The organism is Variovorax sp. Sphag1AA (genome assembly GCF_014192575.1).
Lineage (GTDB): Bacteria > Pseudomonadota > Gammaproteobacteria > Burkholderiales > Burkholderiaceae_C > Variovorax.
In genome coordinates, this window is sequence record NZ_JACHYC010000004.1 from 449,433 (window position 1) to 506,860 (window position 57,428).

At 66.2% G+C, this 57,428-nt stretch carries 51 protein-coding genes, 2 tRNA genes and 1 pseudogene (2 of these 54 cut by a window edge); 22 read left to right on the forward strand and 32 right to left on the reverse strand.

Annotation, left to right across the window (positions count from 1 at the left end; translation table 11 throughout):
• A protein-coding gene (locus tag FHW64_RS18175) for an alpha/beta hydrolase (RefSeq protein WP_184528698.1) crosses the window boundary here: on the reverse strand, positions 1-404 show its 5' portion. 463 nt of this gene lie to the left of the window's left edge; the window shows 404 of its 867 coding nt (coding positions 1-404); the start codon lies at positions 402-404; its stop codon lies off the left edge, out of view.
• 102 nt (positions 405-506) lie between these two features.
• Here FHW64_RS18175 and FHW64_RS18180 point away from each other — a divergent pair.
• Positions 507-582: transfer RNA gene (locus FHW64_RS18180), tRNA-Ala, on the forward strand.
• Between the two features lie 282 nt (positions 583-864).
• On the opposite strand, the gene FHW64_RS18185 is transcribed toward FHW64_RS18180, so the two are convergent.
• The 15 genes from FHW64_RS18185 to FHW64_RS18255 all read right to left on the reverse strand — a co-directional run bounded on the left by FHW64_RS18185 (position 865) and on the right by FHW64_RS18255 (position 19,706).
• Positions 865-1,101 carry a hypothetical protein gene (locus tag FHW64_RS18185; RefSeq protein WP_184528699.1) on the reverse strand — a complete coding sequence of 79 codons (237 nt, stop codon included), beginning with the start codon at positions 1,099-1,101 and terminating at the stop codon, positions 865-867.
• A 1,014-nt stretch (positions 1,102-2,115) separates the two neighbouring features.
• A complete protein-coding gene (locus tag FHW64_RS18190) occupies positions 2,116-3,429 on the reverse strand; it encodes a threonine/serine exporter ThrE family protein (protein ID WP_184528700.1) in 1,314 nt (437 codons plus the stop codon).
• Positions 3,426-4,829 carry a BatD family protein gene (locus FHW64_RS18195; RefSeq protein WP_184528701.1) on the reverse strand — a complete coding sequence of 468 codons (1,404 nt, stop codon included), beginning with the start codon at positions 4,827-4,829 and terminating at the stop codon, positions 3,426-3,428. Before FHW64_RS18195 ends, FHW64_RS18190 begins: the two co-directional genes overlap by 4 nt.
• Complete coding sequence (locus FHW64_RS18200; protein WP_184528702.1) at positions 4,829-6,460, reverse strand: VWA domain-containing protein; 1,632 nt, start codon at positions 6,458-6,460, stop codon at positions 4,829-4,831. The genes FHW64_RS18195 and FHW64_RS18200 overlap by 1 nt, the downstream gene beginning before the upstream one ends.
• Positions 6,460-7,503, reverse strand: coding sequence for a VWA domain-containing protein (locus tag FHW64_RS18205; protein WP_184528703.1), 1,044 nt, complete (start codon positions 7,501-7,503; stop codon positions 6,460-6,462). The genes FHW64_RS18200 and FHW64_RS18205 overlap by 1 nt, the downstream gene beginning before the upstream one ends.
• A complete protein-coding gene (locus FHW64_RS18210) occupies positions 7,490-8,002 on the reverse strand; it encodes a DUF4381 domain-containing protein (RefSeq protein ID WP_184528704.1) in 513 nt (170 codons plus the stop codon). Before FHW64_RS18210 ends, FHW64_RS18205 begins: the two co-directional genes overlap by 14 nt.
• Positions 8,002-9,030, reverse strand: coding sequence for a DUF58 domain-containing protein (locus FHW64_RS18215; protein WP_184528706.1), 1,029 nt, complete (start codon positions 9,028-9,030; stop codon positions 8,002-8,004). The genes FHW64_RS18210 and FHW64_RS18215 overlap by 1 nt, the downstream gene beginning before the upstream one ends.
• 14 nt (positions 9,031-9,044) lie before the next feature.
• Positions 9,045-10,025 carry a MoxR family ATPase gene (locus tag FHW64_RS18220; RefSeq protein WP_184528708.1) on the reverse strand — a complete coding sequence of 327 codons (981 nt, stop codon included), beginning with the start codon at positions 10,023-10,025 and terminating at the stop codon, positions 9,045-9,047.
• On the reverse strand, positions 10,022-12,589 hold the full coding sequence (locus FHW64_RS18225; RefSeq protein WP_184528709.1) for a fused MFS/spermidine synthase: 2,568 nt from the start codon (positions 12,587-12,589) through the stop codon (positions 10,022-10,024). Before FHW64_RS18225 ends, FHW64_RS18220 begins: the two co-directional genes overlap by 4 nt.
• 42 nt (positions 12,590-12,631) lie before the next feature.
• Positions 12,632-14,344: an arylsulfatase gene (locus FHW64_RS18230; RefSeq protein ID WP_184528710.1), complete on the reverse strand. Its 1,713-nt coding sequence runs from the start codon at positions 14,342-14,344 to the stop codon at positions 12,632-12,634.
• Positions 14,345-14,403: 59 nt separating this feature from the next.
• On the reverse strand, positions 14,404-15,441 hold the full coding sequence (locus FHW64_RS18235) for an HAD family phosphatase (RefSeq protein WP_184528711.1): 1,038 nt from the start codon (positions 15,439-15,441) through the stop codon (positions 14,404-14,406).
• A complete protein-coding gene (locus tag FHW64_RS18240) occupies positions 15,431-16,687 on the reverse strand; it encodes a formylglycine-generating enzyme family protein (RefSeq protein ID WP_409350630.1) in 1,257 nt (418 codons plus the stop codon). Before FHW64_RS18240 ends, FHW64_RS18235 begins: the two co-directional genes overlap by 11 nt.
• Before the next feature lie 73 nt (positions 16,688-16,760).
• Positions 16,761-17,390, reverse strand: a complete 630-nt coding sequence (locus FHW64_RS18245) for a hypothetical protein (protein ID WP_184528712.1) — start codon at positions 17,388-17,390, stop codon at positions 16,761-16,763.
• Entirely contained in the window at positions 17,387-18,793 is a 1,407-nt protein-coding gene (locus tag FHW64_RS18250) for a DUF1254 domain-containing protein (RefSeq protein ID WP_221210371.1), read from the reverse strand. Before FHW64_RS18250 ends, FHW64_RS18245 begins: the two co-directional genes overlap by 4 nt.
• 205 nt (positions 18,794-18,998) lie before the next feature.
• Positions 18,999-19,706 (reverse strand): SDR family NAD(P)-dependent oxidoreductase, encoded by a 708-nt coding sequence (locus FHW64_RS18255; protein ID WP_184528713.1) that lies wholly within the window; start codon positions 19,704-19,706, stop codon positions 18,999-19,001.
• A 108-nt stretch (positions 19,707-19,814) separates the two neighbouring features.
• Between FHW64_RS18255 and bktB the strand changes: the two genes are divergently transcribed.
• The 3 genes from bktB to FHW64_RS18270 all read left to right on the forward strand — a co-directional run bounded on the left by bktB (position 19,815) and on the right by FHW64_RS18270 (position 21,800).
• Positions 19,815-20,996 (forward strand): beta-ketothiolase BktB, encoded by a 1,182-nt coding sequence (gene bktB, locus FHW64_RS18260; RefSeq protein ID WP_184528714.1) that lies wholly within the window; start codon positions 19,815-19,817, stop codon positions 20,994-20,996.
• A 70-nt stretch (positions 20,997-21,066) separates the two neighbouring features.
• Positions 21,067-21,142: transfer RNA gene (locus FHW64_RS18265), tRNA-Lys, on the forward strand.
• Positions 21,143-21,209: 67 nt separating this feature from the next.
• Positions 21,210-21,800, forward strand: coding sequence for a GAF domain-containing protein (locus FHW64_RS18270; RefSeq protein WP_184528715.1), 591 nt, complete (start codon positions 21,210-21,212; stop codon positions 21,798-21,800).
• A gap of 12 nt (positions 21,801-21,812) precedes the next feature.
• Here the strand turns inward: FHW64_RS18270 and FHW64_RS18275 are convergent, their stop codons facing one another.
• Positions 21,813-23,243, reverse strand: a complete 1,431-nt coding sequence (locus FHW64_RS18275; RefSeq protein WP_311733327.1) for an alpha/beta hydrolase — start codon at positions 23,241-23,243, stop codon at positions 21,813-21,815.
• 22 nt (positions 23,244-23,265) lie between these two features.
• Positions 23,266-23,901, reverse strand: coding sequence for a TetR/AcrR family transcriptional regulator (locus FHW64_RS18280; RefSeq protein WP_184528719.1), 636 nt, complete (start codon positions 23,899-23,901; stop codon positions 23,266-23,268).
• 114 nt (positions 23,902-24,015) lie between these two features.
• Between FHW64_RS18280 and FHW64_RS18285 the strand changes: the two genes are divergently transcribed.
• The 5 genes from FHW64_RS18285 (at position 24,016) to FHW64_RS18305 (ending at position 29,556) form a co-directional block, all read left to right on the forward strand.
• On the forward strand, positions 24,016-24,822 hold the full coding sequence (locus FHW64_RS18285; RefSeq protein WP_184528721.1) for a thioesterase family protein: 807 nt from the start codon (positions 24,016-24,018) through the stop codon (positions 24,820-24,822).
• A gap of 41 nt (positions 24,823-24,863) precedes the next feature.
• Positions 24,864-26,498 carry an acyl-CoA dehydrogenase family protein gene (locus FHW64_RS18290; protein ID WP_184528723.1) on the forward strand — a complete coding sequence of 545 codons (1,635 nt, stop codon included), beginning with the start codon at positions 24,864-24,866 and terminating at the stop codon, positions 26,496-26,498.
• Positions 26,499-26,511: 13 nt separating this feature from the next.
• Complete coding sequence (locus FHW64_RS18295) at positions 26,512-28,017, forward strand: class I adenylate-forming enzyme family protein (RefSeq protein WP_184528725.1); 1,506 nt, start codon at positions 26,512-26,514, stop codon at positions 28,015-28,017.
• A 66-nt stretch (positions 28,018-28,083) separates the two neighbouring features.
• On the forward strand, positions 28,084-29,031 hold the full coding sequence (locus tag FHW64_RS18300) for a pseudouridine-5'-phosphate glycosidase (protein WP_184528727.1): 948 nt from the start codon (positions 28,084-28,086) through the stop codon (positions 29,029-29,031).
• 45 nt (positions 29,032-29,076) lie between these two features.
• Entirely contained in the window at positions 29,077-29,556 is a 480-nt protein-coding gene (locus FHW64_RS18305) for a polymer-forming cytoskeletal protein (protein WP_184528729.1), read from the forward strand.
• Between the two features lie 13 nt (positions 29,557-29,569).
• Here FHW64_RS18305 and FHW64_RS18310 read toward each other — a convergent pair whose 3' ends face one another.
• The 3 genes from FHW64_RS18310 to FHW64_RS18320 form a co-directional block, all read right to left on the reverse strand.
• Positions 29,570-30,232: a C40 family peptidase gene (locus tag FHW64_RS18310; RefSeq protein WP_184528731.1), complete on the reverse strand. Its 663-nt coding sequence runs from the start codon at positions 30,230-30,232 to the stop codon at positions 29,570-29,572.
• Positions 30,233-30,353: 121 nt separating this feature from the next.
• Complete coding sequence (locus FHW64_RS18315; RefSeq protein ID WP_260305314.1) at positions 30,354-30,611, reverse strand: hypothetical protein; 258 nt, start codon at positions 30,609-30,611, stop codon at positions 30,354-30,356.
• Positions 30,604-32,841, reverse strand: coding sequence for an NADP-dependent isocitrate dehydrogenase (locus FHW64_RS18320; protein WP_184528733.1), 2,238 nt, complete (start codon positions 32,839-32,841; stop codon positions 30,604-30,606). The genes FHW64_RS18315 and FHW64_RS18320 overlap by 8 nt, the downstream gene beginning before the upstream one ends.
• Positions 32,842-33,000: 159 nt before the next feature.
• On the opposite strand from FHW64_RS18320, the gene FHW64_RS18325 reads away from it, so the two are divergent.
• Together FHW64_RS18325 and FHW64_RS18330 are read left to right on the forward strand one after the other, a co-directional pair.
• Positions 33,001-33,906 (forward strand): SDR family NAD(P)-dependent oxidoreductase, encoded by a 906-nt coding sequence (locus FHW64_RS18325; RefSeq protein WP_184528735.1) that lies wholly within the window; start codon positions 33,001-33,003, stop codon positions 33,904-33,906.
• 21 nt (positions 33,907-33,927) lie between these two features.
• Complete coding sequence (locus FHW64_RS18330) at positions 33,928-34,818, forward strand: LysR family transcriptional regulator (protein WP_184528737.1); 891 nt, start codon at positions 33,928-33,930, stop codon at positions 34,816-34,818.
• A 9-nt stretch (positions 34,819-34,827) separates the two neighbouring features.
• On the opposite strand, the gene FHW64_RS18335 is transcribed toward FHW64_RS18330, so the two are convergent.
• The 6 genes from FHW64_RS18335 to FHW64_RS18360 are packed head-to-tail and all read right to left on the reverse strand — an operon-like array spanning position 34,828 to position 41,074.
• Complete coding sequence (locus FHW64_RS18335) at positions 34,828-35,652, reverse strand: CoA ester lyase (RefSeq protein WP_184528739.1); 825 nt, start codon at positions 35,650-35,652, stop codon at positions 34,828-34,830.
• 5 nt (positions 35,653-35,657) lie between these two features.
• Positions 35,658-37,019: an MmgE/PrpD family protein gene (locus FHW64_RS18340; protein ID WP_184528740.1), complete on the reverse strand. Its 1,362-nt coding sequence runs from the start codon at positions 37,017-37,019 to the stop codon at positions 35,658-35,660.
• 13 nt (positions 37,020-37,032) lie between these two features.
• Entirely contained in the window at positions 37,033-38,223 is a 1,191-nt protein-coding gene (locus FHW64_RS18345; protein WP_184528742.1) for a CaiB/BaiF CoA-transferase family protein, read from the reverse strand.
• Positions 38,223-39,383, reverse strand: coding sequence for an acyl-CoA dehydrogenase family protein (locus tag FHW64_RS18350; protein ID WP_184528744.1), 1,161 nt, complete (start codon positions 39,381-39,383; stop codon positions 38,223-38,225). The genes FHW64_RS18345 and FHW64_RS18350 overlap by 1 nt, the downstream gene beginning before the upstream one ends.
• Before the next feature lie 29 nt (positions 39,384-39,412).
• On the reverse strand, positions 39,413-40,270 hold the full coding sequence (locus tag FHW64_RS18355; RefSeq protein ID WP_184528746.1) for a MaoC family dehydratase N-terminal domain-containing protein: 858 nt from the start codon (positions 40,268-40,270) through the stop codon (positions 39,413-39,415).
• A 21-nt stretch (positions 40,271-40,291) separates the two neighbouring features.
• Positions 40,292-41,074, reverse strand: a complete 783-nt coding sequence (locus tag FHW64_RS18360; protein WP_184528748.1) for a citryl-CoA lyase — start codon at positions 41,072-41,074, stop codon at positions 40,292-40,294.
• A gap of 147 nt (positions 41,075-41,221) precedes the next feature.
• Between FHW64_RS18360 and FHW64_RS18365 the strand changes: the two genes are divergently transcribed.
• The 5 genes from FHW64_RS18365 (at position 41,222) to FHW64_RS18385 (ending at position 47,382) form a co-directional block, all read left to right on the forward strand.
• Positions 41,222-43,543, forward strand: a complete 2,322-nt coding sequence (locus tag FHW64_RS18365) for an acyl-CoA dehydrogenase (protein WP_184528750.1) — start codon at positions 41,222-41,224, stop codon at positions 43,541-43,543.
• Positions 43,544-43,745: 202 nt separating this feature from the next.
• Positions 43,746-45,257, forward strand: a complete 1,512-nt coding sequence (locus FHW64_RS18370; protein WP_184528752.1) for an arylsulfatase — start codon at positions 43,746-43,748, stop codon at positions 45,255-45,257.
• Between the two features lie 69 nt (positions 45,258-45,326).
• Positions 45,327-46,190, forward strand: coding sequence for a bile acid:sodium symporter family protein (locus FHW64_RS18375; protein ID WP_184528754.1), 864 nt, complete (start codon positions 45,327-45,329; stop codon positions 46,188-46,190).
• A 17-nt stretch (positions 46,191-46,207) separates the two neighbouring features.
• Entirely contained in the window at positions 46,208-46,627 is a 420-nt protein-coding gene (locus FHW64_RS18380) for a YidH family protein (RefSeq protein WP_184528756.1), read from the forward strand.
• Between the two features lie 11 nt (positions 46,628-46,638).
• Positions 46,639-47,382 (forward strand): hypothetical protein, encoded by a 744-nt coding sequence (locus FHW64_RS18385; RefSeq protein ID WP_184528758.1) that lies wholly within the window; start codon positions 46,639-46,641, stop codon positions 47,380-47,382.
• An 8-nt stretch (positions 47,383-47,390) separates the two neighbouring features.
• Here the strand turns inward: FHW64_RS18385 and FHW64_RS18390 are convergent, their stop codons facing one another.
• Positions 47,391-47,882 carry a cupin domain-containing protein gene (locus FHW64_RS18390; RefSeq protein WP_184528760.1) on the reverse strand — a complete coding sequence of 164 codons (492 nt, stop codon included), beginning with the start codon at positions 47,880-47,882 and terminating at the stop codon, positions 47,391-47,393.
• Between the two features lie 85 nt (positions 47,883-47,967).
• Here FHW64_RS18390 and FHW64_RS18395 point away from each other — a divergent pair, with 85 nt between their 5' ends.
• The 4 genes from FHW64_RS18395 (at position 47,968) to FHW64_RS18410 (ending at position 51,743) form a co-directional block, all read left to right on the forward strand.
• A complete protein-coding gene (locus FHW64_RS18395) occupies positions 47,968-48,537 on the forward strand; it encodes a cytochrome b (protein ID WP_184528762.1) in 570 nt (189 codons plus the stop codon).
• A gap of 183 nt (positions 48,538-48,720) precedes the next feature.
• Positions 48,721-50,184: a DUF1254 domain-containing protein gene (locus FHW64_RS18400; RefSeq protein ID WP_311733328.1), complete on the forward strand. Its 1,464-nt coding sequence runs from the start codon at positions 48,721-48,723 to the stop codon at positions 50,182-50,184.
• Between the two features lie 4 nt (positions 50,185-50,188).
• Positions 50,189-51,043, forward strand: a complete 855-nt coding sequence (locus FHW64_RS18405) for a transporter (RefSeq protein WP_311733329.1) — start codon at positions 50,189-50,191, stop codon at positions 51,041-51,043.
• A 19-nt stretch (positions 51,044-51,062) separates the two neighbouring features.
• The gene (locus tag FHW64_RS18410) at positions 51,063-51,743 is read left to right on the forward strand and encodes a hypothetical protein (protein WP_184528764.1); all 681 of its coding nucleotides are present in this window, start codon (positions 51,063-51,065) and stop codon (positions 51,741-51,743) included.
• A gap of 2 nt (positions 51,744-51,745) precedes the next feature.
• Here the strand turns inward: FHW64_RS18410 and FHW64_RS18415 are convergent, their stop codons facing one another.
• From FHW64_RS18415 to FHW64_RS18420, 3 genes and pseudogenes are all read right to left on the reverse strand, one after another.
• Entirely contained in the window at positions 51,746-52,654 is a 909-nt protein-coding gene (locus FHW64_RS18415) for a kelch repeat-containing protein (RefSeq protein ID WP_311733330.1), read from the reverse strand.
• 67 nt (positions 52,655-52,721) lie between these two features.
• Positions 52,722-52,988: pseudogene (locus FHW64_RS34870) on the reverse strand (putative Ig domain-containing protein); the annotation flags it as partial.
• Positions 52,985-53,980, reverse strand: coding sequence for an ABC transporter substrate-binding protein (locus FHW64_RS18420; protein WP_184528767.1), 996 nt, complete (start codon positions 53,978-53,980; stop codon positions 52,985-52,987). The pseudogene FHW64_RS34870 and the gene FHW64_RS18420, both read right to left, overlap by 4 nt.
• Positions 53,981-54,167: 187 nt before the next feature.
• Here FHW64_RS18420 and FHW64_RS18425 point away from each other — a divergent pair, with 187 nt between their 5' ends.
• Both FHW64_RS18425 and FHW64_RS18430 read left to right on the forward strand, forming a co-directional pair.
• Positions 54,168-54,632, forward strand: a complete 465-nt coding sequence (locus FHW64_RS18425) for a (2Fe-2S)-binding protein (protein WP_184528769.1) — start codon at positions 54,168-54,170, stop codon at positions 54,630-54,632.
• 10 nt (positions 54,633-54,642) lie between these two features.
• Positions 54,643-56,811 carry a xanthine dehydrogenase family protein molybdopterin-binding subunit gene (locus tag FHW64_RS18430; protein WP_184528771.1) on the forward strand — a complete coding sequence of 723 codons (2,169 nt, stop codon included), beginning with the start codon at positions 54,643-54,645 and terminating at the stop codon, positions 56,809-56,811.
• A gap of 70 nt (positions 56,812-56,881) precedes the next feature.
• Here the strand turns inward: FHW64_RS18430 and FHW64_RS18435 are convergent, their stop codons facing one another.
• A protein-coding gene (locus FHW64_RS18435) for an MIP/aquaporin family protein (protein ID WP_184528773.1) crosses the window boundary here: on the reverse strand, positions 56,882-57,428 show its 3' portion. The gene runs 92 nt beyond the window's last position; the window shows 547 of its 639 coding nt (coding positions 93-639); its start codon lies beyond the right edge, outside the window — the gene reads right to left on this strand; it ends in the stop codon at positions 56,882-56,884.

The following is a 57,428-nucleotide window of genomic DNA, read 5'->3' on the forward strand; positions in this document are numbered from 1 at the left end:
ATGTTGCGCCAGGTCCATTCGAGCGCATGGGCCATCTGCAGTGCGATGTCGGCGATGCCGATGGGCCGACCGGGCGTGCCGGGGCACAGCGCATAGTTGGGCACCACCACGCAGACACCGCGCTCGTGGAACGCCCGCGCGACGAAGGAATGCTCGCTCTTGTCCAGCGCCCGCCAATAGCCGCCATGAATGAAGACCAGCACCGGCGCATCCGGCTCTGCAGCCGGGAACACATCGAGCGTCTCGTTCGGACCCTCGCCGTAGCGCAGGTCGATGTGCGAGGGCAGCGCATCTCGAAGCACGGCCGACTGGGCCGCCCATCGCTCGAAATACGCCGGATGCTCGGGCACGAGCACGCGGTTGTTGTACATGCGGTCCAGCCAGGCGGGATCGTACGAGGGCATGGTTCTCGGTCTCCTGTTGTGGGTTGCGGCGAGGCGCGCATCTTGGCATGCCTGCCTCCAGCCGCAAGGGACATGTGATCTGGGTAGAATCCGCGATGCGTTGGGGGGGTAGCTCAGCTGGGAGAGCGCCGCGTTCGCAATGCGGAGGTCGGGAGTTCGATCCTCCTCCTCTCCACCAACGTTCCAGTTTTCGAATCGACGCCTCATGCCTCACGGCCTGGGGCGTTTTCTTTTGCGCCCCCTCGCTCCTGCACGTACATGCAGATCAGCTTCCGTCCGACAAAGCGACGCCGAACGCAGGCGCAGAACCCCGTAACAAAGTAATTCCTCTTTGTCGGATCGCAACGCTGCGGGGGCACGCGATGACCAAATACTGCAGTTCGTGCCATACGGCGAACCGGGATCGGGCGAAGTATTGCCGTGGCTGCGCGGGCAAGTTCTCGGGCATCCTGACGCCCGCCTATGCGTTCGACGACTCGCAGGACGCGCCGCTTTCCACGATGCCGGAAGCGCCAGCGATCGCGATGCAGCAACCGGTGATCAACCCGTTCGCCGCCACATGGCCATTGGCCACGACGAACCCGGCGCTCAGCCTCCCCGTTCTGGCGACGACAGAGGTCAGGCGGCCCCTGACGGTCCAGGCGGTGCGCTGGGCGGTGCTCCCGCTTGCAATCGCGGTGATGGCGATCGCGGGCACCAGTCTGCTCTCCGTCGATCCGGCGACCCAAACGGTCGAGCTGATGCGCAGCACTGCCCCACGGACGCCGTCGCCTCCAGCACCAGTGGCGCAGACAGCGACGCCGACCGTGGAGACACCCGCGCCGCAGCCCGCTGCTGAAGCACAGCCCCTTCGCGCGACAGAAGCGCCGAAGGCAATACCTTCACTGCCCGCGAGTCCGCAAGTCGCGCAGCTCCCCGAAACTCCAGCCGACGAGATCATGGATGCGTTGCGACTGCAGCCGCCCAAGCTGGATGCGCCGGTCGAACCAAGGGACGCAATCATTCCGGCGCCGTCGAGACCCGCGAATGCCACGAAGCCCGCCAGGATCGCGAAAGCCACGCCGCCTGTCGATCGCAAGGCAGCGCCAGTTCACACGATGCGGCAGCCCATGAGTCCGCCGATTCGAACGGCTGCGGCGCCTCCCGCGGCGGCCCCCGCAATCCCGCCAGCCATGACATCACGACCCCAAACGGTGGTCCGCATCGAATCGCCGCCAGCCCCAACTTCCATGGATTCACAACCCTCGAGGACAAACCCCACGAACCTTCCGCGCCGCACGATCACGGCACAAGGCCCGTCAGACCCTGCGATGGGTGCCGCGGGTGGCGGCGGTGGGAGTGGTGCCGGCACAGGCGCGGGCGGCGCTGCTGCGGGTGCAAGCGGGGCTGCTGGTGCGGGCGCAGGTGGTGGAGCTGGCGCAGGCGCAGGCGGTGGCGCTGGTGCAGGCGCGGGCGGCGGTGGGCCTGGCGGTGGTCCTGGAGGCGGTGGTCCTGGAGGCGGTGGTCCTGGAGGCGGCGGTCCTGGAGGCGGCGGTCCTGGAGGCGGCGGTCCTGGAGGCGGCGGTCCTGGAGGCGGCGGTCCTGGAGGTGGGGGCCCTGGCGGTGGGGGCCCTGGCGGTGGCGGTCCCGGTGGTGGGGGCCCCGGTGGAGGTCCAGGCGGAGGTCCCGGTGGCGGCGGAGGCCCCGGCGGCCGCTAAGCGTCGACCGCGACTCAGCGCCTCCAGCGCAGATACCGCAGCATCACGTCCGCCATCGTTCCCGCACGCTGGAACACCGGCTCGAACAGCGCGTTGTAGACCGCGGTCCCGATCACCGATCCGAGTCCGATCGCGACGATGGTAAACAGCGTCGCGATGAAGTTCTCCACCCCCGCAAGCCGGTCATTGCCGACGAGTTCGGCCATCCCGATGAGACCCAGCGACCCCGGCACCAGCAGCCACATCGCGGGCGTGAAGGTCACCATCGACGGTGGCCCGCCGAGCCGGTATTGCACGATGTATGAGGCCGGCGTGATGAGCATCGCCGCGAAGAAGCCGCTCATGTAGCCCCCAAAAACCGCATTGCCGATGAGCTGGCCCATCTGTGCGACGAACAGCAGGCCGAGCAGCCAAGGCAGCGTGCTGAGCCGCGCCGCGTAGTGCAGCACATGGCCCACACCGAAGAGCACCACGCCCAGCCAGGGTGCCCACACACGCAGGCCTCCGTCGGGCGACGGCACCAGCAGCTTGTCAGGCGGCAAGCCGACGATCGACGCCGCGGCCAGCATGCCGAGCACGAGGAACACCAGCTGCAGCAACCCGTAGACAAAACGCGTGCCGCCCGACACCACGTCGCCGTAAGCCAGTTCGACCGTCGCCGTGGCCAGGGTGCCGCCGGGCAGGAAAGTCACGAGCGAAGCGACCAGCACGTAGATCGGGCTTGCCGCGAAGCCGTGCTGCGCGCCCAGCAGCGACACCAGTGCGACGACGAACGCTGCCACCGTCGGCAGCAGCGTCGTGATGATTCCGCGATCGCGCGCAAGCACCTTGAGCAGGCCCACCACCAGCCCGAGAAAGGCAGCCGCGCCCACCACATCGGCCGACGGCCGCAGCACCAGCGCGATCCCGACCGTCGCAAACACATGCCCGATGACGCCGCCGACGAGGCCGAAGCGCGCTTTCATCGCGAGGATCGCGTTGATGCGCTTGAGCCCTTCGCCCGGATCGAGCGCCTCGTTCTCCGCATCGCGTGCGAGCTCGTACACCGCCTCGATCTGGTCGAAGCTCAGCACCAGGCCCTGTTCGGACGTGAACTCGATCTGCAGCGAGTCCTCTTCCGCCGAGTTGACGAACACCACCGTCGGCAGCGCGAGCGCGTTGAAGTGCTCGATGCGATAGATGCGAGCCAGCTTCCGCAACGTAGTCTCGACGAGTCCGACCGGCGCGCCGGTCGCGAGCAGGAGGTGCCCGAGGCGCAGCAGAAAGCGCAAGAGCTGTCGCCGCTCCTGCACGGTGCGTTCGGGGGTCGGTGCGGCATCGTCGCTCATGTGAGCGCACTCCCCTCGCCCGGATTGAGCGGCCGCAGCGCGCGGCCGGCCTGCGGATGCAAAGCACGCGCCGCAAGCCACTGCGATCGGGCGCGTTGCAGCGCATTCAGCAGCGCGCTCCCATTCCACGGCGACGCAGGCACGTTGCCGCCGTAGAGGCGCGTCTCGAGTTCACTCAGCGCCCGCACGAGTTCATCGTCCTTCAGCGACGCGCTCCACGCTGACGCGGTGCATCCCAGATGTGCCCTCGACCAATGCAGCAGGGCCGTGTACGTGCCCGCAGCATCGTTCGCGCGGCATGCCTGCGCCACGGCTTCGAACAGCACCGGCTCGCTCACGCTCATGCGCGCGTTCCGCTCCTGCCGACTTGCCTTCCAGCCGGGCCAGTACCGCGCCACCCACCGCAGCAAGAGGCCAGTGACCAGCAGCACCACCACGGCGCCACCGAGCCAGCGCTTCCACGCCACGCGCTGCCAGAAGCCCGGCGGCCCGCCTTCGTCCGCACCCAGCACCGGTGCAGCCTCGGGCGCGATGGCATCGGAACCCGGGCGCGCATCGACCGTGATCGTCACCGCCGGCGCCTCCGCCTTCTGCGACTTGCCGCTGCCCGCGTCGAACCACGCGATGTCGATGGCGGGCAGCTTGTAGGTCCCGGATTTCTCGAAGACGTAAGTCACCTGGTCGATCCGGCGACCGCCCAGGAAGCCTTCGCGGTCCTTCGTGACGTCGCTCAACTTCGGATCCGCGCTGAACACACGCACACCATCGGGCGCCTCGATGCGAGGCGGCGGAATCATCATTGCCTGCGTCATCTCCGCATAGGTATCGAGCGTGCGCACCAACGCGTCACCCGCACGGAGGTGCTCGCTCTTGCCATCGACCGGCCGGTCGAAGCTCTGCGTGATCGTGATGCGCGCCACTGGCTGCTGCGCCGCCGCGCCCTGCCCCTGGGCCTGCTCCGCACCTGCGGGCAGCACCGCGGTGATGCGGGTCTGCGGCATCGTCACTTCGCCTTGCCGCGGTTTGCCATCGTCCCCGCTGTAGGTGAAGGCCGAACGCACTGCAGGCAGCACGAAATCGCCCGCCTGCTGCGCCGCGAAGATGTAGGTCTTGCGGATGCCGGCAAAGGTCTGGCCATCGATCACATCGACGAAGTTCTGGCCGCTCTCGTCGGGCATCGTGATGATCGCGCCCGGGATCTGCATGGGCGGGAACGGTGGCGGGGAGGTGAAGAAATTCGGCGCGACGATCTCCACCTGGATGCGGATCTGCTGCCCCACCAGCACCGGCTGCTTTGCTTCGACGTGCACACGCGCCGTAGGCTCAGCCGCGTGGGCCACCATCGCCGCGCACATCACGATCGACGCAACGCCGAGGCGAAGCCAATCGCGCGCGCGCATCACGGGCCCTTCCCCGTTGATGGCGGCGACGGCGGGCGCTCGCGCTGCAACGCGAACTTGCGCGCAAGCAATTCCGTCGGGCTCGTCTGGATCGCGCGCATCCAAGTCTCGGTAGATTGCTCCGAGGCCATCATCACCTGCATCTCGCCGCCCTTGTCCTTCTTGTCTTCCTTGATCTGGTCGCCCTTGTTCGGCTTGAGCTCCTCGTCCTGCTGCTGTTCGTCCTCGTTCGGCGGGATCATCTTGCGCACCTTCTCCAGATTGGCTTTCGCCTCGGCCCAATCGGGGCGGCGCTTCAAGGCTTCCTGGTAGCGGGTCACGGCCGGCGCGAAGCGGCCCTGCAGCGCGAGCGCATTGCCCTGGTTGAAATCACTCTCCGCCGAATCGACGAGCGCGAAGCTCTGCACCGCCTCGCCATAGCGGCCCGCGCGATAGAGCGCGATGCCGCGCCACATTGGATCTTCGAAGCGCGCGGCCGCATCCGCATAGCGCCCTTGCTGAAACGCGAGCCGGCCCTGCTGGTCGCGCGTAAGCCACCAGTCGATGAAATGCTTGCTGGTGTCCGTTGGTGCGGGCTCTGCATCGGCCGCCAATGCATCGTGTGGTGGAGCGCTCATCACCAATGCAACCAGCACCGCAGCCGCCCAGCGGATGGTCCATCCCTTGCGGAACCATAGCGCGCCGAGCACCGCCAGCGGGATGCAGAGCCACCAGCCCTGGTCCTTCCACCGCGCATGCGTCTCGGCCTGCTTTTGCGCCAGATGCGCCTGTACGTGGCGTTGCACCCAGCGCACGTCGTCGTCGCCGTCGAGCGTCACGGTCGCCACTGGCACGTCGGCGTCGCTCTGCAGGCGCTTCAAGGCCGCGACATCGAGTCGTGCGAACACGCGCTGGCCGCCCTCTTCGACGAAGCCATCACCTTCTCGCAGCGGTCCGCCCTGCGCGGTGCCGATGCCGAGCACCACCGGCAACGCACGGCCCGAATCGACCTGCGCCTTGAATGCCGCGAATGCGGCAGGCTCCACGCCGTCGGTGAGGAACAGGATCGTCCCCGGCGTCTCTTCCTTCGCGAGGTCGGCATCGATGGTCTTCAGCGCAAGCACGGTGTTTTTCCCTTTCACCGGCATGATGCGCGTCTCCAGCGCATCGACGAAAGTCTGGAGCAGCTTCGCGTCCTCGGTCAGCGGCAGCACGAGATGGGTCGAGCCGGCGTAGGCGTAGATCGCGGTGCGCGCGCCATCACGCCGTGCGAGCAGTGCCTTGAGCTTGAGCTTCGCGCGCTCGAGCCGCGTCGGGCTCACGTCGATCGCATCCATCTCCCGGCCAAGATCGATCGCCACCGCAAGCGGCGCCTTGTCTTCGAGGAAAGGCGGCCGCTCCTGTTCCCAGGTGGGCCCGGCCATGGCCAGCGCGCCGATCGCGAGGATCGCCACGGTGAGATGCACCGGCCGGATGACCTGCCCAGCCTGCCGCCGCACCACCAGCGCGTCGAGCAGATGCGGCGCGATCGTGCCCTGCCAGCGCCGCCGAACATCCCCGCGCCAGCCCATCAGCCACCAGAGTGCCGCCGTGGGTACCAGCACCCAGAGCCACACCGGGCGCAGGAAGTGGAACTGGGCCAGCGCGTCCATCAGGCTTCTCCTGCCGCTGCGTCCGCGTCCGCACGCGCCGACTGCCGGCCCCGCATCGACCGCACCCCGCGCACCGTGCCTACGTACGCCGCCATGAGGAGCTGGTAGCCCAGCACGATCAGCAGCGCAACCCCGAGCGGCCACATGTAGAGCTCTCGGCGCGGACGCCACGAGAGCGTCTTCTGGTTCTGCGGTGTGATGCGGTCGAGCGTGGCGTAGATGTCTTCGAGCTCGCGCTGATCCGCGCCGAAGTGGAAGGTTCCACCCGTCGCGGCCGCAACCGCGCGAAGCGTGTCGAGGTCCACCTTGTCCTCGCCGCTCGCCGAAGCGTCGCCGATGCCCACCGTGTGCACCACCACGCCACGTTCCTTCGCGATGTCCGCCGCGCGCGAAGGCGGCATCTTGCTCGCAGTGTCGTTGCCGTCGGTGAGAACGATCAGCACCTTCTGCTGCGCCTTGCTGTCGTCGAACATCTTGATCGCGAGGCCGAGCGCGTCGCCCAGAGCAGTACGCGGGCCGGCCATGCCCGGCGGGCTTTCGTCGATGAGCGTACTTACAAGTTCGTGGTCCATCGTGAAGGGCGCGAGTGGATACGGTGCATCGCCGAAGACGATGAGCCCGATGCGATCGCCCTTGCGCCGCGCGACGAAGTCGCGCACCACCTGCTGCACCGCATGGACGCGGGTGTCCATGTTGCCGTCCGGGCGCTTGAAATCGCGCGTGTCCATCGACTGCGAGAGGTCGAGCGCCAGCAGCAGATCACGCGCGGGTTGCACTTTCTCGATCGGCGGCTCGACGAACTGCGGCCGTGCCAGCGCGAGCACCACCAGCGCCCAGGCCACCGGCGCCAGCACCCATTGCAGCCAGTTTCGGCGCGGCACCACCGCGCCCGCCGCGGGCTGCAGTCCCGCCGCATCGGCCACCGCGCCGAAGAATGGCAAGCGCACCGAATCACTCGATTCGCGATACGGCGGAAGCAGCCACCACACCAGGATCGGCAATGGCAGCAGCACCAGCATCCAGGGATAGTCAAGCTGGTACACGATGCCCCGCGATCCATTGCCGGCACGCACCGAGGAAGGCGCGCGCATCGCTGGCGGAGACTGCGGACAGCGTCCCCGCGCCCCGATATTCGATGTCGTCCACCAAGGGAGCGAGCGCACGGGCCGCAGCGGATGCCGTGCCTGCATGCGTGTCGAGAAACCGTCCCCAACCGTCGCCGCTCAGCGCTGCGACGTCCTCCCGCGGCCACGCCGCCAGCGCGGTGCGCTTGAGAAGCACGGCCGCACCCACGAGCGCGCGTGCGCGTTGATCGCTTCCGGCATCCACGCCGGCTTCCAGGGAAGAAAGCTCGGCCAGTGCCTCGCGCCGGTAGCGGTTCGCGCGATAGCGCCGCCATGCTCGCCAGCCGGCCCAGAGCGCCGCGACCAACAGCAGCACGCCCAGCACCGCCCAGCCCGCCGTCTGTGGCGCCCATGAGGGCGGGGCCGGCATGCTGACGTCGGCCAGATCCTTGAGCAATCCCGAAGGTGCCGCGGCCATCACCGCCCCCTTGGCGTCAGCGCCGCGACGCGACCCAGCAGGTGACGCAACTGGGCTGCCGTGTCTTCGGCCGCCGACAGCGGCAGCACCGGCACGCCAATGCCCTTCTGCCACGCGAACAGCGCCGTGCTCTGCGTGCTCACGAAGTCGTTGATGCCGCGCCGGATGCGCTCATGCCCGAATCCCAGCTCCACCTGCAATTCGCCGTCACTCACCACCAGCTCGCCCGACGTCGGCAGTTCGCTCAGGAAAGGGTCGTGCACCAGTACCGCGAGCACGTCGTTGTGCTCGCGCATCTGCAGCATCAGGTCGCGCGTGCGGCGATCGTGTCCTTCGAAGTCGCTCACCACGATCACGAGATGGTCGTGATGCACGAGCTGCGCGGCCTGCAGCAGCGTCTCGTTGAGCCGCGCGGCGGACCGCACCGCGGGCGCATCCGCGCGCAAGGCCTGGTTGCGCCGCGCGATCTCACCCAGCAGGTGAAGCACCGCGTCGCGGCTGCGCTGCGGACGCAGTTCGGTCACACCGTCGTCGCCGAACACGAGCCCGCCGACGCGATCGCCATCGGCCAGCACCCGCCACGCGACCAGCGCCGCCAGTTCAGCCGCCGCGACCGACTTCATCGCGCGCCGCGTGCCGAAGAACATGTTCATTCGCTGGTCGACCAGCAGCAGCACCGGCCGGTCCTTCTCCTCCGCATACACACGCACGTGCGGTGTGCCGGTGCGGGCTGTGACCCGCCAGTCCATGGTGCGGATGTCATCGCCGAAGACGTACGGCCGAAGCTCTTCGAAAGCCAGTCCGCGCCCGCGCACCTTGGACGAATGCCGACCCGCCAGCAGCGAGTGCACCGGCTGCCGAGGTTGCAGGTTGAATTCACGCGCCGAGGCTTCGAGCTTCGCGAGCGCCGCCGCATCGACATGTACGCCGGGCACGATCGCCTCCGACGCAGCCTCTGGACGCGACACACGCGTGGGCCGCCGCGCACCCAACGCCGAGCGCGCGAGGCTTGCGAGGTTGAGGCGCACGGTAGGACCTCCGCTCAGGCGACAGCGACCTTGCTCACCAGCCGATCGATCACCGCATCGGCACTCACCTGCCCCGCGTGCGCCTCGTACGAGAGGATCAGACGATGCCGGAACACCTCGTGCACCACCGCCTGCACGTCCTCGGGCGTAACGAAGCCGCGTCCCTGCAGCCATGCATAAGCCCGCGAAACCTTGTCGAGCCCGATCGAGCCGCGCGGGCTCACGCCGACCTGGATCCAGTCCGCAAGCTGGTCGTCGAGCGCCTTGGGCTCGCGCGTGGCCTGCACCAGCGCAACGACATAGTTCTCGACCGCCTCGCTCACCTGCACTGCGTGCACTTCGGCGCGCGCGTCGAAGATCGACTGCGCCGCGATCACCACAGGCGGCGCGGCGCCTGCCGCGTGCGCCCCGCCGCCGAACTCCTCGCCGCGCGTGAGCCGCACGATCTGCGCCTCCGCACCCGCTTCCGGATAGCCGACGCTGACATGCATCAGGAAACGGTCGAGTTGCGCCTCGGGCAGCGGATACGTGCCCTCCTGCTCGATCGGGTTCTGCGTCGCCATCACGAGGAACAGCGGCGGCAGCTTGTGCGTCGTGCCGCCGACGGTGATCTGCCGCTCCTCCATGGCTTCGAGCAACGCCGCCTGCACCTTGGCCGGCGACCGGTTCACTTCGTCGGCGAGGATGAGGTTCGCGAACAGCGGCCCCGACTGGAAGCGGAACTCGCCCTTGCCGCCTTCGCTGAAGTAGATCTCCGAGCCGGTGATGTCCGCCGGCAGCAGGTCCGGCGTGAACTGGATGCGCGAGAAAGTGGCTTCGAGGTGCTTCGACAGGCTCTTGATGGCCCGCGTCTTCGCAAGCCCCGGCAGGCCTTCGACCAGCAGATGCCCGTCCGCGAGCAGTCCCAGCAGCAGGCGGTCGACCATGCGTTCCTGGCCGATGATGGATTCGGCCATCTTCGCTTTCAGCACCATCACGTCGTCACGCGCGCTCATCGTTGGCTTCCTTCACTGCTGTCGTTGCGCTGGCTCGCTCCACCGACGAACCATCGGTAGTACGGATTGGCCGGGTCCTCGCGCATCACGCGCCGCATCTCCTGTGCCCAGCCTTCACGGTCGCCGTCGTAGGCGCGCAGTCCGGCGCGGTAGAAGCCCATGAGGCGATCGCGCTCCCTCGCCACCTCGGCTTCGAACGCCCCATCGCCGCCCTGCAGCGGTGGCGGGCTCGCAACTTCGAGCAGCCGCGGCAGCACGCGCGTGAACTCATCCCTGCGCACCCAGGGCGCGTATTCGATCCGGGGGCGGTCATCCGTGACCGGCAGTGCGTCGCCGGCGTAGTGTTCAAGCCCCTGCCGGTCCGTCACCCAGGTCGCGAGCAATGCGGCAGGCGATGCAACACCCACGTTGTTCAAGGCCGAGGCGACGCCCGGTTGCGCGAAGCGCTTGCCGATGCGCGGCACATCGAGCTCGATCGGTGCGAAGGAGCCGACCAACAGCATCTCGTGCAGCTCCGTGGTCCATAGCGTCGCGTAGGGGAACACGTCGAGAAAACTGCGCACCAGCGAACGCGTGTCCTCGTCGTTCTGCGTGGGCAGCGGCAGCCATTGCGCGAAGAGGCCACCCGATGCAAGCCGCATGGCCGCCAGCGCGTAGAAGTCGCTCGAATAGAGATTGACCACGCCTGCGGCCGACGGCGGAGGCGGCTCCAGCGTGATGAGGTCGTAGCGCTGCGTGCTGGCGAGCAGCTCCCGGCGGCCGTCGCGCAGGCGAATGTCCACGCGCGCATCTTGGCTGACGCCGTCGTTGCCGGTGAACTCCGACGCGGCGCGTGCGACGGCAGGCAGCAGCTCTGCCACGACGCGCGTTTCCAGTGTCGGGTAGCGCAGCAAGGCGCCGGCGGTGATGCCGGTGCCAAGCCCGATGACCAGCGCCGACCGCGGCTCATTGCGCTGCACCAGCAAGGGCAGCAAAGCCTGAAGGCGCATGTAGCGCAGCGAGGTCATCGCATCGCCCGAATTCGACACGCCCTGGATGTAGAGCCGCTTGAAGCGATGGCTGCCCGCGCGCTGCTCGACCACCGCAACTGTGCCGCCCCGGCTTTCCTCGTAGAAAGTGAGCGTGCCACCGCGCGCCGAAGCCAGCAGGTCTGCAAGCCGGTCGGGCGGCGTGAGCACCGCTGCAAGCGCCGAGATGACGGAGATCGCAACGACGGCATGGCGCGTCCAGGCGGAGCCGCGCGCCGCACGCATCACCGCCACCAGCCCGAGTGCCGCCGCACCGATGGCGAGCAGGCCCAGCGTACGCACCAGCCCGAGCACCGGCACCAGCACGAAGCCAGTCACGAGCGTGCCTGCAATGCCTCCGAGCGTGTTGAGCGCCACCACGCGCCCGGTGTCGCGCCCCACGTGCCCGGCATCGACCGCGAGCCGAAGTGCCACCGGAAACGCAGCACCGAGCAGCACCGTCGGCAGGAAGACGATGCACAGCGCCGCGACCGCAAAACGCGCGAGCATCGACAGCATTTCGCCGCCCGCATCGGGCATGACCGACGCCGCAAGCGACTGCACCTGCGGCAGCCAGCGACCGAGCATCGCGAACTCGACCAGCGCCAGCAGCCCCGCCGACGCAATCAGCAGGCCGAACACACCCCACGGATCGCGCAGGCGGTCGGCGCGCCGCGCGATGAGTGCGCTGCCGACCACGAGCCCGGCCAGGTACGTCGCGAGCATCACAGAGAAGGCGAAAGCGCGCGTGCTCATGAACTGCACGATCGCCTGCGACCACACCACCTCATAGCCCAGCGCGATGCCGCCCGCGAGCGCATAGAGCCACAGCGCGCGACTCGCATGAGGCTTCGCATGCGAAGGCGCGCCCGTCGTCGCGGGCGAAGGCGGATGCGCAGCGACGCCGCGATCGAGCAGCACCGCAGCGAGCGCCACGATGAGATTCAGCGCGCCCGCCGCGAAGGCCGAGCCGCGCACGCCGAGCACTGGAATCAACACGAACGAACTCAGGAGCGCTCCCGCGATGGCGCCCAACGTGTTCGCCGCATAGAGTCCACCGCCCGCCTGCCCCACCTGCGAGGCCTGCGGCGCGACCGCACGCATCAGCACCGGCAAGGTCGCGCCCATCAACAGCGCGGGCAGCATCACTAGCAGCGCAGGCAGGAGCCATGCAAGCGGCCCTACCGTTGATTCAAGCCAAGTGAAAGGCACCGCGGAACGCGCGAGCGCCAGCGTCGATGCGCAGGCCAGCACCGCGACGCCAGCCTCGATCGCCGCATAGAAACGCAAGGGCCGCGCGTGCCCGTCCGCACGCGGGCCGGCCAGCCAGCCACCCAGCGCGAGCCCGGCGAAGAACGCGGCGACGCCGAGCGCCACCGCATGCACCTCGACGCCAACCACCAGCGCAAGCTGCTTGACCCACAGCACCTGGAACACCAGCGCCGAGATCCCCGACGCGAACAGCAGGCCACAAGCAAGCGGCACACGCAGGCTCGCGTGTGTCGCTTTTTCGGCTGACGGATTTCCGGCGGACACCGGCATGGAAGCGACGCTCATCGGGCGTTCACTTTCCGACCGGCGCCGCCTGCCGTCCATCCATCACTTCTTCTGCGGCTGTTGCGCTTGTTGCTGCCTCTCCATCGCCGCCTGCACCTGCCGCTTCACCTTGTCCACCGTTTGGTCGATGGTGAAGCTCGCCGGGATCTGGCTCGGCGGATAGTCGACGAAGGTCTGCAGGAAGCCCGCCGCGCGCCGCGTGGCCTCGAACATCACGAAGGCGTTCTCGGTCTGCATCTGCTCGTACATGTTTGTCGGCCCGACGTCGGCACGCTCATACGGATCGAGTCGCAGGTTGTAGAACTTCGGCGTTCGCAGGCATGTGAATGGCTCTTTCCATATCTGCATGCCGCCCGGCGCTCGCTGTTCGCAGAACACAACCTTGAATGCGGTCGGGTTGGTCGCGCCCGGCAACACCGTATCGAATCGCATCGCGACCAGCTCCGCGTCGTCGTTGAAGTAGTAGTACTCCTCCCGCGCGCTCTTCTCGGTCTGCCCGGTCATCATCGGCAACTGGTTGTAGCCGTCGAGATGCACCTTGAAGTTCTTGCCACCGAGCGATGCACCCTTCAGCAACCGGTCCGTGATGTTGTTGTCGCCCGCCGCGGCGAGCAGCGTCGGGAACCAGTCCATCCCCGAGATCAGCCCGTTGCTGGTCGTCCCCGGCTTGATCTTGCCGGGCCAGCGCACCATGGCCGGCACGCGGAAGGCGCCTTCCCAGTTCGAGTCCTTCTCGCTGCGGAACGGCGAGTTCGCCGCATCCGGCCAGGTGAAGAAGTTCGGCCCGTTGTCGGTGGTGAAGACGACGATGGTGTCGTTGGCAATGCCCGCGTCATCGAGCGTCTTGAGCAGCTTGCCGACGTTCTGGTCCATCTCCCACATGCCATCGGCGTATTCATGGCCCGGGCCAAGGCCGGCCTTGCCGCGGTACTCCGGACGCACGTGCGTGAAGATGTGCATGCGCGTGAAGTTCATCCACACGAAGAACGGCTTCTTGTCTTGCGCCTGCTTCTTCATGTAGTCGATCGCGGCGCCGGTCGTCTCGTCGTCGATCGTCTCCATGCGCTTGCGGGTCAGCGGGCCGGAGTCCTGGATCTTGCCGTCCGCCGTGGCCTTGATCACGCCGCGCGGGTTGTAGGTCTTCAGGAAGTTGTCGTTGTTCTTGAACCAATAGGGACGCTCGGGCTCCTCTTCGGCGTTGAGGTGATAGAGGTTGCCGAAGAACTCGTCGAAGCCATGCTTGGTCGGCAGGAACTTGTCCTGGTCGCCGAGGTGGTTCTTGCCGAATTGCGCGGTGTTGTAGCCCAGCGGCTTGAGCGCCTGCGCGATCGTCACGTCGCGGTCCTGCAGGCCGACCGGCGCACCCGGCACGCCAACCTTGGACAGGCCAGTGCGGAACACACTCTGGCCCGTCAGGAAGCTGGAGCGACCCGCCGTGCAGCTGTTCTCTGCGTAGTAGTCGGTGAACTTCATGCCTTCGTTGGCGATGCGGTCGATGTTGGGCGTGCGATAGCCCACCATGCCGTTGCCGAAAGCACTGATGTTGGTCTGGCCGACGTCGTCGCCGAAGATCACGAGGATGTTCGGCTTCTTGCCGCCGCTCTGATTGCCCTGCGGCTGGCTCTGGGTCTGGGCCTGCGCCGCGGGCTTGGCCTGCTGCGCCTGTGCCGACAGCAGCACCAGCGAACTCCCGAGCGCGACAGCCGCGAGCGTGACGCCCGCGTACCGCCCCACCCGTCCGAATGCACCTGTCATGGATCGCTCCTTTCGTGTGTCATTGACTACGGTTTCGCCGTGCTTCGCCGGCGCTCTTTTCACTTCGATGGCGGAAAGATCGTCTTCCAGTCGCGCTTCATGCTGACCACGGTCCATCCCTTGGCCTGCGCTTCGTCGAGCGCCTTGTCCAGCTTGCCGATCTTGGAATTGCGGTCGTAGGCGAACTCGCGGTCCGCGTCGTCGTGATGGACGATCAGCGCCATGCGCGCGCCGGGTGCGCCGGCCGTGTACTGCAGCATCTGCAGATCGCCGTCGGAGTTGCCGAAGGCAAGCACAGGGGGTCGCCCGATGTTGCGGTAGATGCCGACCGGCTTGCCCGGTCCGTCGTCGATGAAATCGAACTTGGGTTCGCGCAACAGCACGGGCTTGCCGCCCTGCACGTCGTACTTGATGATCTGGCTCGAACCGACGACCTGCTCGGGAGGAATGCCATAGACCTTCGTGACCCACGGACGCATGAAATCGATGGTGCCGCCGGAGACGATGAACGTCTTGAAGCCATTCGCGCGCAGATAGTCGAGCAGTTCGAGCTGCGGCTGGTAGACCAGCTCGGTGAAGGGCCGGTTGAACTTGGGGTGCTTCGCCGTTGCAAGCCAGGAGCGGATCGCCTGGTCATACTCGTCAACCGTCATTCCGCTGTTGCCCGCGACGAGCAGCTCCAGCAGCGGCTTCTCGCCTACGGCCGCAAGCGCCTGTTGATCGCCCGCCATCAGCGGCTTGAAGGCCGGGTTGCGCTGCCATTCCGGATGCTGCGCGGCCTTCGCCTTCACCTGGTCGATCATGAACAGGAACTGGAAATACAGGGGCTGCTCGCTCCACAGGGTGCCGTCGTTGTCGAAGGCCGCGATGCGCTCTGCGGGCGGCACGTACGAAGGCCCGCCTTCGCGCGTCACGTCGCCGACGAACTTCACGATCGCAGTCTTCGCGGGGCCGTCGTTCCATGAAGGCAACGGATCGCCGGCCATCTTGCCGGTGCCCGCGCAGCTGATCAGCGTCGACGCGGCGGCCACCGCCCACAACGCGCCGAAGGCACGGCGCGTCAGCCTGCGCCAGGGAGTGAGCGATTCAGCTTCCATTCGACCCTCCGTCTTTCACGCTCGCCTGCTTGTGCTTCCAGCCGGCCTCATCCATCACGAGCCGGAAGCCAAGGTGCGACATGCTGGTGTACGGATCAGTGCCGCGCCGCGCGCTCGGTCGGTAGCTCATGCAATAGGCCTCGTTGCACAGGAAGGAGCCCCCGCGCGTCACGCGCTTGGGCGCGCCGACGGGCACGCCGGGCTCGCTCGGATCCCAGCTGTCGGAGGGGCCCTGCGGGTCGACCTCCACCTCGCTGTTCTTCGAAACACGGACAAACTGATCGGCGCGATACCAGTCGGCCGTCCATTGCCAGGCGTTGCCGGTCATGTCCTGAAGGCCATAGCCGTTCGCGGGGAAGGTGCCGACCGGGCTCGTGCCCGCTGCGCCGCCGCTCTTCGCGCTCACCACCGGGAAGGGCCTCTGCTGCTGCCCCTGCCAGACGTTGGCCATCTGCTTGCCGTCCGGCGCGAAGTCATCGCCCCACACGTAGGTGGCCTGCTCGAGACCGCCTCGCGCTGCGAATTCCCATTCGGCTTCGGTCGGCAGTCGCTTGCCAGCCCAGCGCGCGTAGGCCTGCGCGTCTTCGAAGCTCACCTGAACCACCGGGTGATCGTCGAGCCCGTCGATGCTGCTGTTCGGGCCCTTGGGGTGCTTCCAGTCCGCGCCGGGCATGTACGCCCACCAGCGCGAGAAGTCGCGGTAGTCGACCTGATACGGCGTGCCGGTGAAGACCATCGCGCCCGGCACCATCGCACTGTCAGGCGGCTTCGGCGTGCCGGGCATCACTTGCGGCGCGATGGTGTCCCACTCTGGCTTGCGTTCGGCGGTGGTCTTGTAGCCGGTGGCTTCCACGAAGCGGCGGAACTCGGCATTGGTCACATGGTGCCGGTCCATCCAGAAGCCCTTGACCTTGGCGGCATGCGCGGGCTTTTCGTTCTGCTGCGCGAGCCGGCTGTCGCTGCCCATCTGGAACTGGCCACCGGGCACCCAGACCATCTCGCGCGGACCGCTCTTGCCGTCGCCGACGACGATGCGCGGATGCCCACTGGGGGATGCGGCATCGCGCGTCCACCAGCTTGTCGCAACCAGATAGCCGGCCGCCGCGGGCAGCACGATCGCGAGCAGGAGCAAGACGGGCTTGCGCATCGACTTGTCGGCCTGCGCGCTCGAGGCTTGCTGGACAGCGGGCGTGGCGTCGACCCGATGCGCCTCTTTGCGCGAGGAAGACCGCTTGTGCTTGGTCATCGCGCGAGTCTTCAGCGAGACCCCCAGGGTGTCAACTTGCACCTTGGTGCAGATTTCGGCGCGTTCATGCCCGCTACGGCGCATTGAGCTGCGCGTCCGGCAGGTAGGCTGCGCCGCCCCAGTTCGCCTGCAGCACCACGCCGCGATCGGTGAATTCGTACATCGTGATGAACGGGTTGAACGAGGTCGCGAGGTCCGCCGACGCCCCCACGCCGGGCGTCATCCGCGCGGTCGCGTCGGCCGAGGCGCTGACATCGGCGCCGGCCACCCGGAATTGATCGAGCACTGGCTGGCTCTTGAAGATCATGATCTGCCGGAAGCTTTTGTAGCCCACCCCCGGCCCCGTGCCTGCGCGTCCGGCGAGCATGTAGGTCGGCTTGCCGGTCGCGTTGTCGACCAGCACGCCGCGGCCGTGCGCCTCGACCAGCAGCACGATGTTGAACTGCGACGAATCGAAGACGGCATAGCCCGCGGCCTTCTGCAGTTCCTCGCGCGCCTGCGGCTTCTGCTTGTAGAGCTCGGCGAGCGCGGTGTCGCGCATTTCGAGGATCTCCGAGCGACGCTTCTGCGCCTCCTGTGGCGACAGCGGCGTCGCCCCGGCAGACGTCGTGGCCTGTTGCGGCCCCGTAGCGCAACCCGCCGCCGAAAGCACCAGCGCAAGGACCGTTGCGACGCCACTCCAGAGCCTGTGGACGCGATTCATGACGTCTCCCGTTCCAACGCCGGCTGCCTCACGACGGCGGGCGGCGTCCAGCGGCCATCGAGCACCGACTGCTCGGGCCAATAGAGGCGGATGTACAGAGACACATCGCTGGCGCCATCGGCCGGCGCCGGCAGCCAGTTGCCCTCATGCGCTTCGTCGGGCGGGTTGGCCTGCACGACGATCGTGAGCGAGCCGTCCGGGTCGTACTTCAGCGTCGGGCTCTTGGTGCCGACAGAAAAGCGCGAGAGCGCGTTCGGCGCGAAGAAGTGGTGCCGGTTGTAGAGCGACAGCGACCAGAAGCCCCGCACCGGTGGCGCCTCGCCCGGCGCGAAGGTCAGCGTGTAGCGGTGCGCACTGTTGAGGCGGTTGCCGTCGGCGTCGAGGTCCTGGTAGAAGTACTTCGTCTCGTTCTGCTTGTTGACGAAGATGTTGGACTTCGCCACCGCGGTGCGCATGAAGTAGTCAGTGCCGAAGCAGGCGCCGTTGGCAATCGTCGACCAGTGATGCGGCAGCGGCCGGCCGAAGTTCTGGAACTGGAAGAGCGGCTCGATCAGCTCGCGTTCCGCCGCGGCCACGGCTTCGTCGAACACGGCTTTCAGCCGCTGGTCCTTGCGCGCTGCTTCGGCGACCGCGAGCACCTGTGCATAGCGTGCAGCCTCGCCGGGCAGCGGCCGCGCATCGGCGAGCGCGACGGGGAGCATCTCGAGGAATTTCTCCGGCCTGACCCAGCGCGTCTCGCTGCCGTTGCTGTCGCCTTCCTGCGGAGAAGGACCCACCGGTACCTGACGCCAGTCCATGAATTTCATCTGGCCGTCGAAGGCCTCCACTGTGTAGAGGCCGATCTGGTTGATGACCGCCTGCACCGCCTGCAGGTCCTCCGGCGTGTCCTCGCGGAAGACGCGCGGGATCACCACGCCAGTGCTGGTCTGCGAGACGAACACCTTCTGGATCCCTTTCGGCACCGCGCCCACCCAGTTCGGGCCGGCCAGCAGATAGAAGCCCGGGGGCGTGCCGTACATGCTGCCGAGTTCGGCGAAGCTGTCGGTACGCGAATCGAGCACCTGGATGACCCAGAAGCGGCCACCGAAGTCCGGCACCTGCACCACCACGGGTGAAACGTCGAGCGCCACGATGGCATGTCCGTACACCACGTCCTGGTTGGGACAGGCCACCGCACGCTGGTTGGGCGAGACATAGTCGGTCAGCATGGTGAGGGTGTTCGCCGGGCCCACAGGCAGCACGCCGCCGAGCAACATCTGATGCGGCAGTCGCGCGAATGCGCCGCGCCGGCTGCACACGTTGACGATCGGCCACGCCCAGAAAAAGGCATCGCGCGCGACCAGCCGCACATAGTCATCGCTGAGCCTGACTTGTGTGTCGGGTCCGGTGATCACGTGTCCCATCGCCATCTCCTCCTCGCGTTCGGGCTGGCTCCCTCGGGTCTTCAGGGCGATCGATGGTTGCGGGGCGGCTCGTGGGCGGCCGCAGCGTCGCAAGACCCATAGCATGCGCCAAGCCGCGCGCAAAACGCACTTGTCCGAAGGTGAGAAGGCGCTTGCACCTTGGTGCAAGCACAGGCTGTACGGCCCGTGCAGAGGCCGTGAAGGCTCAGGCGTCGAGCGTCAGGTGCTGGCCGTGCAGCGCTTCGGCAGCTGGCGAAGCCAGGAAGCCGATGGTCTGCGCCGCTACGCTCGTCGAGACCCATTCGGCGGGATTGGCCTTCGGCATCGCGCTGCGGTTGGCGGGCGTGTCGAGCACGCTCGGCGCAATGCTGTTGACGCGAATGCCGTGCTCGTTGAGTTCAGCGGCCGCAGCCTCCACCAGCCGCTGCAGCGCGCTCTTCGACGCGATGTAGGCCGACATCGCCGCCAGGCCTCGCGCAGCCGTCTTGGCACTGACCGCGACCACGCTGCCGCTCTTGCGCTCGATCATCGAAGGCACCAGCGCCTGGGTCACCGCCACGAAGGACCAGGCGTTGAGGTTCATCATGCGGTCCCATGCGGCGCGGTCGAGGGCATGCACCGCTTGACCCATCTCGAAGCCGCCCGCGATGTGGACCAGCGCATCGATCTGCTTGAACGCGGCGAGGATGCCGCGCGCCGCATCCGCCATTGACTGCGCCGAGGTCACGTCGGCTTCCAGCAGAAGATGCCGCGAATTGTCGAGACCCGGGAATGCGCCGGTCAGGTGCTCCATGCGATGGTCGATCAACGCCACGCGGGCGCCCTGGTCGAGGAAGTGCTGCACCACGGCGCGGCCCAGCGCGCCGGCGGCACCGGTGATCACTACGTGACGGGAATTGTTGGCTTCGTTCATCTGCAACTCCTGATTCGGGCGGGCATGGTAACGCTGGCGTCAGTCGTAACAAACCGCTCGCTGGCATCATGCGCGTTTCGTCGTTTTTGTCTGCACTGGAGACTCGTCATGAAAGAAGTTGTCGTCGTCAGCGGGGTTCGCACCGCCATCGGTTCCTTCGGCGGAAGCCTGAAGGACGTTCCCCCCACCCGCCTGGCCGCACTGGTGACCAAGGAAGCCCTCTCCCGCGCCAAGGTCGACGGCAAGGACGTGGAAAACGTGGTCTTCGGCCATGTCATCAATACCGAGCCGCGCGACATGTACATGGCTCGCGTCGCGGCGATCGAAGGCGGTTGCGCCCAGGAAACGCCGGCGCTGACGGTCAACCGCCTCTGCGGTTCCGGCCTGCAGGCCATCGTGACAGCTGCGCAGAGCATCCAGCTCGGCGACGCCAAGGTCGCCATCGGCGGCGGCGCCGAGAGCATGAGCCGCGCGCCTTTCGCGTCGCTCACCGCACGCTGGGGCGCACGCATGGGGGACACGAAGATGGTCGACATGATGATCGGCGCGCTGCACGACCCGTTCCAGAACATCCACATGGGCATCACGGCCGAGAACGTCGCCAAGAAATGGGACATCAGCCGCGAGCAGCAGGACCAGACGGCCCTCGCCAGCCATCAGCGCGCGCAGAAGGCGATCGAGAGCGGCCACTTCAAGTCGCAGATCGTCCCGGTGCCGCTCGAAAGCCGCAAGGGCCCGTCGCAGTTCGACACCGACGAGCACGTGCGCTTCAACGCGAAGATCGAGGACATGGCCAAGCTCAAGCCGGCCTTCCTGAAGGAGAACGGCACGGTCACGCCGGGCAATGCTTCGGGCCTCAACGACGCCGCAGCCGCGGTGGTGCTGATGGAAAAGGAAGAAGCCGCGCGCCGCGGACTCAAGCCGCTGGCACGGGTCGTGGCCTATGCATTTGCAGGCGTGGACCCGGCATACATGGGCATCGGCCCGGTGCCCGCATCGCGCAAGGCACTGGAGAAGGCCGGCCTCAAGGCATCGGACATGGATGTGGTCGAAGCCAATGAAGCCTTCGCCGCCCAGGCCTGTGCCGTTTCAAAGGATCTCGGCCTCGATGCCGCGAAGGTGAACCCGAACGGCTCCGGCATTTCGCTCGGCCATCCGATCGGCGCGACCGGCGCGCTCATCACCGTCAAGGCCCTGTACGAGCTCGAACGCATCCAGGGCCGCTACGCGCTGGTGACCATGTGCATCGGCGGCGGACAGGGCATTGCCTGCATTTTTGAACGGGTCTGAGGAATCCGGCCGATTTTCTGTCTATAATCGTGGGATTGCCTGAAACGACATATCAAATGTCGTCAATCAGGGGCTCTTAGCTCAGTTGGTAGAGCAGCGGACTCTTAATCCGTAGGTCGAGTGTTCGAGTCACTCAGGGCCCACCAACACACAATGCCCCGCATGATCGATCATCATGCGGGGCATTTTTCTTGGGGTTAAGGAGATTTCACTGTGCTTCATGACTTGGGCTACGAACCGGACGCACTCGAAGTGCGCGTCAGCGAACTGCTGGTCGCAACCGCCGACGGCGCGGATGCGCTGATCAACCCCTCCATCACCGAAGTACTGCGCCTGCTTCGCGAGCACCTGAAGATGGACGTCGTCTTCGTCTCCGAATTCGTGAATGGCCACCGCGTGTTCAAGCGCGTCGAGGCAAAGCCGGGCAGCCAGGTGATCGCCGAAGGAGAATCGGCACCGCTGGAAGAATCTTTCTGCCAGTACGTGGTCGATGGCCGCCTGCCCCGGCTCGTGAAGGACGCGAAGTCCGAACCGAATTTCTCCGAGCTGCCGGCCACGCCCTTCCCCGTCGGAGCGCACCTGAGCACGCCGGTCGTGCTGGATGATGGCCGCATCTACGGCACCCTGTGCTGCTTCAGCTTCGCGCCGGATGACTCGCTCACCCAGCGCGACCTGCGCAAGCTGGAGATGTCGGCACAGCTCGCGGCCAAGAAGCTCAACGAACAGCGCGCGCGCGAAGCCGAAAAGAGCATGGCCGGCTGGCACCTCCAGCCCAAGGACGAGAGCGCGCGCCGCGGGCGCTGACCCTCGCCGTCCTCACTTGGCAGGCAGTACCTCGCCGATCCGCTCGGCGAGGTACGGATAGAACGGGTTCGACTGCAGCCTCGACAGCATGTCGAACCCCACCATCAGCGTGCGGTTCTCGCCGCGCACGGCGAGCGCGCCGATGCTGATGCCGAAATCTTCCTTGCCGTCGGGATGCTGCCCGTACAGCGCGTCCGTCACCGGAAACGGCAGCGACACGTGCGATAGCGAAAACACGTCCAGCGGATATTCGAGCGCCAGTGGCCTCGTGTGCTCGGCCGATTCGCCGGCCTTGGTCACGCGCTCGACCATGCGCGGCGTGTCCGGGTCGCCGTTGGCGATCCAGGTGGACTTGAAGTTCCTCGGCGCCGGCGGCAACAGGCGGCTGCTTTGCGGATCGCTCGCATCGCGCAGCAGAGGACCGAACTTGGCATTGCGGTTGAGATCGAAAAGCACCAGTTCGCTGCCGTTGGCCGGCAGCCGCGCGTAGAGGCCGGTCACGATCGCGCTGGTGCTCACGGTGGCATCCGCGAGCGACTGGAAGGTCAGGATCGGCGGCAACTGCGCCAACTGCCCTGCGCGTTCCTCACGCACGATGTGCTCCTGCAGGTCACGCGTGAGCAACGACGATTGCCGCGCACCGTTCACCGGAAACGAGTTGTACTTGAACGGATTGAATTCCGGCACGATGCCGAGCCACGCCGCCTTGGCGAAAGGCGGAATCACCGCAGGCCAGCCCAGGATGCCGGCGAAACGGGACAGCTCGGTGACGCCGATCATCGGCGTGAGCAACACCAGCCGGTCGGGCCGTGCGAGGTTCTTGTCGTCGAGCGCATCGAGCGCGTACTTCATGGCCAGCGCCCCGCCGTTGGAATAGCCGACGATGTGCAGCGGCATCGGGGCTGCCACGCGGCGGCGTGCCTCCCGCACCGCGAGCTTCGTGGCCTCGAGCCAATCCCGCCATTCCACGCGCGTCAGCCCCGCCGGCACGGTGCCGTGGCCCGGCATGCGGATGCCGATTGCGACGAAGCCATGGTCGCGGTAGAGGGCCGCGACATGCCGCAGGCTGTACGGCGAATCGGTCAGGCCATGCAGCAGCACGACGACGCCCTTCGGCGTGCCCGCGGGCTCGAGCACATAGGAGCGGTTCCAGTCCTGCTTGAAGCGCCCGGAAAACATCGCACTGCCCTCGAAGTAGCGGTTGCTTGCGACGCGGGCCTCGGGCGGTAGCTTGTCGGTGACTTCGGTACGCACCTCCGCGATGGCGGCGTTCTCCGCCGCAAGGTAGGCCGCCCAATCCGCCGTGCGCAGGGCGTCGCGCGACATCTCGTGCGGCACATACGTGTGCCACGGCCCGAGCGGCGGTCCGCGCTGGATGTCGAAGATCCGCACGCCGACAAGCACCACGATGGCCGTCACCACCACCAGCGCGATCCGTTTCACGATCCTCAACAGCATCCAGCCCTCACTTCCGTTGCGTTTCCAGATAGGCGCAAATCGCGGTGCACGCCTGCCGCGAGAGCGCATTCAGGTCGGGCTTTCCGCCGGCGCCGATGTGCGCGTGCGCGAAAAGGCCATACATGATGGTGAAGCTCACGCGCGCGGCTTCCTGCCTGTCGCAGTCCGGGGACAGGTCCACCGCTGCATCGAGCGCCGCGACCCATTCGTCGACGAAGCGGTCGTACATCTTGCGGTAGGCCTCGGGGCCGGACAGGTGCCGCTCCAGCAGGTAGTGCGCGCCCCACTCCTGCGGGTGCTCGCGATGGGCGTCCGCCTGCGATTCGATGACCGCGAGGACGATCTCGCGAAACGGCCGGCCGGTGTTCCGTTCGACCGCGTCGTGCACCGCCATCAGCAGCGCCTTCGAGCGAAGGTGCAGGCACACGCGCGCAAGGTCTTCCTTGCTGGCGAAGTATTCGTAGAAGCTGCCGAGGCCTGTGCCGGCCACCGCGACCAGCTCCCGGATGGTGATGCCCGCATAGCCGCGCTCCACCAAAAGCCGAACAAAGGCGTCCTGCAGCGCCTGCGAGGTGTGGCGCGCGCGTGACTGGCGCGGCTTTCTCCTGGGAGGAGACGCGGAACGGCTGACCTTCGTCTTCATGCGGCAGAAACCGAACACCTACGACGCATGTTCTTCCTAGAATTTTTGGCGCCCATCGGAGCGCATTGTGCAGCCCGGTCGGAGCCGCACAAGACAAGCCGCACAGGAGACACCATGACCGACAGCCAACCGTCCACCGTGTTCGTCCGCGAAGGCGAAAGCTGGCATGCCACCGAACTGGCGCGCGGGCCCTGGGACCCGCGTGCACAGCATGGCGGTGCGCCTTCCGCACTTCTCGCGCACATCGCCGAATCGGCCGTGACCGAGCCGGGCTGGCAGCTCGCACGACTGAGCGTCGAACTCGTCAAGCCGGTGCCGCTCGGCGCGCTGAACTCGCGCTGCACCACGCAGGCTTCGCGCTCGACCACCCGCGTCGGCATCGACCTGCTGGCCGGCGACACACTGGTTGCGCGTGCGCACGCGCTCCTGTTGCGCACGCAAGCGCTGAGCCTGCCGGACGACCTACCCGGCTGGTCGCCCGCGCAACTGCTACCGCTGCCGCACGAATGCGACCGGCAGGTGCGCATTCCCGGGCTGCCCGAAGGCGTCTACTTTCACCGCGGCGCGATCGAATCACGGGTGGCGCACGGCGATCCTTCGCAGCCCGGACCGGCTGCCGCATGGTTCCGGCTCATCGTGCCGATGGTGCAGGACACGCCCACATCCCCGGCGATGCGCGCCTGCGCCGCCGCCGACTTCGGCAACGGCCTGAGCTGGGTACTGCCGGCGCAGCGCTACCTCTTCTCCAACGCCGACCTCAGCGTGCACCTGATGCGCCAACCAGTCGGCGAATGGATCGGCGTCGCGGCCGAAACGCAGGCCGACGGTGCCGGCACCGGCACGGCGCTTTCGCGCCTGTACGACGAACAGGGCCCCATCGGCGTCGCCATCCAGACCCTGGTGCTGCGCGAGCGCACCTGACCCCCTTTTTTCTTCTGCTCGACTGTCCAGGGAGACACACCATGACCGGCATTCATCCAGACAACCAGGTTCCCGAACTCAAGGACTACAACGTCTACACCAGCGACCCATCCCTGCGCCGCGCGGTCGCGCGCGGCGGCGCGGAATGGCGCGACGCGGAACTCGTCCGCCAGGGCGCCGAATACGGCAGCGAAGCCACCCTGCGTGCAGCCGAGGACGCCAACCACTACGAGCCTGAACTGCACACCCATTCGGCAACCGGCCAGCGTATCGACGCCGTCAAGTTCCATCCGGCATGGCACACGATGATGTCGATCGCGCGGCGCAACGGCATCGCCAACCTGCCCTTCTTCGATGAGCGACCGTCCGCATGGACCGGCTACGGCGCGTCGCTCTACATGCACAGCCAGATCGAATCAGGCTCGACCTGCCCGACGACGATGACGAAGGCTTGCATCCCGGTGCTGCGCCACAACGGCGCGCTCTATGGTGCGGTCGCATCGAAGCTCGCCGCCATGGAGCACGACGAGCGCGACGTGCCGATCGAGCAGAAGCGTTCGATCGCGGTCGGCATGGGCATGACGGAAAAACAGGGCGGGAGCGACGTGCGCACCAACACCACGCGCGCAGTGCCGCACGGCCTGGGAACGTGGGGCAGCGAATTCCTGATCACCGGTCACAAGTGGTTCTTTTCCGCTCCGATGTGCGACGGCCATCTCGTGCTCGCAAAGACCGACGAGCGCGGATCGTCGTGCTTCTTCGTGCCGCGCTGGCGGCCGGACGGCACCAAGAATGCGATCCACATCCAGCGCCTGAAGGACAAGGTGGGCAACCGCTCCAACTCCAGCAGCGAAGTCGAGTTCAAGGAAGCCTGGGGCGTTCTCGTCGGCGAAGAAGGCCGCGGCATCCCGACCATCATCGAGATGGCGACCTTCACGCGGCTCGACTGCGCACTGTCGAGCGCCGGCTTCATCCGCCAGGCACTTGCGCAGGCACTGCACTACACGCGCAACCGGCACGCCTTCGGCAAGGCGCTGGTCGATCAGCCAGTGATGACCGAACTGCTCGGCGACATGGCGCTCGAATCCGAGGCCGCGACGCTGCTCGCGATGGACCTCGCTTCGCACTTCGGCTCGACGAAGCCGCTCGACGTCGCATGGCGGCGCCTCATGACGCCCGCCGCCAAGTTCTGGAACTGCAAGCGTGCAGTGGCGCTCACCGGCGAAGCAATGGAAGTCTTCGGCGGCAACGGCTACGTGGAAACCGGCCCGATGGGCCGCCTCTTCCGCGAAGCGCCTGTGAACTCGATCTGGGAAGGCTCCGGCAACGTCATGAGCCTGGACGTGCTGCGTGCCGTCTCGCGCAATCCCGACGATGCGCACCTCGTGCTCGACCACCTGCGCGATGTCGCTTCGCAGGACGCGACGCTGCTCGCACAGACGCAGTGGCTGCGCGATGCGATCCAGCTGCCGCCGGAGCAGCTCGAACGGCAGGCGCGCCGCTTCACGCAGCGGCTGGTGCTCACCGCACAAGCCTGCCTGATGCTCCAGCACGCGAGCCCCGAAGCCTCCGCCGCCTTCATCGGCAGCCGCTTCGATCCCGACTGGGGGCCGGTGACCGGCATCAGCGCGGGCACCACCGATCCGGCCGCACTGCTGCGCGCCGCCTGGCAGTGAGGCGGGGCGCACGATGACGGATTTCGTTTCGGTGATCGACCAGCACGCGCGCGTGCAGGCTGACAAGGAATGCCTGTGCGCCGCGGGGCGCTCGTACAGCTACGCGGAGTTCGCCGAGCTCTCTCGCCGCGCTGCCACCGCCCTGCGCGCGCAAGGTATCGGTGCGGGCGACAAGGTCGCGCTGCTGTGCTTCAACACGGCGGGTTTCGTGATCGCGATGTTCGGTGCGTGGCGGCTCGGCGCTGTCGTGGTGCCGATCAATCACAAGCTGCAGGCGCCGGAGATCGACTACATCCTTGCGCACTCCGGCAGCAAGCTTTGCGTGGTGGACGGTGCGCTCGCCGCGGTCGCGCAGCGGGTCGGTCATTCGGTCACGTGGGTTGCCACGGACAGCGCCGCCGAAGGGATGCCGCTGCTCGAAGCACTGCTGGAGCGCGCCGAACCGCTGGCCGACGAGCCGGCGCCCGCCTCTGACGCGCTCGCGCAGATCCTCTACACCTCCGGCACCACTGGCAAACCCAAGGGTTGCCTGCACACGCATGGCAATGTGTTCTTCGCCGCGATCTGCGCGGCAGCGGGCACCGGACTCACACGCAACGAGCGCACGCTCATCGCCATGCCCGTCTGGCATTCGTCACCGCTCAACAACTGGCTGCTCGGAACGCTGTTGATGGGCGGCAGCGCGGTGCTGCTGCGCGAATACGCGCCGAAGCCATTCCTGGACGCGCTCGCCGGGGAGCGCATCAGCTTCACCTTCGGCGCGCCGATCGCCTTCCTCGCGCCGCTCGCGGTGGTGCCCGACGTCAAGTCCTACGATTTCAGTGCCATGCGCATGTGGGCCTATGGCGGCGGGCCGCTCGGCGCCGACATGGCGCGCAAGCTCGCCGATAGCTACGGCAGCGACCGTTTCGTGCAGGTCTACGGCATGACCGAATCCGGGCCACTGGGCACGGTGCTCTACCCCGAGGAAGCCATCGCGAAAGCAGGCTCGATCGGCCGCTCGGGCGTGCCCGGCGTCGCGATCGAAGTGCGCGGTGCCGATGGCAAGCGCTGCACGGCGGGAGAGGTTGGCGAAATCCACCTGCGCTCACCAGCCATCATGAAGGGCTACCTCGACAACCCCGAGGCCACGGCAGCGGCCTTCGATGCGCACGGCTGGTATCGCACCGGCGATCTGGCGCGCATCGACGAGGACGGGTTCCTCTTCATCGTCGACCGACTGCGCGACATGATCATCACCGGCGGGGAGAACGTGTACTCCAAGGAAGTCGAGGACGTGCTCTCGACCCATCCAGACGTGCAGGACGTGGCCGTCATCGGCCGACCGCATCCGGAATGGGGAGAAACCGTGACCGCGGTGCTGGTGGCGAAGCCCGGACGCACGCTCGACGCGGACGCGCTGCGCGAATTTCTGATCCCGAAGCTGGCCCGCTACAAGATCCCGCGCGGCTACGAGTTCGTCGAGGCGCTGCCGCGCACGGCCACCGGCAAGCTGCTCAAGCACCTGCTGAAGGCGTAGCCGCCCGGACATCGAGGCTGCAGATTTTTTGCCCGACTGCGGCCATGGCTCTGGCATAGTGCCGCCATGGCCCTGGCGGATCTTCCTCGCTCCTGGCTCACTTTCAGCGCCCCCGTGATGGCCGCACAGGCCGCGGGCCGGCCGCTGGTCGCGCTCGAATCGACCATCATTGCGCACGGCATGCCGTACCCGGAGAACGTCCGCACCGCCCGCGAGGTGGAGGCCGTGATCCGAAGCCTCGGTGCCGAGCCCGCGACCATCGCGGTCATGCGCGGTCGCATCCGCATCGGCCTGTCAGATGAAGAGTTGGAGTTCCTGGGTCGTTCCGGCCAGGCCCAGAAAGTCAGCCGGCGCGACCTCCCGGCCGTCCTCACGAACGGCGGCATGGGCGCCACCACCGTGGCGGGCACGATGATCTGCGCGGCGCTTGCCGGGATCGAGGTCTTCGTGACCGGCGGCATCGGCGGTGTCCATCGCGGTGCCCAGGAAAGCTTCGACATCTCGGCCGACCTGCAGGAGCTGGCGAGGACGTCAGTGGCGGTGGTGTGCGCGGGCGCGAAGTCCATCCTCGACATCGGCCTGACGCTCGAATACCTCGAGACGCATGGTGTGCCGGTGCTCAGTTGCGAGCAGGACAACTTCGCTGCCTTCTACACCCGCGACAGCGGCTTTCGAGCGGACTATCGGCTGGACGACCCCGCGGAGCAGGCCCGTTTCATCCGCACCAAATGGGACCTCGGCCTGACGGGAGGCGTGGTGCTGAGCGCGCCGGTGCCCGAGTCGGCCGAAATGTCGCTCGGTGAGATCGATTCGCTGACCCGTCAGGCGCTCGCGGAGGCCGACACCCAAGGCATTGCCGGCAAGGCGGTGACGCCGTTCCTGCTGGCGCGCATCAAGGAACTGTCAGGCGACCGAAGCCTGGCCACGAACATCGCCCTCGTGAAGCACAACGCCACGGTCGGTGCGCGACTGGCGCTGGCGCTCGCACACACCCGGCGCGGCTCCAGGGGCTGACCGGAACTCACAGAAGCATCCACCACTATTCAAAGGAGACAGACCATGGCCGCTCCCTTCCTCGGAGGCAAGGAACGCAATGTCCAGACGAACCCGCCCGCGCCGGCAGCGGTCACCGGCGACAAGCCGGCGACGGATCTCCCACCCTCGGCGGCCCAGGTGGCCAAGGCGGGCATGAGCGTGGCGATGGAAGGGGGAAGCAAGCTCGTCGTCGGCCCGAACATCAAGTTGAAGGGCAACTCGATCAGCGACTGCGACACGCTGGTCGTCGAAGGACTGGTCGAGGCGACGATGAAGGCCCGGGTCATGCAGATCGCCGAGCAAGGTGCGTACAAGGGGACGGCGGAACTCGATCTGGCCGAGATCCACGGGCGCTTCGAAGGCGACCTGACGGTGCGCCAGACGCTCTACATCAACGCGACCGGCACGGTGACGGGGAAGGTCCGCTACGGCCGCATCGTGATCACCGAAGGTGGCATGTTGTCCGGCGAAGTGAACGTGGGTGCGGCGGCGCCAAGCCCATGAGCAGGGACTGGAGCTAGAGCGCTACGACGCCTGCGCCGTCCGCCGCTTTCGATGCGGACGCATTTCGTGCGACCTGCACTTCCTGCACGCGGCGCGCACTGGTGAAGCGACTCGACCAGTATTTGACGCCCAGCTTCTCGATCCGCACTCGGGCGCCGGGCTTCGGCGCATGGATGAACTTGCCCTCACCCATGTAGATGCCGACATGGCTGAACTTGTGGCGCCGGGTATTGAAGAACACCAGATCGCCCGGCTCCAATTCGCTGCGAGCGATTTTCTTGGTGGCTGCTGCCTGCTGCGCAGCGGTGCGTGGCAGCACGGGGCCCAGGGCCTTGTCATACACCGCCCGCACGAAGCCGCTGCAGTCGAAGCCGGTTTCAGCCGAAGTGCCACCCCATCGATACGGAACGTCGAGCAGCTTGACCGCCTCGGCCACCAGATCGCCAGGTTCGCTTTCCTGCGAATCGGCTGACACCACATGCGGCGAGGCCGGTGCGCCATGCGTCGCATCCGCGTTCGTTCGATGCGGAGAGGCATGCACCGCGGCGATGGCAAGCGCGCCCGCCACTGCGATGAGTGAGCGCGTGATGATTGAGGGAATATCGCCAGCTGTTTTCTTGTTCGCAGGGCTGATGCTGGCGCGCCCGGCGAGACGGGCGACGTAGGTGAAAAGCATGACACCGAGCGTAAACAGCGACGCTCGGCATCAACAGCGGAAAGCTCTGAAAGCTCGCCCACTCGCCGCCGCGATGCGCCTGCATCGCCGCGCGGTGTGACTTACTTGGCAGCCGCCGCGCTCAGTCGCAGCGGAATGTGACTTCGCCGGTCGGAACGCCCGGTCCCTTGAAGTTGAGGAAGCGCATCGGTGCGCCGAAGTTGCGACAGTAGGCCTCGGCCTCCTGCGCGGTCGGCGACTTCAAGACGCCGTCACCCAGCATCGTGACCCGCGGCGCCGGCCGGGACGCACAGCCCGCGACCGCGCCGGCCAGAAGCACCGCGGACAGGACGGCGAGCCGCCGCACCCCGTCCGCAGCGCGCACCTTGCGATCAGGCATTCACTGCCGCGAGCGCGGCGTTGAGCGTCGCGCTCGGGCGCATCACGGCTTCCAGCTTCTTCGTGTCGGGCAGGTAGTAACCGCCGATATCGACCGGCTTGCCCTGCACGGCCTTCAGTTCGCCGACGATCTTCTGTTCGTCCTTGGCCAGTGCGGCGGCCAGCGGCGCAAAGTGAGCTTGCAGTTCCTTGTCCTCGGTCTGCGCGGCGAGCTCTTCCGCCCAGTACTTGGCCAGGTAGAACTGGCTGCCACGGTTGTCGAGTTCACCGGTGCGCGGCGACGGCGACTTGTTGTTGTCCAGCAGCTTGCCGGTGGCCGCGTCGAGCGTCTTGGCGAGCAGCTTGGCCTTGCCGTTGTTGGTCTTGATGCCGAGGTCTTCCAGCGACACCGCGAGCGCAAGGAACTCGCCGAGCGAATCCCAGCGCAGGTGGTTCTCTTCGACCAGCTGCTGGACGTGCTTGGGCGCCGAGCCGCCGGCACCGGTTTCGTACATGCCGCCGCCGGCCATCAGCGGGACGATCGAGAGCATCTTCGCGCTGGTGCCGAGTTCCATGATCGGGAACAGATCGGTCAGGTAGTCGCGCAGGATGTTGCCGGTCGCCGAGATGGTGTCCATGCCGCGCACGACGCGTTCGAGCGTGTAACGCATCGCACGCACCTGGCTCATGATCTGGATGTCCAGGCCCGTGGTGTCGTGCTCGTGCAGGTACATCTTGACCTTGGTGATGAGCTGCGCTTCGTGCGGACGGTAGGCGTCGAGCCAGAACACCACCGGCATGCCGGAGTTGCGCGCGCGCGTGACGGCCAGCTTGACCCAGTCACGGATGGCGGCGTCCTTGACCTGGCACATGCGCCAGATGTCGCCCTGCTCCACGTCCTGGCTCATCAGCACTTCGCCGGTCGCGAGGTCGGTGATGTTGGCCACGCCGTCTTCGGGGATCTCGAAGGTCTTGTCGTGCGAGCCGTATTCCTCGGCCTGCTGCGCCATCAGGCCGACGTTGGGCACGGTGCCCATGGTCTTCGGGTCGAAAGCGCCGTGCCACTTGCAGAAGTTGATCATCTCCTGGTAGATGCGGGCGAAGGTGCTCTCGGGCATCACGGCCTTGACGTCCTTCAGGCGGCCGTCGGCGCCCCACATCTTGCCGCCGTTGCGGATCATGGCGGGCATCGACGCATCGACGATCACGTCGTTGGGCGAGTGGAAGTTGGTGATGCCCTTGGCCGAATCGACCATCGCGAGTTCAGGGCGATGCTCGTGGCAGGCGTGCAGGTCGCGCTTGATTTCTTCCTGCTTGCTCTCGGGCAGCGTGGCGATCTTGTTGTAGAGATCGACCATGCCGTTGTTGACATTGACGCCCAGTTCGTCGAACAGCTTGCCGTGCTTGGCAAAGGCGTCGCGGTAGAAGATCTTGACGCAATGGCCGAACACGATCGGGTGCGAGACCTTCATCATGGTCGCCTTGACGTGCAGCGAGAACATCACGCCCGTCTTGTGCGCGTCTTCGATCTGCTGCTCGTAGAAGTCCAGGAGCGCCTTCTTGCTCATGAACATGCTGTCGATGACCTCGCGGTCCTGCAGGGAGACCTTCGGCTTGAGCACGACGGTCTTGCCGCTCTTGGTGATCAGTTCCATCTTGACGTCACGTGCGCGGTCCAGCGTCATCGACTTTTCGCCGTGATAGAAGTCGCCGTGGTGCATGTGCGAGACGTGGCTGCGCGAGGCCTGGCTCCAGTCGGCCATGCTGTGCGGGTTCTTGCGGGCGTATTCCTTGACCGCCTTGGGCGCGCGGCGATCGGAATTGCCTTCGCGCAGAACCGGGTTCACGGCGCTGCCGGTGCACTTGTTGTAGCGCGCGCGGATGTCCTTTTCTTCCGCCGTCTGCGGGTTCTCTGGGAAGTCGGGGATCTTGTAGCCCTTGTCCTGCAGTTCCTTGATGCTGGCCTTGAGCTGGGCCACCGAGGCGCTGATGTTGGGCAGCTTGATGATGTTGGCTTCGGGCTTGAGGGTCAGACGGCCCAGTTCACTGAGGGTGTCCGGCACCTTCTGCTCATCCGTCAGGCACTCCGGGAAGCTCCCCAGGATCCGCGCCGCCACGGAAATGTCGCTGGTCGTGACATCGATGCCGGCCGGCGCCGCGAACGTCCGGATGATCGGCAGGAACGCGGCGGTCGCCAGGTAGGGGGCTTCGTCGGTGAGCGTGTAGATGATGGAAGATTGAGTCGTGCTCATGCGCTTACTTTCGTGATACTGGAATGTCCGAACGGCGGGTAGCCGGTTCGCCCAACTCGCGATTGTCGCCGAACCCCCTCTTTCGGAATGGCGAACCACCGCAATCCCCTCCATGGCATTCTGCCGGGGGTACCAAGTAGCAATTTCTGGAGCATTCCGATGGTTGAAGGAAAAGTCGTGGTCGTCACCGGCGCGGGTGGCGGCATCGGTCGGGACATCGCGCTGGCCATGGCCAGCCACGGGGCGCGGGTGGTGGTCAACGACATCGGCGCCGCCGTCGACGGCGAGGGCCGCAACGCCGGGCCGGCGCAGCAGGTGGTCGACGAAATCCATGCCCTGGGCGGCGAGGCCGTGGCCAGCACCGACAGCGTGGCCGAGGCGGCGAGCGCCGCGAAGATCGTCCAGTGTGCGGTCGATCACTTCGGCCGCATCGACGCAGTGGTCAACAACGCCGGCATCCTGCGCGACCGCTTCTTCCACAAGATGTCGGAGCCCGAATGGGATGCGGTCATCAAGGTGCACCTGTACGGTGCCTATTTCGTGAGCCGCGCCGCCGCCACCTTCTTCAAGGAGCAGAACTCGGGCGCGATGGTGCACATGACCTCGACCTCCGGGCTGATCGGCAACTTCGGGCAGGCCAACTACTCGGCCGCCAAGCTGGGCATCGCGGCGCTGTCAAAGTCCATCGCGCTGGACATGCTCAAGTTCAACGTCCGCTCCAACTGCATCGCTCCCTTCGCCTGGAGCCGGATGATCGGCGCGATCCCCACCGACACCGAGGAGCAGAAGGCCCGGGTCGCCAAAATCCAGCAGATGACCCCGGCCAAGATCGCCCCGCTGGCGGTCTACCTCGCCAGCGACGCGGCGAAAGAGGTCAACGGCCAGATCTTCTCGGTGCGGAACAACGAGATTTCGCTGATCAGCCAGCCCCGGCCGGTGCGGACGATCCACCGTTCCGAAGGCTGGACGCCGCAGACCATTGCCGAGCACGCCATGCCGGCCATGCGGGCCAACTTCTATCCATTGGACCGCTCGGCGGACGTCTTCAGCTGGGACCCGGCGTGAGCCCGGAGCCACAATCCCCTTGTGAACCTGCATTTCGACCTCTTTGACCTGAAGCTGTTCGCCTATGTGGCGGACGCCCGCAGCCTCACGCGCGGGGCGGACAAGGCGTGCATCTCGCTTGCGGCGGCGTCGACCCGCATCAAGCAGATGGAAGAGGCCGTGGGCGGCAAATTGCTGCACCGCAACGCGCAGGGCGTCAGCCTGACCGCTGCCGGCGAGGCGCTGCTCTATCACGCCAAGCGGGTGATGCAGCAGATGGAGCACCTGCGCATCGACATGCAGGACTTCGGCAAGGGCATCAAGGGGCATGTGCGGGTGTTTGCCAACACCACCTCGATCACCGAATACCTGCCCGAGAAGCTCGCCGGCTTCCTCACGCAGCACCCCGCCGTCCAGGTGGACCTGCGCGAGTACCTCAGCGAAGAAATCGTGCGTTCGGTGGCCGACGGCAGTGCCGATCTCGGCATCCTCGCGGGCGACGTGCACACCGGCGACTTCGACGCGCGGCCGTTCGGCCGCAATCAGCTCGTGCTGGTGGTGCCGAACACCCACCACCTCGCCGGTTCGGGTGCGGTGCCCTTCGTTGACACGCTCGAAGAGCAGCATGTCGGCCTGCACCACGGCAGTGCGATCCACCGCTTCCTGCTGCTCAAGGCCGAACTCGCCGGCCGTGGCTATAGCCCGCGCATCCAGGTCGGCAGCTTCGAGGCGATCTGCCTGATGATCGAAGCCGGCGTCGGCGTCGGCGTGCTGCCTGCGTCGTCCGCACGGCGGCATGCGCGATCGATGCGGATCACCATCGTGCCGCTGGCCGATGCCTGGGCCGAGCGCGAGCTGAAGATCGTCGCGCGCAGCCGCGAGCAGCTACCGGCCTCGGCGCGCGAGCTGTTCGACTACCTGTCGGGTGTCTGATCCGACTCCCTAGCGCGGCAAGGCCGCCCGCAAGATCGATTGCGCCTTGAGCACCACCGGCCGGTCGACCATCTTCCCGTCCACCGCCACCGGCGCGCCGCCGCTTGAGGCATCGGCCTCGATCACGCGACGGGCCCAGTCGACCTGGGCCTGCGTTGGCGAAAAGCCCTGGTTCACCATCGCAACCTGCTTCGGGTGGATGCACAGCTTGGCGCCAAAGCCCAGCCGCCTCGCCTGCAATGCGTCGGCCTCGATGCGCGCCGCATCATCGATCGAAGTGCTCACGCCATCCACCGGCGGCTGGATGCCGGCCACGCGCGAGGCCAGCACCATGCGCGATCGGAAGTACAGCAGCTCGAGTCCTTCGCCTTCGATGTCCAGATCGGCCTGGAAATCGATGGTGCCGAACACCAGCCGCTGAACACCGGGCGCAGCCGCGATCTCTTCGAGCCGCGCCATGCCACGCGCCGTTTCGACCAACGGCAGCAGCGCGATCGCCGGCTGCGTTGCAGCGATGTCGCGCAGCACGCTCGGGTCTTCGGACTTGGGAAGCATCAGCGCATCGACACCCGCGCTCGCGCACATCGCAATGTCGTCGGCGTACCACGGCGTGTCCGCGGCGTTCACGCGGACCGCGATCTGCGGGCCAGCGACGCCCTTGGCGCGACCGGCCAGCCACTGCGCAACCTGCGCGCGGGCCTCGTCCTTGCGATCGACCGGCACCGCGTCCTCCAGATCGAGCACGATCGCATCGGCGCCACTCTGGCAGGCCTTGTCGAAACGCGTGCCCTGGTGACCGGGCACGAACAGAAGGCTGCGGACGGTCGAGGCCATGGGCGTCAACCCAGCAGGCGACCGACGCGCGCTTCGCCGGCGAGTTTCCAGATCCTGGCGCACGCGGCCTTCGCTTCATCCGCCGTCGCGCCTTCCCCGTACAGCGCGAGGCGCTGCATCTTGTCCTCGATCTCGGCGCGGCTGAGGGTGTTGCCCGGATCGCCCTTGGGCTCATCGACCCGCCCCGAGAGGGTTCGCCCGTCATTCGTCGTGACGCTGACCTTGCCGATCCAGCGTGCCGGATAGGCGGTGTCGACCTCGCGATCGAGTTCCATCATGACCTTGTCGCGGAATGCGGCGACCTCGGGCGCAAGGAAGTCGCGATCGAACTCGGTGAGCCCCGCGCGCCCGTGAACCGCAATCAGGCCCAGAACCGTGCCCATCGAGAACTTGGCCTGATGCACCGTGGAGGGCACCACGACGCGGCCGAGCACATCGATCGCACCTTGATGCACATGCGTGACGACGCGCGCGATGTCGCCGGCCTTCAGCTTGTTCTGCTGCATGACCTGCAGCAGCGCATCGGCAGCCGGATGCGTGTGCCGGCACGACGCATGGAACTTGAAGGATGTCTCGGCCAGCGTCCAGCGCGTGCCCAATCCATCGGTGAGCTTGGCCGGGTCGGCATCGGTCGACATGCCCACGCCCAGGCCTTGCGCGCCTTCCAGCACGCGCGCCGCACCGGTGAAGCCGTCCTTCGCGAGATAGGCCGACATCAGACCGGCTGCAGCAGCATGCGCGCAGTGCAGTTGCTTGGAATCCGCTGCGTCGCGCAGGAACTCCCAGACGCCAGCGGATTGCGTACCCGCCGAGCCGAAGGCATGGAGCATCTGGGCCGGCGTGAGATCGAGCAATCGCCCCACGGCCGCTGCAGCCGCGAGCGTGCCTGCAGTGGAGGTGGTGTGAAAGGTCCGGTAGTGCGAACGCCCGAGAAACTCGCCGACGCGGATACCGACCTCGTACCCCGCCACCACGGCAGTCAGCAACTGCTTGCCACTCGCACCGAGCGCCTGCGCCACCGCGAGTGCCGGCGCAAAGACCACCGCCGCCGGGTGGAACACCGAGCCGTTGTGCACATCGTCCTGCTCGACATAGTGCGAAGCCGCCGCATTGACGAGCGCGGCGAACACCGGGGAAGTCGTGCGGCGCGAGATCAACACCTCGCTCGGACCATCCGCCGGGCCCATCATCTCGGCGAAGCGCTGAATGCTGCGCACCGGCCGCGCAGACCGTGCAGCAAGCACCGAGCCGAGCCAGTCGAGCATCAGGTCTTCGGCGCGGCGGACGACCGCGTCGGGAATGCGCTCGAACGAGAGTTCAGCCGCAAAGGTGGCGAGCGCCTGGCTGGGGTGATTGGATGTGGTCATGACTTGTCTTGCCTCAAACGGTGCCTTCGGCGCGCAGCGCGGCGATGGCGTCCTTGTCGTAGCCGCACGCGGCCAGGATCGAATCGGTGTGTTGCCCCAGCGTCGGCACGGCATCCATGCGCGCATTCCATTCGCGCGGCATGCCGGGCGGCTGCAGCGCGGGGATCGGCCCCGCACCGGTGCGCACCTCGGTCCAACGCTCGCGCGCCTTGAGCTGCGGGTGGTTCCACACGTCGTGCATCGTGTTGACCTGCGCGGTCGCGATCTGCGCGTCGTCGAGCCGCTTCATGATCTCCACCGCGGTGAACGGCGAGAAGGCCTGCACGATGATCTCGCGCAGCGCATCGCGCGAAGCGGTGCGCTTCGTGTTCGACGCAAATCGCTCGTCGGTCGCAAGCCCCGGCTGCTGCAGCACCTTGGCGCAGAACACCTGCCACTCGCGCTCATTCTGGAGGCCGAGCATCACCAGCTTGCCGTCGCCCGCCGGAAACGGCCCGTAGGGATAGATCGTCGCGTGCGCCGCACCCGCGCGCGGCGGCGGGTCCGCGCCGTCGAACGCGTAATACATCGGGAAGCTCATCCACTCGACCATGCTCTCCAGCATCGACACATCGATGCGGCAGCCCTTGCCCGTCTTGCCGCGCTGCAGCAGCGCCGCGAGGATGTTGGTGTACGCGTACATGCCCGCCGAGATGTCCGCGATCGAGCAGCCTGCCTTGGCCATTTCGTCAGGCGTTCCGGTCACCGACAGAAAGCCCGACTCGCTCTGGATCAGAAGGTCGTACGCCTTGCTGTCACGGTAAGGGCCGGGCTTGCGCGCATCGTCGCCATAGCCGGAGATGTCGCAGACGATCAGCCCCGGGTGCGAAGGCGACAGCGCCTCGTACGAGAGCCCCAGCCGCGCAGCCGCGCCGGGCGCGAGGTTCTGCACCAGCACGTCGGCTTCGGCAACCAATCGCTGGAGGATCTCCTGTCCCTTCGGATGCTTCACGTCGAGCGTGAGGCTTTCCTTCGAACGATTCGTCCAGACGAAGTGCGACGCGAGCCCATGCACACGCTGGTCGTAGGCACGCGCGAAGTCGCCGCTGCCGGGCCGCTCGACCTTGATGACACGCGCACCCAGGTCCGCTAGTTGCCGCGTGCAGAACGGCGCCGCGATCGCGTGTTCAAGCGTGAGAACGGTGATGCCTTCGAGCGGGCGCATCAGAAGCTCCTCGGCATGCCCAGCATGTGCTCGGCAACGTAGCTGAGGATGAGGTTCGTCGAGATCGGCGCCACCTGGTAGAGCCGCGTCTCACGGAACTTGCGCTCGATGTCGTATTCGCAGGCAAAGCCGAAGCCGCCGTGAAACTGCAGGCAGGCATTGGCCGCCTCCCACGAGGCCTTGGCCGCGAGGTACTTCGCCATGTTGGCCTGTGCACCGCAAGGCTCGTGCGCGTCGAACAGGCGACACGCTTCATAGCGCATCAGGTTCGCCGCCTCGACCTCGATGAAGGCTTCGGCAATCGGAAACTGCACGCCCTGGTTCTGTCCGATCGGACGGCCGAAGACCACGCGCTCCTTGGTGTATGCGGTCACCTTGTCGATGAACCAATAGCCGTCGCCGATGCACTCGGCCGCGATCAGCGTGCGCTCCGCGTTGAGTCCGTCGAGGATGTACTTGAAGCCCTGCCCTTCCTCACCGATGAGGTTCTCCGCCGGAATCTCCAGGTTCTCGAAGAACAACTCGTTCGTCTCGTGATTGACCATGTTGAGGATCGGCTGCACCGTCAGGCCGTTGCCGATGGCTTCACGCAGATCAACGATGAAGATCGACATGCCCTCGGACTTCTTCTTGACGTCTGCCAGCGGCGTGGTGCGCGCGAGCAGGATCATCAGGTCCGAATGCTGGATGCGCGAGATCCATACCTTCTGCCCATTGATGACGTAGCGGTCGCCCTTCTTCACCGCCGTGGTCTTGATCTTGGTGGTGTCGGTGCCGGTGGAAGGCTCCGTCACGCCCATCGACTGCAGGCGCAGATCGCCGGTCGCGATCTTCGGCAGGTACTTGCGCTTCTGCTCTTCGGAGCCGTGCCGCAGCAGCGTGCCCATGTTGTACATCTGTCCGTGACAGGCTCCAGAGTTGCCGCCGGCGCGGTTGATCTCTTCCATGATCACCGAGGCTTCCGTCAGGCCCAGGCCGGAGCCGCCGTACTCATGCGGGATCAGCGCGGCCATCCAGCCGGCCTTGGTCAACGCATCGACGAACTCGGCAGGGTAGGCGCGCTGCTCGTCGATCTTGCGGAAGTACTCGTTGGGGAATTGCGCGCACAGGTCTCGCACGGCGTCGCGGATGTCCTGGAAGCGCTGGTTGGAATGGCTCATGGTGATCGTGGATTCAAATCGTTGTCGGTTCAGGCGAAGCGCGCGTTGGCTTGCATGAGCAATGCCCCCTGCCCGTCTTCAGCCCACAGCGTGACGCTGCCATCGGCCCCTGCCGCATGCCCGCGCACGCGCAGCGGCTTGCCGCAGGTCAGCGGTCGCACGGCCTTGAAGCTGTAGGCGCGTACCGCGCGGCCCGGGTTGTTCTGCTGCGCCGCTTCGAGCAACAGCGTGGCGATGAGCGGCCCATGCACGATGAGATCGTCATAGCCCTCCACCTGCGTCACATACGGAAAGTCGTAGTGGATGCGATGGCTGTTGAAGGTCAGCGCCGAATAGCGGAAGAGCAGCGGTGCATCTGGCAGATGGTCCACTGTCCACGCCGCATCGGCCGGCGGTGTCTGCGGCGGTGCGGACTCGCCTGGCTTGGGAGCCTCGCGATACACGATGTCGTGGAACTCCCGCTGCAGCAGCGCGCCGCCCGCATGCACCTCATGCTGCACCTTGACGAAGACCAGCGCGCCGCCCTTGCCCTGCTTGAGATTCACATCGACCACTTGCGAGGTCTTGGTGGTCGGCGTGCCGAGCTTCAGCGGCTCGAAGAATTCGAGCTGGCTGCCGGCCCACATGCGTCTTGGCAGCGGCACCGGCGGCAGGAAGCCACCGCGCGCCGGGTGCCCATCGGGCCCCAGTCCGTTCTGCGGCGCGATCGGCAGGAAATAGCACCAGTGCCACAGCGGCGGAAGTGCGCGACCCGGCTGCCATGACTGGCCGTCGTTGCGCACGGTCGCAGCCATGGCGCTGGCGGTCCAGGGCGACATCAGTTCTTGGTGCGTCTCGGTGCGGCCGATCCAGCTGCGCAGGTGGTCGAGGTCCAGGGCTTCGGTCATCGTGTGCGTCCTTGCTTCGGATCAATCCTTGCGCGGGCCGCCCGCTTCATGCTCCACGCGCTGCCAGAGCTCGATGCCCATGGGGTCGTCGATCTCTTCGAGGATGTGGCCCACGAGGCCGATGGCACGCGCCATCACGCCCAGCCCGCGAATGATGCGCCACGGAAAGCCAAACTCCGCCGCGATCGCGCCGATCGCGCCGGTGGCATTGATCGGCAGGGACTTGCCCGAAACGCGTTCCGCCTCCGCCTGCACCGCCTGCATGAGCGCGACGTAGTGGCCCGAGAGGCCGTTTTCTTCCGCGATCTGGAACAGGCGCGGCGTGCGCGGATCGATCGGCTTGTGCATCGGATGGCCCAGTCCGGGCACGATGGCCTTGCGCGAGCGGAAGTCCGCGACGATTTCGCGCGCCATTTCCTCGAGCGGACGCGTCGGCTTCTCGCCGAAGGGGATCTTCTCGTACAGCATCTTGGCCGCACCCTCGGTGCTGCCGACGAACACGGTACCCAGGCCGCACAGACCGGCGGCCACGGCCGCCTGCAACGCCTCGGGGGCGCCGGTGTAGGTCAGGCGGGCGGCGAGCGCACTGGGCGTGATGCCGTGTTCCACCAGCGTCACCACGATGGCGTTGAAGACAACCGACTCCTGCGGTGTCGGGATGCGGCCGGTCAGCTCCAGGAACGCCATGTCGCCCAGGTTGAGGTGGCCGAGGATCTCGGACGGCAGGTCGCGGCCGCGCACGGTGATCTTGTCGGGCGTGCTGTAGCCGAGTTCGGTGTGCAGGGATTTCTTGATCTTGGTCATGGGAAGGAAATCTATCCATCTGCGGGCGTTGCTGGTCTGTGATTGCCGAACCCTCCCTTCAGGAAATGCGAATGCCGCTTTGCGAGGCCTTCTGGCACGCTCCGGCCCAGCTTTCATCCAGCCTCGAGACAGGCACGAACAGAGACCATGGACCACGAATCACTGGCGGCGATCCGCGAAGCCGCAACCGACTACTTCACCCGCAGCGGCAGCATCCGCCGCTGCCGCACGCTCATCGAAGAGCCCGCCGACGCCGGTCGCGACGCGGCGAGCTGGGCCGAGATCGTTGCGCTCGGCTGGCCCGGCATGCTGGCGCCCGAATCGGCGGGCGGGCTTGCGTTCGACTTGTCAGGCGCGGCCGAAATCCTGCGTGCGGCCGGTGAGCACGTCGCGCCCGAGCCGCTACTGGCCATCGCCGGCCTGGGCGCCCTGCTGCTGCGCCAGCTTGACAGCGCCCCGGCACGCGCACTGCTCGAAGAGCTCGTCGCCGGCACGAGCTTGCCAGCACTCGCCTGGCAGGAAAGCGCGGGCGACCTGAGCGACGTGCCGCTGGAATGCGGCGTCGAACTTGGCCCGCAAGGCGCACTGCTGGAGGGCGAAAAGCTCATGGTGCTGCCCGGCGCATCGGCCACCGGCTGGCTGGTCTCCGCACGTGGCGACGACGACACCGTGCTGCTCTGGGTGCCGCGCGGCACCGCGGGCGTGACCGAAACCCTCACGCGGCTGGTGGATGGCGAGCACGCCGCGACGCTGCGCTTCGATCGCGTCGCGCTGCCTTCCGGCGCAGTGCTGGCACAGGGCGAAGCCGCCCGCAACGCGCTGCGCCACGCACTGGCCGGCGGCCTGATCTTGCAAGCAGCCGAACTGGCCGGGACCGGTCAGGCGATGCTCCAGCAGACCCTCGCCTATCTGCGCACCCGCGTGCAGTTCGGCAAGCCGATCGGCACCTTCCAGGCCTTGCAGCATCGCGCGGTCGACATGTTCATCCACCTCGAGGTCGCACGCGCCACGCTGACAGAGGTGCTCGCGCTGGCCGACGACCCGTCCGTGAGCATCGAACGCCTCGAAGCCGAAGCGAGCCGCGTCAATGCGCGCTGCACTGCCGCCGCACTGCAAGCCTCGCGATCGGCCGTGCAACTGCATGGCGCCATCGGCTACACGCAGGAATGCGACCTGAGCCTTTTCTACAAGCGCACGTTGCGTCTGTCGGCATGGCTCGGAAACGTCACCACGCACCAGCGCCGCTATGCCGCGCTGGCCGAAACGGGCGCGCGCTCGAACGAGTCCGTCGAATGGAGCGGCGACTTCCCGCGCACCGCCGACTGGAGCGCGATGACCGAGCCGGACTTCCGCCGCATGGTCCGCGCCTTCCTGCAGCAGCGCTATCCGTCACATCTGCGATACCTTTCGCACCGCGCGCGCTGGAGCGAAATGCGTGAGTGGTACCTCACTCTCTCCGCGCAAGGGTGGGTTGCGCCCGCATGGCCGCAGGCGCACGGCGGCATGGGGCTGCCGGCCGACAAGATGATCGCGTGGATCGAAGAGCTGGAGCAGCACGGAGTCGCGCGCGCACCCGACCAAGGCATCGTGATGATCGGCCCGCTGCTCATTCAGCACGGCACGCCCGAACAGCAACAGCGTTTTCTGCCGCGCATCCTCGCTGGCGACCATGTGTGGTGCCAGGGCTATTCAGAGCCCAACGCCGGTTCCGACCTTGCAGGGCTCCGCACCGAGGCCCTGCAGGCACGCGATGCCGAAGGCGACCACTTCGTCGTCAACGGCCAGAAGATCTGGACCACGCTCGCGCAGGACGCCAATCACATCTTCATGCTCGTGCGGACCGACAAGGACGCGAAGAAGCAGGAAGGCATCAGCTTCCTGCTTTGCGACCTGCGCACGCCGGGCATCACCATCCGTCCGATCCACACCCTCGCGGGCGAACCGGAGTTCTGCGAAGTGTTCTTCGACAACGTGCGCGTGCCCGCGGACAACCTCGTCGGCAAGCTGCACGGCGGATGGACGATCGCGAAGGCGCTGCTCGGCTTCGAGCGCATCTTTCTCGGCAGCCCGAAGCAGTCGCAATACGCGCTCGGCCAGCTTGCGCGGCTCGCGCACGCCAAGCGCCTGTTCACCGACTCGGTGTTCACGCAGCGTTACACCGCGTTGCGCCTCGACGTGGCCGACCTTGCCGCGACTTACACCGACTTCGCCAACATCGTGAAGGCCGGCAAGCCGCTGCCGCCCTCTGTTTCATTGCTGAAAATCTGGGCCAGCGAAACCTATCACCGCATTGGTGCGCTGCTGGTGGAGGCCAGCGAGGAACAAGGTGCGATCGCCGGCGACCAGGCCATCGACGGGCAGACCTTCAACACGCTCTCGCCGCTGATCGGATCGACCTCCGCCATGATCTACGGCGGCACGAACGAGATCCAGCGCAACATCCTCGCGCGGCAGGTTCTGGAGCTCTGAAGCTATCGACGTTGCCCCAAGGGGCAACTACGATTGCACTTTGCACTGATAGGCGTCCACCCCAAGCTTTTGCTGCAATGCCGAGCGGGCATCGCGCAAGGAACAAACAGGAGAAGAGGCCTCGAGCGCTTCATGACACGCCAGAGGCTGTGGGTCCATCCGCCGCCGGAGACACGGTGGCATCGCTGCAAAGGAGTCTTCCATGGCAACGAAGAAGAAGCCGAACTTCCTCATCCTCTGGGGTGATGACATCGGGCAGTCCAACCTCAGCATCTTTACCAAAGGCTTGATGGGGTATCGCACCCCCAACATCGACAGCATCGCGGAACAGGGGGTGCTGTTCACCGACTACTACGGCGAACAGAGCTGCACTGCGGGACGTGCGTCTTTCATCACGGGGCAATGCGGCTTGCGCACCGGGCTCACCAAGGTGGGCCTGCCGGGCGCAGAGCTGGGCATGCGCGCCGAGGATCCGAACATTCCGGAACTCCTCAAGGACCTGGGCTACGCCACCGGCCAGTTCGGCAAGAACCATTTCGGCGACAGGGATGAGCATCTTCCGACGATGCACGGCTTCGACGAGTTCTTCGGCAACCTCTACCACCTCAATGCCGAGGAAGAGCCCGAACTGCCGGACTACCCGGACCCGAAGGAGTTTCCGGAATTCAGGAAGAAGTACGGCCCGCGCGGCGTGCTCCACTGCTGGTCCGACGGCAAGGGCGGACAGAAGATCGACAACACCGGCCCGCTCACGAAGGAGCGGATGAAGACCGTCGACACCGAATTCCTCAAGGCGGCCAAGGAGTTCATCACCAAGGCCAACAAGGACGGCAAGCCGTTCTTCCTGTGGTTCAACACCTCGCACATGCACTTCCGCACCCACATCGAGGACCGCATTCGCGGCCAGGCGGGACGCTGGCAGTCCGAATACCACGACTGCATGGTCGAGCATGACAAGCAGATCGGCGAGATGCTCGCGCTGATCGACGAACTGGGCATCGCCGACAACACCATGGTGATGTACAGCACTGACAACGGCCCGCACATGAATTCATGGCCCGACGCGGGCATGACGCCGTTCCGCAACGAAAAGAACTCCAATTGGGAAGGCGCCTACCGCGTGCCGTGCATGGTGCGCTGGCCGGGTGTCGTCAAGCCGGGCACGGTGTGCAACGAGATCGTGAGCCACCAGGACTGGCTGCCCACCATCGTCGCGGCGGCGGGCGACCCCGACGTCAAGGAGAAGCTGAAGAAAGGCCACAAGGCCAACGGCAAGAACTTCAAGGTCCATCTCGACGGCTTCAACCTCGTGCCGTATCTCACCGGCAAAGCCAAGAAGCCGGACCGCAAGGGCTTCTTCTACTTCACCGACGACGGGGATCTCGCCTGCCTGCGCTACGACAACTGGAAAGTCGTGTTCATGGAGCAGCGCGCCGTCGGCACGATGCGGATATGGGCCGAGCCCCTGGTGACCCTGCGCGTGCCGAAGATCTTCAATCTGCGCACCGACCCCTACGAGCGTGCGGACATCACATCCAACACCTATTACGACTGGTTGCTCAACCACGTCTTCATCCTGGTGCCAGCGCAGGCGGGCGTCGCGGAGTTCCTCCAGACCTTCAAGGAATTCCCGCCGCGCCAGAAGGCCGCCAGCTTCGGCGTGGACCAGGTGATGGAAAAGATGATGGACGCGGCCGGCGGCGGCCAGCGTTAGACGGCCACAAGCCCAACCAGCCCGGAAGCGTGCCCAGGCGCCTTCCGGGCGCCTCACCGTCGATTCGTCATGGATGCCAAGACGCTCGTCCTGACCGCGTTCCAGATCGCGATCATCGGGACGGTGTTCAGCTACGGCCTTCAGGCCACCCGCGACGACGTGATCTACATCGTCCGGCAGCCGGGCCTGATGCTGCGCTCGTTGCTGGCGATGCTGGTGATCGTTCCGATCATCGTGGCCGTGTGCATCAAGCTGCTGGACATACCGCGCGCCACCGAGGTCGTGCTGATGGCGCTGGCCATCTCGCCGATCCCGCCGCTGCTGCCGAAGAAGCAGCAGAAGGCCGGCGGCGTGACGCCGTACGGGCTAGGCCTGCTCTTGCTGCTGGGGCTCATCTCCATCGTGACGGTGCCCCTGTCGGTCATTGCGCTCGATCATTTCTTCGAGCAGCCGCTCTCGACGCGCCCGGACAGGATCACGAAGATCATCCTTGCCATGGTGGTTGCGCCGCTTGTGGCCGGGCTGGCGTTCTCCAAGCTGCTGCCGCGCATCAGCGAAAAGCTCGTGAAACCGCTGCGCCTCATCGCCACCGCCCTGCTGGTCCTCGGCACGCTCGCGTTGCTCGCCGGCACCTGGCACGCGATCTGGGATGCCACCGGGCACTGGGCAGTGATTTCGATCGTCGCTTTCATCGTTCTCGGCCTGCTGGTCGGCCATCTGCTGGGTGGGCCCGACCCCGACACGGCCTCGGTGCTGGCGCTGTCCGCTGCATCGCGGCATCCGGCGATCGCACTGGCAGTGGCCTCGAGCAACTACCCCGGCGAACAGTTCGCGCCAACGCTGATCCTCTACGTCCTCCTGAGCGCGGTGGTGTGCCTCCCCTACGTGGGCTGGCACAGACGCCGTGCAAGACAGGAGCCTTCTTCCCAGTGACACGGAGGTGACGACCCATGGCTTCCTCTCCAAAGGCGCCTGACGAGAGCACCCAACTGGCACGCGAACGGACCACGCTCGCGGTCGAGCGCAGCTTCCTCGCGTTCGAACGCACGCTCATGTCATGGCTGCGCACGTCGCTGTCGATGATCAGCTTCGGCTTCACGCTGGTGAAGTTCTTCGAATACGTCGTGGACCAGCGCGGCACACCCATCGTCGGACGGCTGGGCGCAACCTGGTCGCCAAGGGCGCTGGGACTGAGCATGGTGGCGATCGGCACCGGCGCATTGCTGCTCGCGGTGATCCAGCATGGTCGCCGCGTGAAGGCACTGCAGGCCCAGGGGCTTGTAGCGCAGTGGAACCTCGCCTACTGGGTCGCCATCCTGGTGGCCGCGCTCGGCATGTTCGCGCTCGTCTCGATCGTTTCCGGGGCCTAGGCCGGAACGACATGAACTTCTCCGCGGGCTCGCTCTGCGCTGCGCTGGTCTTCGCGCTCGCCTACGGTGCGGGCGGCTGGTTGTCGGCGTCGGAAGCGGTGGAGCGCTTCTGGATGCGTCGCCGATGGATCTCCGCGGCGGCAGGTATCTCGGTGGCCTACGTCTTCATCGACGTGCTGCCCGAGCTCGAATTCCAGCGACATGCGCTCGTGCAGGCCGCCAACATCGAGTTCCTCGCGGAGCAACGCATCTACATGCTGGCGCTGCTGTCGTTCGTCGTCTTCTATGGGCTCGAACACATCGTGCTTGTCAGCCGCGATCGCCGTCGGCAGCTTGCAGGATCCGGCGCAATCGATACCGAGTACCTGCTTCAGCTCGCAGGCTATGCGGCCTACAGCGCGCTGATCGGCTACCTCCTCATCGAACGCGCTGAGCGTGGCGCCTTCTCGCTTCTGGTCTATGCAATCGCAATGGCCGTTCACTTCCTCATCGTCGATCACGCGCTCGAAGAAGAACACGGAGAAGCCTATGGCCGACGCGGCCGCTGGATCCTTGCATCGAGCGTTCTCGCCGGCTGGCTCGTCGGCGTGCTGATGCCGTTATCGGAAGCGATGGTCGCGCGACTCTTCGCCGTGCTGGCCGGGGGCGTGGTCATCACCAGCCTGCGCGCGGAACTGCCTGACGAACGCGAAGGCCGGTTCTGGCCCTTCTCAGTGGGCGCAATCGGGTTCGCGCTGCTTCTGCTAGCGGCCTAGCGTGCCCGTCAGGGCAGCGAAACGCCCCCCGCCTCCGCCGCCGCGCGAACCTGCGCAGGCCAGTTGATGTTGCCCGGATCCTGCCCGCTTGCCATGCCCATCAGGTACGCGGGCTCGGCCGCGACATTGCGGAAGCCACGCGACACGCCCGGCGGAATCGCGATCGTGTCCCATGTCTCGAGCACCACGCTGCGCTCGCCCGCCGGACCCCAGAACACTTCCCACCGCCCGGACAACGCGACGAACACCTCCTGCGTCAGATGGTTGTGCAGCGGCGCCGACTTGCCTGGCTCGCAGCGGACGATGTTGAGATGGAAGCCTTCCGCCTGCAGCGGTGCGGCCGGCGGCGTCCCCAGCACGCGGTAGGTCGTCCGCTCGCAACCCGGGATGCCCGCATCGACATAGTCGTCCGTCGCACGCAGCGAACGGAACCGAGCGAGGCGGGCTTCCATCTCGGCGACAGTGGGGTTCGCGTCGGTGATGGGCGCTGTCATTGACATGGGGACCTCCATGTTCGATCGTGCGGATGATGCCGCCCCTTCGGGGCGAACGCAAAGCGCTGCCTTGTGATACACCGCCACGACGATGAACCAGAACGCCTCGCTCCACTACGACCGTCTCAGCCAGCTCTTTCATTGGGTCACCGCCGTGGTCGTGACCATCGCATTCATCCTCGGGCCGGGCGGCTTCGGCCGCATGATGCGCCAGGGGGTCGACCCCGCCACCCGCATCGACATCGTCTGGCACGAGTCACTCGGCATTCTGGTGCTGGTGTTGACCGTGCTGCGTCTCGTCTGGGTCGCGCTTCGTCCGGCCACTCCGCGATTCGCAATGCCCGGGTGGATGCATGTGGCATCCAAGATCGTGAACATCGTGCTGTGGGTGCTGCTCCTTGCATTGCCCGCCACTGCGTTCCTGGCCCTGGGGAGCGAGAGTCATCCGCTCACGCTGTTGGGTGGCGTGCGCGTCGACAAGATGCCACTCATTGCCGAATCCGCCATCGCGGGTCTCGCCGATTGGGGCGACGTACACAAGTTTCTCGGCGATTCGATCATGTGGCTGGCCGGCCTGCACGCCATTGCCGCGATCTTTCATCACGTCGTGCTCAAGGACGGCGTGCTATCGGCGATGGTCTCCCAGCGGAAGTCCGGCTGAACGGCTGAGCAGCTGACGACGGGACGCGGCCTCGCTGCACCAAGGTGCAATAGACGAGGCGCGGGCAAGCTCCCCAGAATGCCCTTGGGCATTCATCACCTCCGCACCTGCAGTCGGCATCCCACCGATCGAATTGCAGCTTCGGCTCGCCGGGCCCCCTGCGGAGACTCCTAGGAGAGCATCGTGAAGCGCAGCACTTTGATCGCAATCAGTTCGTTGGGCGTCCTGACCTTGTTCGCGCAGCAGCATGCGCCCGCATCGGCAGCGGAATCCTCCGGCAGCGCCGCAAATCTGACGCGGCCCTCGCCCGACATGGCGATGTCTCTCGAATACGCCAAAGTGCTTGCGGCACAAGCCTATGTGTGGGGATGGCCACTGGTGAACATGGTCAACCGCTTTTCCACCATCACGCAGGCGCCGCAGCCGGGCCTGATGAATGGTGTGCTGCCTGTCGCGCCTGCGGGAAGGCTCGCGATGCTGCACGACTACATCGATCCGTCCGAGACCTTCGTGACTTGCCCCAATCAGGACGTGTCGTATGGCCTTGCGTACTTCGATCTCAGCAAGCAGCCGGTGATCCTGCAGGTACCCGACTTCGGCAAGCGGTTCTGGGTCTATGCCATCTATGACCATCGCACCGACCAGATCGGTCAGCTGGGCAAGCCCTACGGCAGTAAGCCAGGCTTCTACCTGCTCGTCGGGCCCCACTGGAAAGGCAAGGTGCCTCAGGGCATCAACGGCGTGATCCATTCGAGCACGGCGATCGCCAACGTCATTCCGCGTGTCTTCGTCGATGACACGCCGGAGGACAAGGCTGCAGTGCAACCCGTGCTGAACAAGATCAACGTCTATCCGCTCACCGAATTCAACGGCAAGGTCAAGGAGATGGACTGGGCCAAGCTGCCGACCTTCTCCGGCGGCGCGAAGTCCGAGGGCGAAACCAGGTGGGTGCAGCCCGAGAAGTTCTTCGACCAGTTCGAGACCGTGCTCGACCAGGTGCCGCCGCTGCCGGGCGAGGAAGCCATGTACGCCAACTTCAGGGCTTTGATCGACATCCGGAAGAAAGACGACGCCATCCGCAAGGCCATGGACGAAGTCGCCCAACAGACGGAAGACACGGCGATCAAGTCGATGTTCAGGTGGTCGGTCAACGGCAAGCCGGCCGGCAACGGATGGAACCGCTCGCTGCACAACGCCGAGTGGGGCATCGACCACTACCAGCGCACAAGCACCGCGCGCTCGAACATGTTCGACAACCGTCCGACCGAGACGCAGTACTTCTACACGGACAACGACGAGAGCAACGCTCAGTTGGACGGCAAGTCGCAGTACACCGTGACTTTCCCGAAGGGCCAGACGCCACCGGTCAAGGGATTCTGGTCGCTGACGCTCTACAACGAGCATCACCTGTTCGCGCCCAACGATCTCAAGCGCTATTCGCTGGGCACCAAGAGCAAGTCGCTCAAGTACAACGACGATGGATCGCTGACGCTCTACATCGGCCACGCATCGCCGGGCAAGGACAAGGAGTCCAACTGGCTGCCTGCGCCTGATGGCACTTTCTCTCTCTACATCCGTGCCTACTGGGGCGAGAAGCCAATCATCGACGGCAGCTGGAAGCCGCCGGTGATCAAGAAAGCGGTCTGACCAAGTGACGACCCAACTGCTCTCCACTTGCCTGGGCACCTTCCCGCGCGTCGCGACGAACCTGTCCACCCCGCTTCGTTGCGCAGCCTGCTTCACATTGCTGGCGGCCGCACCGCTTGCCACGCACGCACAAAGCGACGAGGACCTGGCCAAGAAACTGTCGAACCCCGTCGCAGCGCTGATCAGCGTGCCGTTCCAGTTCAACTACGACCGAAAGATCGGCAGTGACGACGGCCACAAGACCTACATGAACTTCCAGCCGGTCGTGCCGATGTCGCTCAACGCGGAGTGGAACGTCATCAGCCGCACGATCGTGCCCGTGGTGAGCCAGACCGACGTCGTGCCGGGATCGAGCCAGTCCGGGCTCGGCGACACCACGCAGAGCTTCTTCTTCTCGCCCAAGGCGCCGGGGCCCGGCGGACTGATCTGGGGCGTCGGCCCGGTCCTGCTGCTGCCCACCGGCACCGAGCCCGAGCTGAGCGCTCGCAAGTGGGGCGCGGGCCCCACCGCTGTGGTGCTGAAGCAGGATGGCGCCTGGACCTTCGGCGCGCTGGCGAATCACATCTGGGGCGGCGGGGGCGTGCAGTCGCGGCCGCCGGTCAGCAGCACCTTCATTCAGCCGTTTCTTTCGTACACCACGAAGGATGCGTGGACCTACACGCTGAACTCTGAATCCACCTACGACTGGCGCAACAAGGATTGGCAAGTGCCGGTCAACGCGTTGGTCACCAAGCTCATCAAGGTCGGCGACCAGCGCATCAGCCTCGGAGGCGGCGTGCGCTACTGGGCCGTGAACACCGACTCAGGGCCGCATGGCTGGGGCTTCCGCCTCGTAGCGACCCTGCTCTTCCCCGAGTAGCTGCGTCGCGAGCCAGACCATGATGAACTTCCTGCGCGCCCGGGGCACCTCGCTTGGCGTCGTGGTGCTGGTCATGTGGCTCGTCACCGCGTTGCAGGCCGGGATCTCGTACAGCGTGGGAGAAGGCGCGTTGAGCAACCTCGAGCCGGGTGCGTTCCACGTGCTCATTCCCGTGGCCTTTGCGCTTCGCATTGCACTGTTGCTGCTTCTCGCACTGCTGTGGCTGCTTGGGCGCAAGCGTGGGCTGTTCCTCGTCATCATTGCCGCCAATGCCTACTTCACGCTGGCATTGCTGCTGGACGTCATCGCGCTCATGCGGGTGCTCGGTGGGCTGCGGCAGGCCGCCGCATCGCTCCTGATCGACGCGGCGTTGATGAGTCTTTCGAACATGCTCATCTTTTCCATCTGGTACTGGATCGTCGACCCACCGGGCGTGGAGGAAGACCCTCTCGAAGACGAACCCTGGGCGTTCCTGTTTCCGCAGCGAGGAGGCCCGCTGCCGCACTACGAGAACTGGTCTCCCGGCTACGCGGACTACCTGTTCATCGGCTTCACGACCAACTTCGCATTCAGCCCGACCGACGCATTGCCGCTGACGCGCACCGCCAAGATGCTCATGCTGGTGCAGTCGGGCATCTCGGTGGTGATCGTGACTGGCATTGCCGGCGGAGCGATCAACGCGCTGGTCGGGAGCGCGTGAGATCAATGAAACAACTCTGACGAAGACAGATAGCCCTTGCCCTGTCCGCCCGCGGTCAGCAGCCGGCCATCCGACAGCAGCGTCGTCGTGTGGGAAGCACGTGCGTGCACCAGGTCGCCTGTCGCCGACCAACTGCCTGCGGACGGATCGAAGGCCTCCGTGGAAGCGAGCGACTTGCCATCGCCACCACCCGCCGCGATCACCTTTCCATTGGCCGTCGCGCTGACGGTGTGGAAGTAGCGCGCGCGCGCGAGCGGCCCGGCCGGCGACCACGTACCTGCCGCGGCATCGAAGACCTCGGTCGAGGCGAGTGCGGATGTGCCGTCGTTGCCGCCCGCGACCAGCACGCGCCCGTTCTGCAACAGCGCGGCGCCTTGCAGGCTGCGGCCCTGCCCCATGCTGCCGGTCGGTGACCAGAGGCCGCTCGCCGGGTCGAAGAGCTCGGCAGAAGCCAACCTTGCGGCGCGCGATCCGCCGCTGCCCACGCCGCCCGCTACGAGCACGCGGCCGTCGTTCAGCAAGGTCGCGGTATGGAATGCACGCGCCGCGCTCATGCCGGGCGCTTGCGACCATGCGCCTGTGGCGGGGTCGTACAACTCGGCCGTGGCGGTTGAAGAGCCTCCCCTACGCCCGAAGCCTCCGACGACCAGCACCCGACCGTCGCGCTGCAGCGTGGCCGTCGCGTTCTGCCGCTCCTGGCTCAGATTCCCGGCCGGCGACCACTGGTCCGCAGCCGGGTCGTACACCTCGGTCGACGTCAGCACGCCGCCCGATCCGAAACCGCCCGCCACCAGGACCTTGCCGTTGCCGAGCAGCGTCGCAGTGTGGCGGATACGGCCCCTGCCGTTCATGGCATCCGCAGGCGCCCACTCGCCACGCAGCGCATCGAGCACGGTGATCGCAATCTGCACGGTGATGCTGCCCGCGCTGTTCGCGGCAGTGACGACATAGGTCGTCCCGGGCCACGCGCGTCGTGGTGCTGCCCGCTGGATTGCTGGCGACGACTTCGTAGACGGTCGTGTGAGAAGTCTCCGTCGGCGTGCCGGTGATGACACCCGTCGTCGGGTCGAGGCTCAGGCCAGAAGGCAGGGCTTGCCGCACGCTGTAGCGCGAGACCGGACCGGCGCTCGAGGTTGGCGTGTCGGGGACGATCGGCGTCCCCTCCGCGTAGACCACCGATGCATCGCGGTAGGTGAGCCCTTCAGGCGGCTGCGACCCGGTATTGAACGCGAACCCACCGCTCACGAAATGACTTCATCCGCCCGAAGTAGCGCACTCTGCGGGATGGTCAGGCCGATTGCCTTTGCGACCTTCAGGTCGATGACGAACTCGAGCTTTGTCGGTTGCTCCAGCGCCAGGTCGCCGGGCTTCGCGCCATTGAGTATCTGCACCACCATCTCTGCCAAACGACGAAACAGCGCCACGCCGTCTGGTCCGTACGACAGGAGGCAACCCAGGCCGCGATAGCCCGTGATCACGGGTATGCGTTGCTCTGCCTCGAAAGCAACCCAGTCGTCTCGTAGCCCCGCGTTCACCTGCTGCGGAAGGAGGAGCACGCCATTCACCCCTTCGCTCTTGATGGTTGAAACCGCCGCGGGGAAATCGGTGACCGCGTTGATGTCCAGCGCGATCGCGGAGAGCCCAAGCGATCGCGCTCTTTCGCGGTAGCTCTCGAATGTCGCCTCGATGCGTGCAGTGCTCAGGCCCGACAGTCGCCCACATTCCGGACAGCGGGAAAGCGCGATCTTCGTGACGCCCGGAGCCGCAGCCTTCAACAGCTCGATCTGCTTCGGAACGAGGTCGCCGGAGAAGCCCGACATCCCGGTGACCTGCCCACCCGGGTGAGCAAAGCTCGCGACCAGGCCCGTGCCAATCGGGTCGATGACGCCGAACATGACCACAGGGATGTTGCCGCCGACATCGACCATGGCACGTGCGGCGGTCGAATTGCCGACGACCAGGTCGACGCCCTTGTCGCGCATCTCCTTGGCGAACTCTGCGTACCGTTCGTTCTTTCCTTCTGAGAAGCGCCAATCGATGGTGAGGTTCGTGCCCACCACGAAGCCGAGTTCGCCCAGCCGGTGGATGAACGCCGCCAAGATCCGATCGTCGTCGGCGGAGTTCTTTGCCGTGAGCCCGATGTAGGCGATGCGATACGTACGACGCGGAACCTGGGCCAGGGCAGCCGTGCCGATGGCACATGCGAAGCCGGAGACAAGTCGACGACGACCAATCATGACCCCTCCTCGCGTCTGAAGGTCCGCACTCGGAGTGCGGGAGACGGCGGATTCGGATCATGCAGACGCCGAAGCCTTCAGGTCAAGGGAAGGGTCATGGTCAGCATTCAGTCAGGCAAACAGGCTCACGGTGCGGTGTTTGCCGCGAATGTCTCGCGGTGAGCATCCCAATAAGAGGAGACGCTCCATGACGATAGGCATCAATCTGAACGGAAAACTCGTGCAGGTGAAATCCGAGCCCGACACACCGCTGCTGTGGGTGATTCGCGATGAGATCGGGCTCACCGGCACCAAGTTCGGCTGTGGCGCTGCACTGTGCGGCGCATGCACCGTTCACCTGGACGGCGTGGCCGTTCGCTCTTGCCAGACCCCTGTTTCAGTCGCTGCCGGGCGCAAGGTCAGCACTGTCGAGAGTCTCTCCCGCAACAACACGCACCCGCTGCAGAAGGCATGGATCGCGCATGACGTTCCCCAATGCGGCTACTGTCAGTCGGGCCAGTTAATGAGCGCGGCAGCGCTACTCAGTACCAACAAGAATCCGAGCGATGCCGACATCGAAGGCGCCATGAGCGGCAACATCTGCCGATGTGGCACCTATGGCCGCATCAAGGCAGCCATCAAGTCGGCAGCGGCCGAGATGCGCCGCGCGTGAGGAGATCACCATGAACTCCAACGCCACCCTCGACACCCAATCCACGGCTGCACTTTCGCGCCGTGGCTTCTTGCAGACCACCGCCTTCGTCGGCGGCGGCCTGATGCTCGGCGTCGTCCTGCCGGGCTTCGTCGGCGATGCCCAGGCCGCGGGCACGCTGCATACGCCCAATGCCTGGGTTCACATCGCTGACGACAACACCATCACGCTGCTGTCGGCGCGCTCCGAAATGGGCCAGGGCGTCTACACCTCGATGCCCATGCTGATCGCGGAGGAACTGAACGTCGACATCCACAAGATCAAGGTCGCGATCGCGCCGCCCAACACAAAGCTGTACGGCAACGCGCTGCTGGGCGGGCCGCAGCTCACTGGTGGTTCGACCTCCGTGCGCGACGGTTGGGAAAAGCTGCGCATCGCCGGCGCACAGGTGCGCGAGATGCTGATCACCGCCGCAGCGGACAAGTGGAAGGTCGATCGCTCCACGATCACCGCCAAGGACGGCGTGCTGCACGGCCCCGGCGGCAAGAAGGCAACCTATGGCCAGCTTGCCGCGGCGGCATCGCAGTTGCCCGTGCCTGAGAAGGTTGCGCTGAAAGACCCGAAGGACTTCACCATCATCGGCAAGCGCACCACGCGCCTCGACACGCCGGCCAAGACGAACGGCACCGCGGTATTCGGCATCGACGTGAAGCTGCCGGGGATGGTCTACGCGTCGCTCGAACAATGCCCTGTCATCGGCGGCACGGTGAAGAGCCTCGACGCCACGAAGGCCAAGGCGATGCCGGGCGTGATCGATGTCGTGCAGATTCCCGATGGCGTCGCGATCGTCGCGGACTCCTGGTGGCATGCGAAGAAGGCGCGCGAGGGCCTGACCATCGTGTGGGACGAAGGTCCCGGCGCGACGTTGAACGACAAGGCCATGCTGGCGGGCATCCGTGCCGGATCGCCGTCGGACACCGTTCTGCCGCTCAAGGCCGTGGGCGATGCGGATGCCGTCATTGGCAAGTCTGCAAAGGTCGTGAAGGCCGAGTACACGATGCCGCTGCTCTCGCACTCGCCGCTGGAGCCAATGAACTTCACCGCGCACGTGCATGACGACAAGGTCGACCTCATCGGCCCGACGCAGTGGCAGGACGCGGCGCAGGCCACCGTCGCCAAGGTTCTCGGCGTCAAGCCCGAGAACGTGACCTTGCAGACGACCTTCCTCGGAGGCGGCTTCGGTCGGCGCATCGACATCGACTACATCATCCAGGCCGCGCAGATCTCGAAGGCGGTGAACAAGCCGGTCAAGCTGCTGTGGACGCGCGAAGACGACATGACGCACGACTTCTATCGCCCGCAGTCGGTGCACCGGCTCACCGCTTCGCTCGGTGATGACGGCAAGCCGACGGCGATGACGTTCCGGATCATGTCGCAGTCGGTCACGGCGCGGATCTTCCAGTTGCCGCCAGACGTGCAGGACCCGCTCATGACCGAGGCCGCGATGGCGCCCTACGAGATTCCGGCGACCAAGCACGACGTCGTCAAGCACGATGCCGGGATGCGCGTGGGCTACTGGCGCTCGGTCAGCCATGCGCTCAACGCCTTCGCGAACGAGAGCTTCATCGATGAACTCGCCGCGGCCGCCGGGCAAGACCCATACGCCTACCGGATGTCACTGCTGGCCAACAAGCCGCGCTTTGCGAACGTGATGAAGATGGCCGCCGACAAGGCCGGCTGGGGCACGCCGGCACCTGCTGGACGCTTCCGCGGCATGGCGCTGATGGAGGGCTACGACACCTACATGGCGCAGGTGGCCGAAATCTCCATGAAGGACGGCGTGCCGGTGGTCCACAAGGTCACCGTGGTCGCCGACCTTGGGCGCATGGTCAACCCCGATACGGTGGAAGCGCAGATCCAGTCGAGCGTGATCTTCGGCATGACGGCCGCGCTCTACGGCGAGATCACCATCGAGAACGGCCGCGTGCAGCAGACCAACTTCCACCAATACCAGATGGTGCGCATGAACGAGGCGCCGGTGATCGACATCACACTGGTCCCGAGCACCGAGAAGCCCGGCGGCATCGGCGAGCCGGCAACCGCGCTCATCGGTCCGGCGATCGCCAACGCCATGTTTGCCGCCACCGGCAAGCGTGTGCGCAGCATGCCTCTGACGCGCGACAACCTGCAGAACGCCTGAACGGAAATTGGACGAACAGGGCCCGGGATCTCCCCCGGGCCCGGAGAGCCGGCGAAACGCGCGTCGGGTGTCAGCGAACGAATCTGTGAACAGCTGCACCAAGACTCGCACCAAGCAGCTCGGCAGCCGTGAATCCAAAGGCGCTCGATGGCGCGATGCCTGCAAAGGTATCGCTGAACATGCGGCCGAACACCGCTGCAGGGTTGGCGAAGGATGTGCTTGACGTAAACCAGTACGCAGCGCCGATGTAGCAGGCCACCAGCGCGGACGCCTTGCCCACTGGCGAGCGCAGGATGACCAGCACCAAGCCCGCCGTCGCGACAAGTTCAGCCAACCATTGGCCCGGTCCGGACCGAAGCTTGCTGCTCCACTGGAAGATGCTCAGGTCGAACATGGCGTTGGCCAGCCAGGCGCCCAGCATGGCCCCCGCCAGTTGCGCAGCGATGTAGGGTGCCAGCTCGATCACCGGCAACTCGCGGCGCAGCGCCATGACCGCGCTCACTGCAGGATTGAAGTGCGCGCCGCTCAATGGAGCGAAGACTTCGATGAGGACGTACAGCGCGAAGACAGTGGCCAGAGTGTTCGCCAGCAGCGCAATGGCGACGTTGCCCCCCGCG

Coding starts and splice junctions, on each gene's coding strand:
- FHW64_RS18395 (WP_184528762.1), top strand. CDS start 47,968: ATGAACCAGAACGCCTCGCTCCACTACGACCGTCTCAGCCAGCTCTTT.
- FHW64_RS18190 (WP_184528700.1), bottom strand. CDS start 3,429: ATGAGCGACGATGCCGCACCGACCCCCGAACGCACCGTGCAGGAGCGG.
- FHW64_RS18320 (WP_184528733.1), bottom strand. CDS start 32,841: ATGAGCACGACTCAATCTTCCATCATCTACACGCTCACCGACGAAGCC.
- FHW64_RS18365 (WP_184528750.1), top strand. CDS start 41,222: ATGGACCACGAATCACTGGCGGCGATCCGCGAAGCCGCAACCGACTAC.
- FHW64_RS18345 (WP_184528742.1), bottom strand. CDS start 38,223: ATGCGCCCGCTCGAAGGCATCACCGTTCTCACGCTTGAACACGCGATC.
- FHW64_RS18200 (WP_184528702.1), bottom strand. CDS start 6,460: ATGGACGCGCTGGCCCAGTTCCACTTCCTGCGCCCGGTGTGGCTCTGG.
- FHW64_RS18420 (WP_184528767.1), bottom strand. CDS start 53,980: ATGATTGGTCGTCGTCGACTTGTCTCCGGCTTCGCATGTGCCATCGGC.
- FHW64_RS18210 (WP_184528704.1), bottom strand. CDS start 8,002: ATGGCCGCGGCACCTTCGGGATTGCTCAAGGATCTGGCCGACGTCAGC.
- FHW64_RS18340 (WP_184528740.1), bottom strand. CDS start 37,019: ATGACCACATCCAATCACCCCAGCCAGGCGCTCGCCACCTTTGCGGCT.
- bktB (WP_184528714.1), top strand. CDS start 19,815: ATGAAAGAAGTTGTCGTCGTCAGCGGGGTTCGCACCGCCATCGGTTCC.
- FHW64_RS18225 (WP_184528709.1), bottom strand. CDS start 12,589: ATGAGCGTCGCTTCCATGCCGGTGTCCGCCGGAAATCCGTCAGCCGAA.
- FHW64_RS18290 (WP_184528723.1), top strand. CDS start 24,864: ATGACCGGCATTCATCCAGACAACCAGGTTCCCGAACTCAAGGACTAC.
- FHW64_RS18230 (WP_184528710.1), bottom strand. CDS start 14,344: ATGACAGGTGCATTCGGACGGGTGGGGCGGTACGCGGGCGTCACGCTC.
- FHW64_RS18250 (WP_221210371.1), bottom strand. CDS start 18,793: ATGGGACACGTGATCACCGGACCCGACACACAAGTCAGGCTCAGCGAT.
- FHW64_RS18255 (WP_184528713.1), bottom strand. CDS start 19,706: ATGAACGAAGCCAACAATTCCCGTCACGTAGTGATCACCGGTGCCGCC.
- FHW64_RS18300 (WP_184528727.1), top strand. CDS start 28,084: ATGGCCCTGGCGGATCTTCCTCGCTCCTGGCTCACTTTCAGCGCCCCC.
- FHW64_RS18315 (WP_260305314.1), bottom strand. CDS start 30,611: ATGCCTGATCGCAAGGTGCGCGCTGCGGACGGGGTGCGGCGGCTCGCC.
- FHW64_RS18220 (WP_184528708.1), bottom strand. CDS start 10,025: ATGAGCGCGCGTGACGACGTGATGGTGCTGAAAGCGAAGATGGCCGAA.
- FHW64_RS18360 (WP_184528748.1), bottom strand. CDS start 41,074: ATGACCAAGATCAAGAAATCCCTGCACACCGAACTCGGCTACAGCACG.
- FHW64_RS18195 (WP_184528701.1), bottom strand. CDS start 4,829: ATGCGCGCGCGCGATTGGCTTCGCCTCGGCGTTGCGTCGATCGTGATG.
- FHW64_RS18285 (WP_184528721.1), top strand. CDS start 24,016: ATGACCGACAGCCAACCGTCCACCGTGTTCGTCCGCGAAGGCGAAAGC.
- FHW64_RS18325 (WP_184528735.1), top strand. CDS start 33,001: ATGGTTGAAGGAAAAGTCGTGGTCGTCACCGGCGCGGGTGGCGGCATC.
- FHW64_RS18280 (WP_184528719.1), bottom strand. CDS start 23,901: ATGAAGACGAAGGTCAGCCGTTCCGCGTCTCCTCCCAGGAGAAAGCCG.
- FHW64_RS18390 (WP_184528760.1), bottom strand. CDS start 47,882: ATGTCAATGACAGCGCCCATCACCGACGCGAACCCCACTGTCGCCGAG.
- FHW64_RS18425 (WP_184528769.1), top strand. CDS start 54,168: ATGACGATAGGCATCAATCTGAACGGAAAACTCGTGCAGGTGAAATCC.
- FHW64_RS18380 (WP_184528756.1), top strand. CDS start 46,208: ATGGCTTCCTCTCCAAAGGCGCCTGACGAGAGCACCCAACTGGCACGC.
- FHW64_RS18385 (WP_184528758.1), top strand. CDS start 46,639: ATGAACTTCTCCGCGGGCTCGCTCTGCGCTGCGCTGGTCTTCGCGCTC.
- FHW64_RS18240 (WP_409350630.1), bottom strand. CDS start 16,687: ATGACCAAGCACAAGCGGTCTTCCTCGCGCAAAGAGGCGCATCGGGTC.
- FHW64_RS18350 (WP_184528744.1), bottom strand. CDS start 39,383: ATGAGCCATTCCAACCAGCGCTTCCAGGACATCCGCGACGCCGTGCGA.
- FHW64_RS18355 (WP_184528746.1), bottom strand. CDS start 40,270: ATGACCGAAGCCCTGGACCTCGACCACCTGCGCAGCTGGATCGGCCGC.
- FHW64_RS18310 (WP_184528731.1), bottom strand. CDS start 30,232: ATGCTTTTCACCTACGTCGCCCGTCTCGCCGGGCGCGCCAGCATCAGC.
- FHW64_RS18295 (WP_184528725.1), top strand. CDS start 26,512: ATGACGGATTTCGTTTCGGTGATCGACCAGCACGCGCGCGTGCAGGCT.
- FHW64_RS18410 (WP_184528764.1), top strand. CDS start 51,063: ATGATGAACTTCCTGCGCGCCCGGGGCACCTCGCTTGGCGTCGTGGTG.
- FHW64_RS18375 (WP_184528754.1), top strand. CDS start 45,327: ATGGATGCCAAGACGCTCGTCCTGACCGCGTTCCAGATCGCGATCATC.
- FHW64_RS18430 (WP_184528771.1), top strand. CDS start 54,643: ATGAACTCCAACGCCACCCTCGACACCCAATCCACGGCTGCACTTTCG.
- FHW64_RS18335 (WP_184528739.1), bottom strand. CDS start 35,652: ATGGCCTCGACCGTCCGCAGCCTTCTGTTCGTGCCCGGTCACCAGGGC.
- FHW64_RS18235 (WP_184528711.1), bottom strand. CDS start 15,441: ATGGAAGCTGAATCGCTCACTCCCTGGCGCAGGCTGACGCGCCGTGCC.
- FHW64_RS18370 (WP_184528752.1), top strand. CDS start 43,746: ATGGCAACGAAGAAGAAGCCGAACTTCCTCATCCTCTGGGGTGATGAC.
- FHW64_RS18305 (WP_184528729.1), top strand. CDS start 29,077: ATGGCCGCTCCCTTCCTCGGAGGCAAGGAACGCAATGTCCAGACGAAC.
- FHW64_RS18245 (WP_184528712.1), bottom strand. CDS start 17,390: ATGAATCGCGTCCACAGGCTCTGGAGTGGCGTCGCAACGGTCCTTGCG.